Below are 53,850 nucleotides of genomic sequence, written 5' to 3'. Positions count from 1 at the left end.
GATCGCCGCATCCGTGACGGCGATGTCCTCTGGGTCACCGGAGAGTGCAACCCAGCGGAACGGGCCCAGGCCCTCGCAGAACAGCGGCCGGATGTAGGCCGGGACGAAGCCGGGGAATTCGAAGGCGCGGTTGTAGCCGCCCGTGCGGGCCTCGTCGCGGATGGAGTTGCCGTAGTCGAAGACCTCGGCGCCGGCGTCCTGGAATTCGACCATGGCCTGGACGTGCTTGGCCATGGAGGCCTGGGCCTTCTTGGTGAAGCCTTCCGGGTCGGCGGCGGCCTCAGTGTGCCATTCCTCGACCGTGATTCCCTCGGGGAGGTAGGACAGCGGGTCGTGCGCGGAGGTCTGGTCCGTGACGATATCGACGGTGAGTTCGCCGGCGTTGTGGCGGCGCAGGATCTCGGGGAAGACCTCGGCGGCGTTGCCGACGTAGCCCACGGACCAGCCGCGGCGCTCTTCCTTGGCCTTCAGGACTTTTGCGATGGCGGTGTCGAGGTCGGTTTCGACCTCGTCGAGGTAGCGTTTGCCGGCGCGGCGGCGCAGGTGGCTTTCGTCGACGTCGACAATCAGGCACGCGCCCTCGTTCAGGGTGACGGCGAGCGGCTGTGCCCCGCCCATGCCACCGCAGCCGCCAGTGAGGGTCAGGGTCCCGGCGAGGGTGCCGTCCTCGTCGCCGGTGAGTTTGCGGGCGATCGCGGCGAAGGTCTCGAAGGTGCCCTGCAGGATGCCCTGGGTGCCGATGTAGATCCAGGACCCAGCAGTCATCTGGCCGTACATCATCAGGCCTTCGGCCTCGAGCCGGCGGAACTCGGGCCAGTTCGCCCAGTCACCCACGAGGTTGGAGTTGGCCAAGAGCACACGCGGCGCCCATTCGTTGGTGCGGAAGACGCCCACCGGCTTGCCGGACTGGACCAGCAGCGTCTCGTCCTTCTCCATGGTTTCCAGGGTGCGGGTGATCGCGTCGAACGCGGCCCAGGACCGGACGGCGCGGCCGGTGCCGCCGTAAACCACCAGGTCATCGGGGCGCTCGGCCACCTCGGGGTCCAGGTTGTTCATCAGCATGCGCAGCGGGGCTTCCGTCTGCCAGCTCTTGGCGGTGAGCTCGGTGCCGCGGGCTGCTTTGACCGGGCGGGCACCGGTGGTGAAATCGGCGGGTGCCATGAGGGCTCCTTCATGTTCTGGGCGAGTGTGTGGTTTCGCCATATTGGGAAGTGGTTCTGTATCAACTAAAGCCGTTCCGAACCGGTCCGGACAGGGCTTTCGAAGGGGTGGTGTCCGGGATTCCAGACCGCTGCAATTCCTGTCGGAGCGATCAGGGAACGAGACCGGACGGTCGGCGGGCAGCGCTACTTGGCCGGGCGGCCGTGGATGCGCACCGACAGCTCGTCAGCAACTTTCTGAACCCGCGCGGCGAGCGCCGGCCATTGGTCCGCTGGCAATTTGTCCTCAAGGAACGTAACGGCGACTGCCGCCGTCGGCCATCCCACGTGGTCCGTGACAGCGGCGGCGATCGAGCCGAAGTTGGGCGTCACCTCGCCGTGTTCGGTCGCATAACCGCGTTGCCTGACCTGGTCTAAGTGGGAGGACAGCGCGGAGTACTTCATGATGGCGCCCGCCACCTCATGCCGGGCAGTGAAGGCCTCTGCATTCGGGTAAAGCGCCCGGACCTGCGACTTGGGCAATGCCGCGAGAATGGCGCGGCCGCTGGCGGTGAGGTGGCTGGGCAGCCGGACGCCGACGTCGGTCACCAGGGACGGGCGGTTCTTGGCACGCTCCTCCACAATGTAGAGCACATCGCGGCCATGGAGGACGGCCAGGTGGGCGCTCTCGCCGATCACGTCCACCAGCGACGCCAGCAGTGGCCGGCCCAGGCGGGACAGCGGCTCCTGTCGCGAATAGGCCGAGCTGAGCTCGAAGGCACTGATCCCCAGCCCGTAGCGTTGCTCCTCGTGCAGGTGGAGGACAAAACCGTTCGCCTCCATCACCCCGAGCAGGTGGTAGACGCTTGAGCGCGGCAATCCCAAGGACGTGGCAATGCTCGACGCCGCCATCGGCCCCCGCTTCGAGGCCAGTAATTTGAGGATACGGAGGGTGTTTTCAGCCGCGGGGACTTTCGACGTTGCCTTAGTATCAGGGCCTTCCAATGTGTCCTCCGATGCGTCGCCGTCTACTCCGGGTGTCCGGGTGTCCGGGGTACCGTACTTAAGCTTGCGCCCCAGGCACCCATCGTTTGTGCCGTCCACACATGGTGAGTGTCCGGGATACCAGACTATTCCTCGACTGTGAATGACCTTGGATCTGTGCCCAAAGAAAAGCTGGCCGTTCGGTAGAGTGCCCGCTATGGATGAAAAAGACACCAACATCGCTACCTCCGGGTCCGACGGGACAACCTGCTCGGCAGGCTGGACGGCCTGAGCGAGTACGACGTCCGCCGGCCACTCACGCCGACCGGCACCAATCCGCTGGGCCTGGTCAAACATGTGGCAATTACGGAACTCGGCTACTTCGGCGAGGTCTTTGGCCGCCCCAGCGGCCAGCATCTCCCATGGTTCGACGATGACGCCAGCCCAGATGCTGACCTCTGGGCTGGCGCCGAGGAAAGCCGTTCTGAAATCGTTGAGTTGCACCAATTTGCCGCAGCGTACAGCGACGCCACCATCGAGGCTGCGGCGGGGCAGGCATGAGCACCAGCGACGTTCCCGCGCAGATCGGGGATCTGCCCCCGATCGGCCGGCCGGCAAACAGCGCCCTCCTCCATGCGGGCATCACTTCGTTGGCTGAGGTGGCCTCGCTTGGACGCAGGGGACTGCTTGCCATGCACGGCATTGGCCCGAAGGCCTTGCGGATTCTCGAAGCGGCCGCCATCGAGCGCGGGCTCACCTTCGCGCCTTGAAGTCGGGTTCCTGCCTAGGTGACCGAGTGCATCCCGGAGGTCAGAAATGACGCCCCGTCCGGGTAGGGCTCCTCATCCAGCGGATCGTCGGGCGGGGCGCCTCCATCTGGAACGGCGCCGGCGTAGAATTCCGGGTCTTTCAGTTCCGGCCAGTGGGGTGGTTCCAAGTCGGGGTGTTCGCTGGTGTAGTGGCGTCCGGTGGGTGATGTCCAGCCGGGTGGTTCGTTCTTTGTGGCTGCTTTGGGTGTCCAGCCGGTGGTGTGTCTGAGTCTGTGGTGTTTGTGGCAGGGCTGGCCGAGATTCGTTATCCCGGTGGTGCCGCCGTGGGCCCAGGCGAGGAGGTGGTCCGCTTCGTTGTCGAGGGAGTGGTTGCTGCAGCCCGGAAACGGGCATTTCCCGTCCCGCAGCCGGAGCCATTGGCGTTGGGCTTTGGTGAGCCGGTAGCTGGTCCGCCCGATCTCCAGGGGAGCCCCATCACGCGGGTCGATCAGGACGCGGTGGAACGACTCGGCACCGCCGGCGACGAGCTGCCGGGCCATGGAGGGCGGGATCGGCCCGTAGCCGTCGAGCATGGCTGGTTCATCGGTCAGGCCCAGCAGCGCGAACACCGGGACCGTCACGAGGACCTCTGCCCGCGGCGACGGAACACCGTTGCCTATTTCCCCAGCGGGGTCCCCGGTATTGCCCAGGAGCCAGGTGGCAACGGTGTCGGCGCGGAGCTGGCTGAGGTTCCGGTCCTCGTCCGGTCCTTGGAGGGCTCTCGCGGCGGTGGTGAGACGGTCCCAGATCCCTGCCGCCTGATCGGCCGGGAGGTACGCGGAAAGCCAGGCCATCCCGTCGCGGTCCGGGGAATACTCCACCCGCCGATCCTGGACACCGCGTGCGTGGCGTTTTTCGATGCTGACCGGGTGATGGCGTTCCCGCCAGGTCCGGGCCTTGTGCCGGAACCGGCCGGGGATGAGCTCACCCGCCGGGCCACGTGCCGGATTCACGACCTCGGGGTCCAGGAAATGCGCCTCCAGCGCCTGCGCCCCTGCGGGGTCCAGGTTCATGGTTTCGTCGACCATGATCCTCGCGTGCTGCCACGAAATGGTCCCGGCCTGCAACGCGGACAACGTCAGCGGCAGAGCCGTGGTCAGGGAGTGGGCTTCGGCGAGCAGGGCGCCTGCGGAGCGTTCACTGACCGTCATGGCGCAGGCGACCTCGGCGACCACGGCCATCTCCTGGCCGGTATGGTCCTGCGGCGACTTAGCCGGGCCCGCCAGGGCCTCGGCAGCGGCGCTGTAACCGGCAGCCAGCCAGACCTTCAGGGCGGCACTTTTCGCCTCCAGTCGCGAGAGCTCGGCCAGCCCGTCCAGGAAATCATCCGCCGCCCGCCGCAGCGGATCAGCCCCGGAACCATTGCAGTCTGCCCCGCCACGAAGCCGCGCAGCAAGCTCAGCGAAAGACGCCGAAAGGGCCTCCGCCGTCGCCACAGCTGCTCTGCTATCCATACTCAAATCATCCCGTGAGGGTCTGACAACGACCGCGAGGCTGAACGGCTATGTGGATAACTCCGCTGACATCATTTTGAGGTGCCGCCGGAGCTGGTCGGGCCTATCTGTCCCTTCGTAACGAGAGTGGAAGAGCGATGGGGCAGGAGGTTGAAGAACCTCAGATCCTGACCACTACTTTGCCGCGGGAGCGGCCCTCGTGCATGTAGTCAACGGCGGCTGGCGCCTCAGCGAGCGCGTAGACCTTGTCCACGGCAGGCTTCACACTGCCAGCTTCAATAAGCGTGGTCAGCGCCTCGAGATCGGGATAGTTCTCTGTCGAAACAAGCCCTTTGAATTTCTGCCCGGAGAACAACGACACCAGCGGCGCACCCATCGAACGCTCAAATCCGCCGGTAACCTTCCCCCCGCCTTCGCCCCCGACAATCACCAGCGTTCCCCGCGCGGCCAGCACGCGCCGCAGGACTGAGAGCGGCCGGTTGCCCGCGGTATCCAGAATGACGTCGTAATGCAGCCCGGCGCGGGCGAAATCGTCCAGGGTGTAGTCGATGACGTGATCAGCGCCCAGGGATCGGACCAGCTCCACTTTTCCGGTGCTGCAGACTCCTGTGACCTCAGCTCCGAATGCCTTCGCCACCTGCACCGCAAAGGACCCGACTCCCCCGCCGGCGCCGATGACCAGCACCTTCTGGCCGGTACTGACCTGCCCGGCGTCGCGGACAGCCTGCAACGCGGTAACACCAGAAATAGGTGCCACCGCCGCCTCCTCGAACGTGAGGTTTACGGGCTTCGCGGCCACACGCTTCTCCTGGGCGCAGACGAATCCGGCGAAAGATCCCTCACAGGTGCCGAACACTTCATCGCCGGGCTGGAAGCGTGTCACGCCTGCCCCTACAGCCTCTACGACGCCGGCAACCTCGCGTCCGCGGACGGGCACCTTGGGCTTCTTCAGCCCGAACCCGAAGAGCCGGAGCAGGTACGGCCGCCCGGTCATGAGGTGCCACACGCCCTGGTCGACGCCGGCCGCGCGGACCCCGATCAGCAGTTCCCCAACGCCGGGCAGCGGCTGCGGAATTTCCCGCAGCTGGAGTACATCGGAATTCCCGTAAACGTCCTGAACGATAGCTTTCATGATGCGTCTCCTTCGTGGTTCGGGTACTGGAACACGTCCTCAAGCGGCACGCTGAGCACATGGGCGATCTGGAAAGCCATCTCCAGGGACGGCGAGTACCGGCCCTGCTCGATGGCAATGACGGTCTGGCGGGTGACGCCCACACGGTCGGCGAGTTCGGCCTGCGTCGTCTCGCCCCGTTCGAACCGCAGGCGCCGGATGGAATTGGTTACCCGCGTTGGCTTCACCACGGCTGGAACCCCCGGCGATAGGCAACGATCTTGGCTACGGAACCCAGGATCGCGGACAACACAAACGTCAGGTAGATGACGTTTGCAATCCAGAAGTGGTCCGCCTCCGCCATCGCCAGGAGCAGCGCCGCGACGCCCCCGATGACCACGAACGACTGTCCGATGTACTCGCCGAAGCGGTAGATCTCCCTGTCGCGCTGGTCCTTCTTCCCGGCCTCCCTGGGCGAAAGGATGCCCAGGAGAGCGTGCAGGGCGATGGACGCAGCAACGGATGCCCCGATGGTCCACAGCAGTGGAGCCACGTAAGGAACGTCAACCAGGGGCATGGTGCCGGCCAGGCCAAGGACGATGGCCAGATACACGCCATAAGAGCCCACGGCCGCCACCCCCATGATCCAGGCGCTCTTCTCTTCGAAGGACATTTCTGCTCCCGCCGTTCCCACCTGATGTAAAACAAAGCTAACATTTTAAATGTAAAGAAAACCAGACATGATGTCAATAGTTTTGGACTCCATGAAAAGGAAAAGGCCGCCCGCAGCCTCCAGTCTGAGATGGAAGACACCAACCGCCCGTGAGTCTCATCACCTCGGGCGCCAAAGTGGTCTGCTAGTTGGCGATCCCCCTCCCAACGACGAGAAGGTATTTGTATGCAGCCCGCCACCACCAGGCAAGACACAGCCGCCACCCGAGACGCAAGCCCGGCCGAAAGGCCCAAGCCGGGATCCGCCGTCGCGCACGTCCTGAACCGGGGACTGAACGTCCGCCATATCCGCTTTATGGCCCTGGGTTCGGCGATCGGAACCGGCCTGTTCTACGGCTCCGCCTCCGCCATCCAGAAGGCGGGTCCGGCGGTCCTGCTTGCCTACATCATCGGCGGCGCGGCAGTGTTTATGGTCATGCGCGCCCTCGGCGAGATGGCCGTCCGCCACCCTGTGTCGGGCTCGTTCGGCCAGTACGCCAGCCGCTACCTCGGGCCGCTGGCGGGGTTTGTGACCGGCTGGACCTACGTCTTTGAAATGGCCATCGTCGCCATTGCTGATGTCACCGCCTTCAGCATCTATATGGGCTTCTGGTTTCCACAGGTGGACCGCTGGATCTGGATTCTGGCCATTATCTGCTTCCTGGCCGCAATGAACCTGCTCAGCGTGAAAGTCTTCGGCGAGCTCGAGTTCTGGTTCTCGCTGATCAAGGTGGTGGCCATCATCGCCATGATCGTCGGCGGCGCCGCCATCATCGCTTTCGGTTTCCAGGCCGGCGGCTCAACGGTGGCGCCGGGGCTCGGCAACCTTGTGGAGCACGGCGGGCTTTTCCCCAACGGCTTCGAGGGGCTCCTGGCCTCGTTCGCCGTCGTGATGTTCGCCTTCGGTGGGATAGAGACGCTCGGCATCACCGCCGGCGAGGCCGCGGACCCCAAGAACGTCATCCCCAAGGCCGTGAACACGGTACCGGTCCGCGTCCTGCTGTTCTACGTCCTGACTCTCGGCGTGCTGATGAGCCTCTTCCCGTGGAACGAGATCGGCAGCAACGGAAGTCCGTTCGTCCAGATCTTCAGCGGCCTGGGCATCCCGGCCGCACCGCACATCCTCAACGCCGTGGTGATCACTGCAGCACTTTCCGCCATCAACAGCGACATCTTCGGCGCCGGCCGCATCCTGTTCGGGTTGTCCAACCAGGGCCACGCGCCGGCAGTTTTCGGCAAGGTTTCGCGCCATGGCGTGCCGTGGATGACGGTGGTGATGATGGCGGGCATCCTTCTGGTGGGCGTGGTTCTGAACGCGGTCATTCCCGAGGACGTCTTTATCCTGATCGCCTCGATTGCCACGTTTGCCACCGTTTGGGTATGGGTCATGATCCTGGCTTCCCATGTCGCGATGAAGCGGGAGATCGCTCGGAAGGGCCTGCCGGCGTCGGAATTCCCGTCCCCGTGGTGGCCGGCGGCTTCAATCCTCACGATCGCGTTTATGGCGCTGGTCATCGCCGTCCTGGGCGCCTTCGAGGACACTCGCGTGGCGCTTTACGTGGGAGCGGTGTGGCTTGGGCTGCTGGTCCTCGCATACCGGTTCTGGGTCAAAGGGAACGGACGACGCCGGGCCGAACTCGTGGACGAAACCTCACCACTGCCGGTGGTCACCTCAGCCCGCGGCCACTGATGCCCATCGGCCCCCACCGGAGCTAAGATCAGGCATGGTTCCCTTCTCAAACCTGCTGGCGTTTGCGCTGGCATCCGTGGTGCTGATCGCCGTCCCCGGCCCCAGCGTGCTGTTCGTGATCGGCCGTTCCCTGGCCCTGGGCTGGAGGGGCGGCGTCCTGACAGTACTGGGCAACGCGACCGGGCAACTGGTGCAGGTGGCTGCAGTTGCGTTCGGCGTGGGCATTATTGTTGCGCAGTCCGTGGTCCTGTTCAGCGTCGTGAAACTGGCAGGGGCTGCCTACCTGGTCTACCTGGGCATCAAGGCCATCCGGAACCGGCGGCACAACTCATTAGCTGATCGTCAGCCAGTCGCCTCCTCCCCACGACGGCTGGTGGCGGAAGGTCTGGTAGTGGGTCTCACCAACCCGAAGTCAGTGGTGTTCTTCGTAGCGGTACTGCCGCAGTTTGTGGACTACCCGTCCGGGGCCATTCCGTTCCAGCTGGCGCTGCTGGGGGCGGTGTTCCTGCTGATCGCCATAGTTTCAGACAGCCTATGGGCCGTCGCCGCAGGTTCGGCCCGCCAATGGTTCGCCCGGTCGCCACGCCGGGTTTCAGCGGTGGAGGCAACAGGAGGGGCTTTGATGATCGGCCTCGGAGGGACGTTGGCCCTGACCGGCAGCAAGTCCTAACCACCCCCAACGCTCTCGCACTTCTGGGGCGATTTGGCCCAACGCTCTCTCACATTGAGGTGAGAGAGCGTTGGCCCAAACAGTGCAGGATGTGAGAGAGCGTTGCGAAGTCTGTTTAGGCCGACGCGAGCGCGGAACGGACGGCAGCCGGCATCGGCGTGGTTGGCCGGCCGATCAGTGTACGAAGGTCCGAGCCGCTGACCAGGAGGTCACCCCGGGCAATGCCAAGGTCCGAGTCCGCCAGGACGCCGGCGAAGAGCTCCGGCACGCCGAATCCGGCAAGAAGTCCGGCGTAGTCGCTGGCCGGAAGGTCCTGGTACACCACGGGCTTGTTGGCCGCGGTGCTGATTTCCTGGGCCAGTTCGGTGAGCGTGAAGGCGTGGTCCCCACCGAGCTCATAGATCTTGCCGGCTTGGTTTTCGGCAACAAGTACGGCGGCGGCGGCTTCGGCGTAGTCCGCGCGGGCCGCGGCACTGACCTTGCCTTCCCCGGCGCTGCCGGCGAGCGCGCCCTGGGCCAGCGTGCCCTGGAGCTGGTCGGTGTAGTTTTCGAGATACCAGCCGTTGCGGAGGAGGGCGAACGGCACGCCCGCATCCTTCAGGATGGCCTCCGTTGCCTGGTGCTCGGCGGCCAGCTTCATGCCGGTGGTGTCTGCGTTGGCGATGCTGGTGTAGGCGATCAGCTCCACACCCGCCGCCGCTGCTGCCTCAATCACCGTGCGGTGCTGGTCCACGCGCTGGCCAACCTCGCTGCCGGAAATCAGGAGGACCTTACTGGCGCCGTCCAGCGCCTGTGCTACGGACGCGGGGTCCGCATAGTCCATTGACCTGACCTGGACGCCCCGGGCTGCGAAGTCGGCAAGCTTTTCAATGGACCGGCCGGCGGCCACTATCTCTGTTGCCGGAACGTTGCGCTGCAGGAGCGCCTCGACGACGTGGCGGCCAAGCTGTCCGGTTGCTCCAGTGATAACGATGCTCATGGGTTTGGTTCCTTTCACCATTCCTAAGGGGTCACCCTTCACAACCAGCCATCCTTGCCTTTACTTCCCAGAAGAGAGTACGCACTTTGAGGTAAGGTACTCACTTTTTGGTAAGTTATGCGTATGGAAGCAACTGTATGGCCCGCCAGCCTGCCGGCAGATCTCCAAGCCCATCTGCCGGAAGGATTGGCCGACGGCGTGTTCCCGGCCGGGTGCCCCAGCCGCACTGTCCTGGACCACATCACCAGCAAATGGGGCGTGCTGATCCTACTGGCGCTCTCGGAAGGCGAGCAGCGCTGGAGCGAACTCCGGCGCCGCGCCGAGGGAATCAGCGAGAAAATGCTGGCCCAAACCCTCAAGACCCTGGAGCGCGACGGCCTGGTGCTGCGGAAAGCCCAGCCGGTCATTCCGCCCCGCGTGGACTACAGCCTGACTGAACGTGGCTACGAATTGTCCGGCCTGCTGGTGCCCTTGGTCACCTGGGCCTTCAACAACGCTGACGAGATCCTCAACGGCGAGCGCTGACCCTAAAATCCCCTAAGTAGGACCCGTCCGCGAAGACGGGTACTTGTTACTGGTGTGACTGGTGGGAATAGCGCCTACGATATTTGTAAGGTGCCAGCCAGGAATAGGAGGACCATCCTCTGCTGGGAGCTTTCCGGCTACCGCACCGAAGTGAGCGGCTCCACGCCGCTTCAAGGAGTGGTTCGCATGGTGAAAGCACATCTCCAGGACCTGGCCAGCATGGGGCGGCCTGTCAGACTTTCTGCCCTTTTCCACCGCGCCTGCGGCCGGGTCCTCGCGGCATTCCGCCCGCGGTGCCCCTATCGCGTGGGCGATGCCGTGGTGGGTGACGATCCGTTCAACGGCCGGCACGCGGGGATCATCATGTCCCACCGCGGTCCGTCCGTGGAACTCGGCGCCGCGGCTGGGGTCTTCTTCTACGACCACCGCCACCTGAGGCCGCAGGATTGAGTTTTGTCCAGGTAACGCGCCCATCATGCCGCACTTGAGGCCACGTTATCCGGACCAAGACTCCAAGCCCCGCACGGACTGTTGGGGCTTACCGCGCTGACCAGCCGCCGTCCATCACGTAACTGGACCCGGTGACCATGCCGGCGTGATCGGACGCCAGCCAGGCCACCAGCGAAGCAACTTCCTCCGGTTCCACCAGGCGTTTCACGGCAGACTCGGTGAGCATCACCTTGGCCAGGACCTCGGCCTCGGGGATGCCGTGCACTTTGGCCTGGTCCGCAATCTGCTTTTCGACGAGCGGGGTCCGGACATACCCCGGGTTGACGCAGTTGGAGGTGACCCCGTGCTCCCCGCCCTCAAGCGCCGTCACCTTGCTCAGCCCTTCGAGGCCGTGCTTGGCGGAAACGTACGCGCTCTTGAACGGGGAGGCCCGGATGCCGTGCACGGAGGACACATTGATGATGCGGCCGAAGCCGTTGGCGTACATGTGCGGCAGCGCGGCCCGGATCAGCAGGAACGGCGCCTCGAGCATGAGCGCGATGATCCGGCGGAAGTCCGCCGGATCGAACGCTTCGATGGGGCTGATGCGCTGGATCCCGGCGTTGTTCACCAGGATGTCGCAGTCCAGGCTCAGGGTGGAGAGCGTGTCCACGTCCAGCAGGTCAACGGCCCAGGCAGTGCCGCCCACTTCATCGGCGAGTGCGGCAGCGCCGGCGGAGTCGACGTCGGCAACCACCACTTTTGCCCCACGGGCTGCTAGCTCCCGGACACAGGCAGCGCCAATCCCGCTGGCGCCTCCGGTCACCACGGCCTTGCGGCCGTTCAGTGTGTTTTCCATTGCAGATCTTTTCCCATCGTGTGCGCGCTCAATTTTCCTTCGGTGAACTGCTCAAGCAGTTCAGCGAGAGGCCGTTGGGAGCAGTCCCTCGCGCGCGGCGTCGGCCTTGTCCACTTCCTCCAGCGCGATGCCCTTCGTTTCCTTCAGGCTCAGCACCGCCACCGTAGTGATCGCGCAGGCAACCACGAGGTAGACGGCCGTGGGCAGCCAGGAACCGGTGTCCTTTAGCCACTGGGTAGCCAGCAGCGGCGCCAGCGAACCGGCGAAGATCGAGGTGACCTGCGAGCCCAGGGATACGCCGGAGTACCGCATCCGGGTGGGGAAGAGCTCGGCCATGATGGCAGGCTGGCCGGCATACATAAACGCGTGCAGGCACAGGCCGATGGTCACGGCCAGGACAATCACCACAGCGTTGCGCGTATCGAACATGGGGAAGGCAAAGAACGGCCAGGCCGCACCGGAGATGGACCCGATCAGATAGACGGGCTTGCGTCCCAGCTTGTCCACGAGGCGGCCCACCTGCGGGATGACCAGGAAGTGGATGACGTGTGCGATCAGCAGTGCCAGCAGGAGCGAGGACGTGTCGTACTTGTGCACGCTCTTGAGGTAGACGATCGCGAAGCTGACCACCAGGTAATACATGATGTTCTCCGCGAAGCGCAGCCCCATGGCCTGCAGGATGCCCTTGGGGTACTTGCGCACCACTTCGAAGACGCCGTAGCTGACGGCCTGCTCCTTCTCCACAAGGGCTTTGGCCTCCAGAAAGATAGGTGCCTCGGTGACGTGCGTGCGGATGTAGTAGCCAACGAAGACGATCACGGCGGAGAGCCAGAAGGCCACGCGCCAGCCCCAGCCAAGGAACGCCTCGGGGCTCAGGGTGGTGGACATGATGAACAGCACCAGCGTTGCCAGCAGGTTGCCCACCGGCACGGCGGCCTGCGGCCAGCTGGACCAGAAGCCTCGGGACTTGTTGGGGCTGTGTTCTGCAACCAGCAGCACCGCGCCGCCCCATTCACCGCCGAGCGCGAAGCCCTGGATGAAGCGGAGGGCAACCAGCAGCGCCGGAGCCAGGTAGCCGATGTCCGCGAAGCCCGGGAGGCAGCCCATCAGGAACGTGGCCACACCGACGATCACGATGGTCAGCTGCAGCGTGGGTTTGCGGCCCAGCTTGTCGCCGATCTGGCCGAAGACGATGCCGCCGAGGGGGCGCGCCACGAAGCCCACTGCGTAGGTGAGGAATGCCTGGATGATGCCGTCCAGCTCGTTGCCGGTGGCGGGGAAGAAGTACTTCCCGAAGACCAGGGTGGCGGCGGTGGCGTAGAGGAAGAATTCGTACCATTCCACCACCGTGCCCACCATCGAGGCGGCCACAATCTTCTTAAGCCCGGATCCCTTGGGTGCGGATCCGGCGGCATTGTCTGCCGAGCGCTGCTCTACGCTCATGAGTTTCTCCTTGGTGTCCACTTTGACACGCGCTGTGATCCACAGCACTAATGGCTCCACTGAGTATTACTGCACAAACATGCGCCTTCAATACCCAATCCAGCACCCGCTATGTGCACAATTGCAGATATGAAGGCGAATCCCGATGACCTGCTGGTCCTGCTGGCGGTATCCCGCTCAGCTAAATTTACGACGGCGGCGCAAGTTTTGGGGCTGAACCACACCACCGTTTCGCGCCGGATAGCTGCCCTGGAGAAGGCGCTCGGCGGCCGGGTCCTGGCACGGGCGGCTGGCGGCTGGGAGCTGACGGAGCTGGGCACGGAGGCCGTCCGGGTTGCCGAACAGGTGGAGGCTGCGGTGAGCGCGCTGGGACCGGCGGGCCAGGCGCCAGACCCGATTACCGGCGTCGTTCGCATGACGGCGACCGACGGCTTCAGCGCCTACATCGCAGCGCCCGCCGTGGCACGGCTGCGCCGCAAACACCCGGGACTGAGCGTGGAAGTGGTAACCATGACCCGGCGGGCGCTGCAGCAGCGGTCGGGGCTGGACATCGAAGTGGTGGTGGGCGAACCGCAGGTCCACAGGGCCGAAGCCGTCCAACTGGGCGAGTACATGCTGGGGATGTACGCCTCGCGTGCCTACCTCGCCGAGAACGGGACGCCGGCGAGCGTTGCCGAGCTGACGGAGCACCCGCTGGTGTATTTTGTGGATTCGATGCTGCAGGTGGACGATCTGGACGCACCCCGGCGGCTGGTGCCTGCCATGCGCGAAGGGCTCACGTCCACCAACGTGTTTGTCCATGTGGAGGCCACCCGTGCCGGCGCGGGCATCGGATTCCTGCCCTGCTTTATGGGCAATCTGCACAACGACCTGGTCCGGCTGCTCCCCGACGACTTCGCCGAGCTGCTCCCCTACTGGATGGTGCTGCGGCCGGATTCGATGCGCCGCCCTGCCGTAGCCGCAGTTGTTCAGGCATTGCGCGACCAGACGGCGGCGCACCGCGATGCCCTATTGGGGTGGGGGAACGGTGATTGAGCCTGTCTTGACCTCGGTGATTGAGCTTGTCGAAATCCCTGGTTTCGACAAGCTCAACCACCGGGTGCGAGTGGGTCGTGACGCACCGGGGAGTTTGCAGCGAAGGCTCGCACCTGGGCGTCGTCCCAGATGTGGGCCGGGACGGCGCCGCCCAGCAGCCGGCGGGCCAGTTGCGGGTCTCCGTCGAGCGGGCTGTCGCTGCCGGCCATGACCATGTTGCCGTAGCGGCGGCCCTTCAGCATGGCGGGGTCGGCGATGATGACGGTGTGTGCGAACGCGGCCGCGATGGTGGCGGCGTCTTCCCGTGCGTTCTTCAAATCCGGGGCGTCGCCGGAGTTCACTACATAGATACCGCCCGGCGACAGGACCCGCTTGATGTGGTCATTGAACTCGGCGGTGGTGAGCGGCCGGGGCGTCAGTGAACCAGCAAAGACGTCGCGGATGATGAAGTCACGGCTGTCCGATGTGAGCGTCTCGGTGACCTCGCGGGCCTCCCCCACCCGCAGCCGCAGCAACGGCGCCTTGGGCAGGTCGAACCAGCCGCGGACATACTCGGCAAGCTTGCCGTCAAGTTCCACCACCACCTGCCGGGCGTCCGGATAGGCGGTGTGGAAGTACCGGGCCAGGGAACAGGCCCCGCCGCCCAGATGCAGCCCGCGCAGCCGCTCGGCCTCGCCCGCGGCGGGTGCGGCCGCCTTGGTACCACCCTTTCCGGACTTCGGCGGCCAACGTGACTCAATCAGCGCCGCCATCCAGCGCATGTACTCAAAATCGAGGAACAACGGATCGGCGAGGTCGATGTGGGAGCTCATGACACCGTTGATCTTAAGGAGCCACCCGTTGGAGTTGTCCTGGTCCGCAATGAGTTCGCAGTCACCGGTATCAATGTAGTAGACGCCCTCAACGGGGCCATCGGGACGGGTACCCTTGGGCACCTCGATGACACCCGCCGTCGGACGCTGTCCGTTCCGGCCGCCTGACTTGCCGCGCTTCGCCATTACCCGTGTGCCGCTTCAGTCATGGATCAACCCTAGTTGCACACCCCAAATCGGCCCGCCTTCATGGCAGGCCGCCGGCTTCCGGCGATGGGCAGGTTCCAGCCCGGTCTTAGTCCTGCCCGGAAGGGTCCAGACAGCGACCCTGGCTACGTTGCGAGCGGCCTGTCCCGATCTATCCTTTCCTGGTCCCGCCGCAGGGCCTCCGCTCGGGTGGCGTCGGTTCGGGTGGCGTCGGTTCGCTCGCCGGCTTCCGGACTCACGTCGGAGTCCGGCCGGAGCGCGTCCGCTCGGGTGGCGTCGGTTCGGGTGGCGTCGGTTCGGGTCGCGTCGGTTCGCGGCCTGCCGTCGGTGCGGGTAGCGTCGGTGTCGGCCCGCATAGCGTCTGTGCGGGCGTCGCCGTCGTGATTTACGTCCGGGTCTATCGCGTTAGCTTTTTCGGTCTGCCTGGCCACATCGTCGCGGAGGGATCGCGCATCGTTGGCCTTCTGCTCGGCTTCCTGCTTCAGCCGAGCGGCATCGACCTGCGCCTGCTCCGCGTCAGCACGGGCGCGGCTCGCCCGGGCTTCCTTCTCACTCGCGTCGAGCTCCACCGCCTCCGCCTTCCGGCGCATTTCGGCGGCCTTTTCGCGGTTCGAATCGTCCCGCTTCTGCTCTAATGCCCGACGGCGACGCCCCGTTACCAGGAACAACACGATCAGAACCACCACTACGATGCCAACAATCACCCAAACCCACGATGTTGTATCCACAACTACTCGCCTCTTTCCACTTCGTTGTGACAGGGTCCCTGCGATGCCAGGCCGGCAGGCGATACGAACCCTTTGAAATTCGGGTAGGAAGGGTACTTACCTTCCGTTACTAATCATGCTTACTATTTTACCGCCAGTATTGCTGGTTCTTGATCAACAAGAGGTTTTCTTTGGAAAGAGAGAGCGAAGATGACAGCGAACCAATGGCCTGAGGACTCGGCTTACCCGGCTCCACCGGCCACCCCCGGAACCTCGGGAGAACGCGCCCCAAGCACGTTCCCCAGCACGTCCCCGCCAACAGCGCCGCAGACGGGCGGCACGTCCGGGACCTCCCGCACGGATGCTGTCAAGGAAGAAGCAGGGGACGTCGCGCGGACTGCGGCGGATTCCGCGGAGAGCGTCGCTGAAACCGCCAAGTCCGAAGCGGCCAACGTCGCTTCGGAGGCCAAGGCGAACGCCAAGGACCTACTCCACCAGGCACGCCACGACCTCACCCAACAGGCCGGCGCGCAACAGCAGAAGGTGGCCACCGGCCTCCGGTCAGTCTCCGACGAACTGCACGCGATGGCGCAGGCGTCGGACCAGCCCGGAGTGGCCACGGATCTGGTCCGCCAGGCAGCGGAGCGTTCCGCGTCCGTCGCGTCCTGGCTGGACGGCCGCGACCCCGGATCGCTCCTGAACGAAGTCAAGAGCTTCGCCAGGCAGCGGCCCGGGACCTTCCTGCTCCTGGCCGCTGGCGCCGGTGTCCTCGCCGGGCGGCTCGGCCGCAGCCTGAGCGCCGGCGCACCGGAGTCTGACACGGCCAGGGCCGGCGGCCAATACGACGCGACCGGGCAATACGGCGCCGGAGCGTCCGGCTACACGCCGTCGGCCGGTGGAAGTGTCCCGCCCCCGCCGGTACAGCTGCCGGGCCCGGCCACCACTACGGCAGGGTTCGACGGCGGCGCGCCGGGGAGCAGCTACGGGGACCCGTCCCGTCCCGCCAGTCCCTTGGACAGCCCTCAACTCCCTCAACAGCCTTCCTCCGGGGACCGCCTCGCCGGCGATCCGCTAGGCGACCGGGAGCTCGCCGACGATCCAATGGCCAACGACCCCCTGACCCGGGACCGCTCCGCGGACGGCCAGACTGGCAGGCTGTGATGAGCAGCCAGATACCCGAGCCTCCCCCCTCGGCGGCGCACGTAAAAGCTGACAACACGTCGTTGGGTGATCTGCTCGGTGAGGTGACGCGCGATCTGTCCACCCTGATGCGCCAGGAAGTGGAGCTCGCCAAGGTCGAGCTGAAGGAATCAGCCAGCAAGGCCGGCAAAGGCGGCGGCATGCTCGCTGGCGCCGGAGTCGCTGGGCACTTCGTCCTGCTGTTCCTCTCGATCGCCCTCTGGTACGCGTTGGGCGAGCTGATGGGACTGGGCTGGTCCGCCGTCGTGGTCGCCCTGATCTGGGGCATCATCGCCGCCGTCCTGGCCTCCATGGGCAAGAAGGAGCTCAAAACGGTCAAGGGCATGCCCCAAACCACTGAAACACTCCAGGAAATTCCCCCAACCCTAAAACCCGGTGAGGTAAAACGATGAGCGATAACCCGGACGATATCCGTTCAGATATTGAAGCAACCCGCGCCCGCCTGGGCACAAACGTGGACGCGGTGGCAGACAAAGTGACGCCTTCGAACATCGTTCACCGCCAGACAGACAAGGTGAAAGACGCCGTCTTCGGAGTGAAGGAGAGAGTCATGGGAACAGCCGACGACGTCACCAACCGCGTGCACAGCGGAGTCCATGCCCGGACCGATAGTGCCGGCAACGCACTCAGCGATGCAGGCGCCGCCATCGGTGACGCTCCGCACCAGGTGAAGGCCAAGACGCAGGGCAATCCGATGGCTGCAGGCCTGGTCGCTTTCGGAGCCGGCCTGCTCCTGTCCTCCCTGATCCCTGCCAGCGAGAAGGAACGTGAAGCAGCGGACGCCCTCAAGTCCGCGGCCGAACCGCTGACCACCGAGCTGACCGAGGCCGCCAAGGAAATGGCCGAAGGCCTGAAGGAACCCGCGCGGGAAGCCATGGAGAACGTCAAGGCAACCGCCGCGGACGGCGCCGAGCACGTAAAAGCCGAAGGCCAGGTTGCCGCGGCGGACGTCAAGGACCGGGCCGCAGACGCCAAGGACCACGTCCAGAACACGTGACCGGCAGGGACTTCCCGCCAGCAGCACAGACAGGCCGGTCCCCCTTTCCCGGGAGGGCCGGCCTGTCCATTAACAACCCGAGAGGACAACCCCATGGCCGCTCAAGACTCATCCGAAACCAGCACTGCCAAGGCGGACCAAGCGCCGGCGCCCGACGACTCCCGGAAACCGGACAGCCCCACCGATGTCACCAAGCCTTCCTGGAAGTACATAGCCCAAAAGACCCTTCGGGAGTTCACCAAGGATCAGTGCCCGGACCTCGCGGCTGCCCTGACCTACTACGCAGTTCTGTCCTTGTTTCCTGCGATGCTCGCCCTCGTTTCCCTGATCGGCCTTTTCGGGGACCCCGCGAAGACAACCACCGCCCTGCTGGAGATCGTGCGGGGCTTCGCCCCTGCTGAGACGGTGAATACGGTTAGCGGCCCGGTTGAGGAGTTAGCAAACGCACCCGCGGCCGGGCTGACACTGTTCATCGGCCTCGCCACCGCGCTCTGGTCCGCCTCAGGGTATGTGGGCGCGTTCGGCCGGGCCATGAACCGGATCTATGAGGTGGACGAGGGCCGTCCCTTCATCAAGCTGCGCGGGACCATGCTGGCGGTGACGCTCCTCGCCGTAGTCATCGTGGCACTCCTGGCGGGCATGCTGGTGCTCAGCGGGCCCGTGGCAGAGGCAGTCGGCGGACTTATCGGTCTCAGCGGTGCATTCCTCAACGTCTGGAACTTCGCCAAGTGGCCAGTGATGGTGGCACTGATCATCGCCATCATCGCGGTGCTCTACTATGCCACTCCCAACGTCAAGCAACCCAAGTTCAAATGGATGAGCCTGGGCTCCGGCATAGCACTGTTGATCTTCCTACTCGCTTCGCTGGGGTTCGGATTTTACGTTGGCAATTTTGGAAATTACAACAAGACGTACGGTGCGCTCGGCGGTGTGATCGTTATGTTGCTCTGGCTGTGGATCCTGAACATGTCACTGCTGTTCGGGGCAGAATTCGACGCCGAGATGGAGCGGGGACGGCAACTCCAGGCGGGAATCGAGGCTGAAGAAACCATTCAGCTCCCGCCGCGGGACACGAAGAAGAGCGAGAAGATGCAGGAACAGGAAGAAGACGACATCCGGCGCGGCCGCGAGCTGCGGGAGCGCCATCAAAACGGCACCAAACAGTCAGGATCGGACGGCACCATGGGACGAGACAGCGCCACGCGGGACTAGGCAGGGACCACCACTTTGGAGGAAGATCAATATCAACAGATTCCTTCAGGTTTCCCGGTTGCTTCGTGCCCCGGGTGTCAGGCGGGGTCGGCGGCGAGGTGGCCTCTTCTGAGACCGAGGCCAGTCCCCCCAGTCGTCGTCGGCCCCCTCATTTTGTTAGCGGCTCAGCATGAATGTGGTTTCAAGGGTTCATGCCTGCTCAGCGTTCGAACGCCACAGCGGACTCCATGCCAAGGGCCAGCAGATAGGCGCCGAATCCCTGCGGTGCCCGGGCCTCGGTCCGGCCGGAGGTCACTACCCGGACCGTATCCGTGGAAGTAATTCGGTACCCGTGGCGGCGCAGCCGTGCGGCCAGCGCCCGGTCCTCCTGCGAGCGCTGACGGGGAAAGCCACCGGCGCGAATGTAGGCCGAGGCCCGCACCCCGAAGTTCGCACCGTATACATGGGGGTGGCCCTCTCCAAGCGGATGCCGGGCGTGCCAGCGCCGCAGGAGTTCACCGTCCATCCCCGCCGGATCCGGCTCCACCGTCCCCAAAACTGCATCGGCGCCGCGGCCAGCCAGTTCTACCTGGCGCAGGAGCCAGTTTTCCGGTACGCAGGAATCGGCGTCGGTATTTGCGAGCCATACCCGTCCGGCGGTCCGCGGGCGGCCCGCCGCCACATAGTCCGGCAAGCGTCCTGCGAGGAGCAGGTTGATGCCTGCACGCCGGCTCCGGCCGACGCTGCGGAAGCCGACCGGGAGCAGGGTGATGCGGTGATCCGCTGCCGCAAGACGCGCCGCAACGGCGCCCGATCCGTCCGTGCAGGCGTCCAAGACCACCACAATGGAGACGCTCATGTCCGGCTGGCTGTGCTGCAGGGCATCGGCCGCGGCACTGACCGCGGCCAGGGCGCGTGCCAGGTGCGGTTCCTCGTTGTGGACAGGAATAACCACGGCAACCTGCTCGATCCCGTCCATTTCAGGACACCGGGGGTCCGGGATCGCCGGCGTCGCGGGGAGCTACGAGCGTTTCCAGCACAAAATCACGTTCCTGGTAGAAACCAGCGGTGGGCCACCGCAGCTGGTTCCGGGCCAGCGCGTGGACCGAGTCGCCGTCGAGCGCCCATCCGGAAACCGGGTGCCGCCAATGGCACAGCAGCAGCGTGCCGCCCGGCGCCATCGATTCCTGGATCCGCTGCAGCAGCAGCTCAAACTCCGCAGGCGAGAGGTAGTAGCCAACTTCGGAGACCACCACGAGGTCGTAGCTACCGCCGGGCCAGTCAACGGGCAGCGTCAGCCGCTGCGTGGTGACCCCGGGAAACTGCGCGAGCCTCTGGGCCGCGAACTCAAGCGCGGTGCTGCTGGCATCCACGGCAAGCAGGCTGGTGCATCTGGTAGCCAATTCGGCTGTCAGGGTTCCGATGGAGCATCCGATTTCCAGGCCCGACTGGTACTTCTCCCGGGGCAGTGCGGCGAGCGTCAAGGCGCGCTTGCGCCTCTCGTACCAGCTGGTGGTGTACTCCCAAGGGTCTTGGGACTTCGAGTGCACGGCGTCGAAGATCCGCTGCGCGTCGGCGCTGGTATGCGGCAGGGATTGAACCGGGGTGGCCCGGGGCGGCGTCCAGGCAAATGCCTCAAAGGCGCGTCTGAAATGTTGCAGCAGGCCCTCGCCGAGGAGCACTTCGTCCCCGGGCAGCCCAGACAGAGGACGTATCTGGCTCGTGTGTGAGGCCATGGCCGACGTCTTGGCCGCCTGCTGTGCAGTACTCAGCGGAAGGCGCTGCCAGGACTGCCAGGCCGGGTCCTCCGGGGAAGCCCACAGCCAGTACCAGATGGGATATTCCAGCAGGGCGTGCCCACCTTCGTGGGCGACGTCCGCGGCCACCGCTCCGAGGGCGTTGTGGTCCGCGTGTCCGTCATCTCGGTACGGTGCCACAATCGCCAGCTGCTGCGGTGGTCCGGGGAGCCGGCCGATGGCCTCGCGCAGCAGGACGGCGATTTCCGGTGTCAGTTCTTGCAGGCCCCGGTCCGGCAGCCCGAGGAAACGCCAGCGTCCGGCCAGCCCCAGGAGCCCCATCGCTGCCGCAAACTCCTCAAGCCGGATGGCGGCGAGCTGGCCAGGCGTGGTTGTCGCCGAGTCCGGGTGCGAACCTTCCCCTGCCGTGCACAGCAGCACCTCGACGTCGGCGCCCAGCGAGTGCAGCAGCGCCAGCAGGCCACCCGCGCCCAGTGTCTCGTCGTCGGGGTGCGCTGCCAGCACAACGAACCTCATGGCAGCCAATTCGTGCTGGCCCAAGGGCAGCTCCGCCATTGCTGCGAGCCCGCTCGCCGCCCAGCGGGCCTCGTCGGTCCCCTGGTCTGTGTGCGAGAAAGTCACCACAGATTCTCCCCCTTCAGCGTCAGCCTTCCCAGCTGGGCATCGTCCCGCATGCCATGGTGCTGGCGCACGTAAAGCGCCAGGTCGGCCATGCGTTTGGCATACGGTTCGTCGAACGCCAGCGGCGCCGGTCCGCGGTTCCGGCCGACCAGGGACAGGACACGCTCGACGGCGGCCGCTACAGTTCCGCGCACGCGTAGCGCTTCGCTCCACGCGCTCCGGTCCGCCGCTGGGCGCGCCCCTGGCTCCCGTGAGTCTTCCCCGGCGGACAGGCTGCCATGGTTGGACAGCTGGCCGTCGTCAATGAGAGCTGCCGTTCGCGCCAGGTACTGGAGCGCGGCAGTGAGGATCCTGTCTGTCTCACCCAGGGCGGCCAGCGCAATCTGGTCAGGTTCGCGGCCGGTTTGAGCGGCGGCGGCCAGGGAGCCCGTGTAGTCCCGCGCCACGCCCACGGCGCCCCCGAGCCAGCAGGCAGCTACCCCCATGCCTCCCCAGGCAAAACCGGGCCGGTTGAAATACCAGCCGTCGCTGCCAAGCTGCCGTGCTGGCACCTGGCTGAAATGGACCGTTCCGCTGGGAATCTCCCGCAACCCGCGTGCCACCCATGCCGGCTCCTCACACGTCACTCCCGGATGCCGGAGGTCCACCGCAAAAGCTGCTCTTCCACCGGTTTCGGTGTGGGCAGTGATGACGGCCCGGTCCAGGAGTGGCGCCAGTGAACACCACGGCTTGGACCCGCTGAGCAGGATTCCACTGTCGCCGGCCTTGGCATCGAGACGGAGCCCCGGCCCCTCGGCGGCAAACACTCCCCACGCACCCGCCCGGTCGGCGGGATCAAGGCCCGCCGGATCACGGCGCGACTGATAGTTCCCAGTCTGGTCGTTACCCGCCTGGTCCTTTCCCGCCTGGGCAAGGATCGCTTGGGCATCCATATGTGGTTCAAAAACGCGGCCTGCGGCAACGTCAACGGCCGAGACCGAAGCGAGCAGCTCCCAGAGACGGGCAGTATGCCCGCCCCCTGGCCGCGGCCAGTTGCCTCCCGGGTCTTGAGCCAACAACAGCAGCGCGGGAACATCGCCTGCCGCGGAGGCCACGGAGTCGAGCAGGGGCACTGCCCCAGCCAGTTCCGCTTGTGTTGAGATCAGCCGGACGGGCCGGTGGGATGATGCAGGCATGGTGGCGTTTCTCCGGCCCGGCTTACTTTGCTGCCGGTTCGGTGACGGCCGCGGACGGGGTCATGGTTTCGGCGTTGACCATCCACGCGAGCTGTTCCAGGCGTTCGATGGCGGCATGCAGCAGGTCAGTGCTGGTGGGATCCTCTTCATCCACCTCATCGTGGACGTCCCGCATGGTCTTTACCGTCCGCTCCAGCCGGGCGGTGACCAGTTTGACGGCGTCCTTTGTGGAAATCAGCCCGCCGGGGAGCTCTTCAAGGCGCGTGTCTGCGGCTACGGTGTGGCTCCGTCCGTCGGGCAGGGCGTGGAGTGCCCGCATCCGCTCCGCCATCTGGTCGGCAAACAGCCGGACGCTGGCGATGATTTCGTCCAGCTGCAGGTGAAGGTCACGGAAGTTGGTGCCCACGATGTTCCAGTGGGCCTGCTTGGCCTGGAGATGCAGCTCGATCAGGTCCGTGAGGACCATCTGAAGGTTGCTGGCAAGGGTGGGTGACGCTTTCATCGTGTTCCTCCACTGCAGGCGGTTCCGGACGGGACATCGTCCGGACAGTCATTCTAAGCATACTTAGCAATATTCGGGGAAGGGTCCGGCCCGCGACCAAGGCTCAGCCGCCCGGGTCACTGGCTCGCGGTCAGATGCCTGCCGTTAGATGCCTGCGGTCAGCGCTCAGCGGACGCGCGCCAGGGCGAACCCGTCCCAGCCTTTGGACCCGACTGTCTGGATCACGGTGGCGTCGAGCTGCGGATGCTGGCCCAGCAGTTCCAGGGCGCTGATGATCCCGGGGGCGTTGACCTGGTCGATGGAAGGATCCAGCACGGCGCCCTCCCAGACGGCGTTGTCCAGGACCACAGTGGTTCCCGGCCTGCCCAGGCGCACGGCCCATTCGAGGTACGCGGCGTCGTTTTCCTTGTCCGCGTCGATGAACACAAAATCGAACGGCTCCTGGTCCTCCGCCTGGAGCGCGGCCAAGGTGTCCAGGGCAGCGCCCACGCGGACCTCTACCTTGTCCCCCAACCCGGCCGCCTCCACATTCGCTTTGGCTATGTCCGCATATTTGGCAAGATATTCACACGTCACCAGCCGGCCGCCGTCGGGCAGTCCCTGCGCCATCCAGATGGTGCTGAATCCGGCCAGCGTGCCGATTTCCAGGACCCGCCGGGCGCCGGACAGCTGGACCAGGAGCTTAAGCAGCTTCCCGGCGTTGGGGGTCACTTCAATGGGCGGCATCCCGGCGTCGACGGCGGAGCGCACCGCCTGTTTATGCGCGGCGTCCGGGTGCACCACTGTAGTTGTGAGGAAGTCTTCCACAGCCACCCATCCCGGCTGGGTCTTGTGCTCAAACATGGCCACAGTCTGGCACGCAGGCATTCGCCGGTCTAGGACCCTGCGCAGGAAACCTGCTTAGGAACCGTCTGAGAGTGCCTCTTCGAGGCGGTCCACCTTGGCGCTGAGCTCGCCCTCATAACCGGGCCGGATGTCCGCCTTGATGACCAGTGAGACACGGCTGCCAAACTTGCCCACCGCTTCGGTGGCGCGCTTGACGACGTCGAACACCTCGTCCCATTCTCCCTCGATGGTGGTGAACATCGAATCCGTCTGGTTGGGCAGCCCGGACTCCCGGACTATCCGCACGGCGGCCGCAACGGCGTCGTGCACTGATGCGTCGGTGGGACGGGATCCTCCGGCGGGCGTACCGGACGGGGCGACTGAAAATGCAAGCAACATAGGGCAAGTCTGTCACGCAGCCCTACCCGAAACGGTTTTGGCGAGGCGGGCGAAGCGTCACATAGCCGGCTACCCTCCGGTAACCATGATGGCTGCCTGCGGCGTTGCTAACCTTAACGAATGAGCATTGCTGTCGTCCGCAAGCCACTACGCGCAGACGCTGCCCGGAACGTGGACAAGATCATCCTGGCCGCGCGCCAGTGCTTCCGCGAGCATGGGCCCGAGGTTCCCCTCCAGACCATCGCACTGACCGCTGGCGTTGGCCCTGCCACCCTGTTCCGGAACTTCGCCGACAAGGAAGAGCTGGTCCTGGCCGCCCTCAACCGGCAGCTCCGCGAGACCGTGGACCCCGTTATGGCGGGCGCGCTGGCTGACATCGACGCGACTGCGGGGCTCCTGCGCGTCCTCGAAGCCATCATGGCCGCGGCCAGTGCTGATGCCAACCTGCTGGGTGCCGTTGCGGGCCGGCGCGAACTCCTCACCGGCATCACCGGCTCACTGATGGATTCCATGAGCGTGCTGCTGGGCCGAGGCCAAGGTCAAGGCACGTTGCGTTCCGATATTTCCATGACTGACATGTTCCGCCTGCTCGCCATGCTGATCGGCGTCGTGGACACCATGGAGCCGGGTTCCGATGCCTGGCGCCGCCCCTTGGCACTGATCGAGGACGCCATCCGCTCGGAACGGCCCCTCCGCCCGCTGCCAGCCCATGTGCCGTTGCCTGCCCCGCAGCTGCAGGGCCCGCAGTTCACCTGACACCCCACGCCTGAGCACCAGCGGGCGGGCGCCTGAGCACCCGCCGGCGCACAGCCCTCAGCGCCCCATTGTTGGTGGCAAAACGTTGGATTAGACTCATGTAGGGTTACGCAGCCAGCCTCTGAATCTTCAGTGGGAGCACTCGTGAAATACGTCCAGCGCAGCCAATCCAAAACCATCGTCCGCCGATGAACCAAACGCACTTGTCGCGGCTTATTTACGACCCCCGCGGCCCGGTGATAATCCTTCCTTCGCTGGCGGCGGAGGAACTGGCCAATCTGCTGGACGCCCTCTACCAAAATCTCGACACTCCCACTCCAGTGTTCGGTGCGCAGGCGTGGTACGAACTGGCCGTCGAAGAAAGCGCCCGCCGGACCGGGACGCCAGAGGACGAGCAAACGGCTTGACCGGCCTACGCTCCGAGCCTCGGGGGCGGCGCTGCAGAGCCGACGATAGTGAACCCCCGCCCTAGGGCTGAAGTTCTTCGGGCGGGGTTTCCTGGCGCCCAGAGCTGTCTTTCCCACCCGCCTTGCTGGATTCCTGATCATTCGCGTGAGACTCATGATCGTAGTCGTGGGGCACGTGCTCCTTGGCCTCCAACAGGTGCTGCTGCAGCTTCTCCTCCGCGTCGCGGCGGCGGCGTGAAGTATCCCGCAGTTCCCGCGTCGATTCGGAGACACTGGTGTCGTACACCGGCCGCGGTTTTGGCTCCGAACCCTGGGGGTTGCCGGTGCCGCCGTTCGGGTCGGGCGCGTTGGAATCAGGCTGATCATTCATCTATGTGGCTCCTTTAGAAGTTACAACCGCATCACGCCGAGATTCTTCCGGCCTTCAATCGTCCGGTTCCGTTTCCCGGTTTCGGAGTTCGGCCCGAACCGCTGCGTGCAGGGCGGTGATATTCGTTTCCTGGCTGACGTCCAGAGCCAGTCGTATGCGCTCGGAAAGTAAATCCAGATCCTCTGGCGGCAAGTCGGCCAGGGACCGGAACCGGGTAAAGAAGCGCTTGACCGGCAAACCTGCGCGCCATCCGTCAGATGCTCGACGGCGCGCTTTGCCGGGTCTTGAACCGGCTGGGTGCAGTCTTATTTCCAAGGTCAGCGCTCTCACGAGAGTCCACGGCCAACTGCATAGCCAGCTTTATGCTACAGCGGATGTGAGCCGCACCACCAGTGTTTTGGTGTGGTTCATCCGATGGACGGTCAGTTCCATCCGATCAGCCGGAGCAGGGCTGCAGCACCGGCACCCACCACAACCACCACGAGGAAGGGCGCACGGATAGCCAATGCGAGGGCTGCGGCCGCGAGGGCTCCCAGCCGTGCGTCGGCAGCCAGCGTCTGGCCGGACGCCACGGTATTGACGATGGTGAGGGAGGCAAGAAGTCCGATGGTCATGGTGCCGGCAATACGCGACATCCGGGGGTCCTGAAGCAGCTTTGCCGGGACGAAATAACCCACCAGCTTCCACGCGTAGGCGAGGACGCACGCCAGCAACAACCAGATCCAGAGATTCATGTGCCCGCCTTCCCCGCCTGGCCGTGGCCGTCCCCCTGCTTGTCCCGACGCGAGTCCATCTGTGTGTTCCTATTTGTGTCCCGGCGCCCGTGGTGCTCGTCGTAGGGATCCACATCCGGTTCCAGTCCTTCGTCACTGCGTCCGTGGCTGAACCAGCCGATCAGGGCAGCTACGACGGCGGCAATCAGGATGGGCACGCCCGCTGGAACGAACGGCACGGCGATGACGGTAGCCAGGGCGCACACCACGGCAATCGCCGCCGGTTCCCGGCCTTTGAGCCGCGGCCACAGCAGGGCCAGGAATGCGGCCACCGCGGCGCCGTCCAGGCCCCACTGTTTGGGGTCGCCCAATCCGCTCCCGGCGAGGGCCCCCACGGCGGTGAAAAGGTTCCAAAGGATGTAGATGCCGATACCGGCCGTCCAGAAACCGCGGCGTTGCTCATCAGGATCAGTCTGCCCGCTGCTGGTGGCGGTGGACTCGTCGATGGTGATCTGCGCGGCGACATACCGCCGCCAGCCTGTCGGATGCAGGAGGGCGTTGAGCTGCATGCCGTAGATGCCGTTCCGCATGCCCAACAGCGTGGCCGCGCTCATGGCGGCAATACCGGATCCTCCGCCCGCCACCACACCGATGAACGCGAACTGCGAACCGCCGCTGAAGAGCAGCAGGCTGAGCGCCATGGTCTGCCAGAAATCGAGTCCTGAAGTGACGGACAGTGCGCCGAAGGAGATCCCGTAAAGTCCCGTTGCAATGCTGATCGAGATTCCCACCCGCACGGCGGGCGAGGCGAGCAGCTTCATCGCCATCGTCCCGGTTTCCGCAGGCTCCAGGCCCACAGGATCAGCGGCAGCTGCAGCGGCAGCCGGGCAGTGTGTACTTTGCGCTGCGTCAGCGAACCGGCAGGACCGTAGGCGCGGCGCAGGGCGTCCAAGTGGCCGGCCAGGAAGACCGCGAACATGGCTGTCACGGCGGTGGCAGTTGCCCGCCGCGTCACCGGGATCAGGAGGCCGACGGCGGCGCCCGCCTCGAGCAGTCCGCTCACCGCAATCCATTCCTCCCGTGACATAACAGCCAGGGGCCGCCTACCGCCGTCGTGCGCTGGTGCTTCAGTCCCCTCCGGCGACTCGCCAACAGCACCCGGAATCTCGCGGCACAGGTAATCGGGGACCACCTGCTCGAAGAAACGGGGCTCGCGGAAGTGCTTCATGGCGCTGCTCATCAGCAGCGCGCTCATAGCCGCCGCGGAGGCTGTTTGGGTGGCCGGGGCGGACCAGCGAAAAGGCATGGGTCCACTCAATCACAGCGCCGCCCCGGCCGCTAAACAGCGGCGGCTAAACAGCGGCGGCGCAACAGCAGCAGCTCAGGACGGCAGCTGGACCTGTTGCCCGCTCGACTGGAGCTGCGCCAGCACACTGGCAGGTTTGTTCGTGGTGATCTCGTGGATCCCCAGGCCCTGGCAGAGCGCAATATCCCGCTCCGAATCCACGGTCCACACGCGGAAGCGGCGGCCGGACTCCAGCCAGCGCTGTACGGTCCGGGCGTGCTCGCGGATGTACATAATTCCCGGGCCCGCGAGTCCCACCTCGCAGTCATCCAGGATGCGTTCGCCTTCCAGCTGCGCGGCCTTCATCACGTTGGCGAGTGCGCCGCCCGCCAGGGGGCCGAGGCTCAGTTCGTCGCGGAGTTCGTCGACGTCGATGTCGTCCACCAACTGGCAGATGAATTCGGCCGGCACGCTCCGGAGCAGGTGCTTCACCGAGTCCGGGCTGAAACTCATGAACGTCACCCGGACGTTGTCCACCAGGGAAGTTCGAGGGTCCCAACCTTCGGCCCGGAGCACGTCCAGGACCCGGTCTTCCAGTTTCAGCTGGTAGGGACTGGGATGCTTGAACTCGATGGCCAGCCCGATCGGCCGGCCAACGCCGCGCAGGATGTCCAGGAGTTCCGGCAAGGTGAGGAACTGCTCAGACCGGGCGCCGTATTCTTCCGGGATCCTGGCGCCTTTCCAGGACGAAAAATCCAGCAGCCGCAACTCCGCCAGCGTTCGGTCCGCAACGGGCCCGGTCCCGTCAGAGGTCCGGTCCAGGTTGGCGTCATGGAGCAGCACGGCGTGCTGGTCCCGGGTGAGGTGGATATCGCACTCAACCCCGTCCGCGCCATCGGCAATCGCCTGGAGATAAGCGGCGCGCGTGTGCTCGGCAAATGCCGCACTGGCCCCACGGTGGGCATACACCAGTGGCCGTTCCGGCTCAGACTCCTCGAATGTCATGAGGACACGCTAGCGGACGCGGCCCGGCGGCGCGGGGCTAGGCTGGGCACATGCAGGTGAACTCTGAGCCAACTACCCGCCAGCCCCCGCCCGGGCCCGCAAGTCCCGCCCCGCGCTCCCCCAAGGCGAGGGCCGCCGTCGTCGGTCATCAACTCAGCGCAGGGGACGCCGAAAAGGCGGCAGCGCTGCGGAAAATGAAGCTTCTGGCGCTGGGACTCCTCATTGCCATGGCGGTCATTTTTGTGTTCGCGTTCGCGCTGCAGAAGGAGTATCCGTGGCTGCAGTACGTCCGCGCCGCGGCTGAGGGCGGCATGGTGGGTGCGCTGGCCGACTGGTTCGCCGTTACCGCGTTGTTCAAGTACCCCATGGGCATCAAAATCCCGCACACCGCCATTATCCCGCGCCGCAAGGACCAGATCGGGGCCTCGCTGGGTGAGTTTGTGGAGACCAACTTCCTGTCCGAACAGGTGGTCCAGGACAAGCTGGCAAGTGTGAACGTCGCCCGGAAGGCCGGCCAATGGCTGTCCGGTCCCGGCGGCGCCGAGCGCGTGGCCAAGGAGGGCGCCGCCGTCATCCGCGGTGCATTCAAGGTGTTGAACGACGACGACGTGCAGGCCGTCATCGAGGGGATGGTGCGTAAGCACCTGCTGGCTCCGCCGTGGGGACCGCCCGTGGGCAGGATGGCGGAGCGGATTTTTGCCGACGGGCACCATCACAAGCTGGTGGACCTGCTGGTGGACCGCGCCGCGGACTGGGTGGACGACAATCACGAAACCGTCAGCCGGCTGGTCTCGGACCGCTCCCCCACCTGGGTTCCGCATTTCGTGGACGGGCTTGTGGGCGACAAGGTGTACGTGGAGATCCTCAAGTTCGCGCGCGCCGTGCAGTCCGATCCGAACCACCAGGTGCGGCAGCAGATCGACAAGTACCTGAACGACCTCGCGCAGGACCTGCAGCACGATCCCGCGATGATCGCCCGGGCCGAGGACATCAAGGCACAGGTTCTGGGAGACCCGGAGGTCCGCGAGCTGGCCTCCCGCACCTGGGGAACCGTGAAGAGCGCCCTGCTGTCTGCGGTGGACGATCCGGACAGTGAACTGACAGTGCGGTTCAAGACGGCAGTGCGCGATTTCGGCTCACGGCTGGTGAACGACGCCGAACTTGCCGGCAAGGTCAACGCCTGGATCGGCGACGCCGCCGGCTACCTGGTGCGGACCTACCGCTCCGACATTGCCGGGGTGATCACCGACACCGTGGCCCGCTGGGATGCCGAGGAAACGTCGCAGAAGATCGAACTCCAGGTGGGCAAGGACCTGCAGTTCATCCGGATCAACGGCACCGTGGTGGGCTCACTGGCCGGGCTGGTCATCTTCAGCGCGGCGCACCTGGTCTTCGGCTAGCCGCTACGCGAAGGACTCCAGCTGCACGCCGGCCGCTTCAAGCCCGGCGCGAACACCGGCGGCCATCTCCACGGCCCCGGGGGTGTCGCCGTGGATGCACAGGGAATCGGGCCTGACCTGAACCACCGTTCCGTCCACGGCCACAACTTCGCCCTTCGTCGCGAGCCGCACGGCGCGCTCAACGATCGAACCGACGTCGTGCAGGACGGCGCCCGCCTGTGATCGCGGCACCAAGGTCCCGTCTGCCTGGTAGGCGCGGTCCACAAAAGCCTCAACAAACACGGGGTGGCCGGCTTCCTTGGCCTGGATCAGCAGCTGCGAGCCCGGCAGTCCGAGGATCGGCAGGCCGGGGTCGTAGGCCTGGATGGCGGCCACCACGGCGGAGGCCTGCTCGGCGTCATGAACCAGTCGGTTGTACAGTGCGCCATGCGGCTTGACGTAGTCAACGGAGGCACCCACGGCGTGCGCCACGCCGTCCAGCGCGCCCAGCTGGTACAGGACGTCGCCGAAGAGCTCGTCGAAGGACATGTCCAGCGACCGGCGGCCGAACCCGGCCAGGTCCCGGTACCCCACGTGCGCACCGACGGTCACGTCAAGTTCGAAGGCGGCGCGGCAGCTGTCCAGCATGGTGATGGGGTCGCCGGCGTGGAAGCCGCAGGCCACGTTGGCGCTCGTCACGAGCCGGAACATCGCGGCGTCGTCCCCCATGTTCCACGAGCCGAACGATTCGCCGAGGTCAGCGTTAAGATCCAAGGTTGTTGCCTTCCAGAGTAAGTTTTTCGGGCTCCGCGGCCACAGCTTTGAGTTCCCCCGGGATGGTATCCGGCATGGGGCCAAAAGCTTCCTTGGCGTTCGCCACCACGGCCCGGCCCATTATGAGGTTACCGGCACCGCCCACCACCGCACCGATGCCGAACGGAAGCGCCCGGCCCAGCAGCGCCGTGCCTTGGCGTTTGATCAGGTTTTTGAGGAAGGCCTTCTGGATTTTGTTCCGAATGGCACCGAAACCCGAGGGCATGGACTTGGTCAGCACGTTGCCCCACGCCTGCGTGGCGCTGGACCCCCTGCCCATGGCCTGGCCGCTCAGCGTTCCCAACAGGGCAGTGCCTTCTTCGCCCAGCATGATGGCCATGACCATGGTGCTGGCCTTTTCCGGATTGGTCAGCCGGATGCCGTGAAGTTCCGCCAGCGAGGTGGCATAAAGTGCCGTGGCTTCTAGGAAGCCCACGGTAGCCGCGGCGGAGAGTCCCAGGGACGCCACAGTTCCGACGCCGGGTACAACGGCTGTAGCCCCGACGATCGCACCGCCGCCGGTCACCGCCCGCAGGTAGTCGCGTTCGAGGATCGCCGCAAGCCTGGCGGCGCTGGCGTGCGGGTGTTTGCGTTGCAGCCGCCGGACGTAGGCGAGCACCAGCGGCCGCTGGATTTCGACTGCCCGCAGGAGCATATTGTGCACTCCGGGTTTCGGCTTGCCTTCGGCGTCGAACACCGCGTTGTGGGCGGTCTCCTGGGCGATACGTACGGCGGGATTGCTGCGCTTGGCCATGGTCACCTCTGCTTCTGTACTGCTTGTGTCCGCCGACAGTGTTGGCTGCGGCCCTGCCTTAACACTAAGGGTGCTTAAGACTAAGCCGTCCCGGCCCACCCGAACTATGCCTTTGAGTTCCACCAAAAACCGGCCGAGCCTAGACTTGGCCTATGCCCACACTCCAAGCCTTGCGGCCCTTTGCGCACCGCGAGTACCGGGTCCTCATCGCGGCACTGGCCATCTCCATTTTCGGATCGGGTATGTGGGCTGTTGCCATGGTCTACCAGGTGATTCACCTCGGCGGCGGACCGCTGGAACTGTCCCTGGTGGCCACTGCCGGCAGCATAGGCTTGGTGGCCTTTGTCCTCGCTGGCGGGATCGCCGCCGACCGCGTGCCGCAGCGGTTCCTCATCATTGCCGTCGAAGGCGCCAACCTGGCCGTTATCGCGGCGATCAGCGGGCTGGCGATGGCAGGGTGGCTGCAGCTGTGGCACCTCGCCGTGGGCAGCTTTGTCCTGGGCGTGGGCGCCGCGTTCTTCTTCCCCGCCTACTCCGCGATCCTGCCGCGCATCCTGCCGCCCGAAGATCTGCTGGCCGCGAACGGCATGGAGGGGACCATGCGGCCCATCCTCCAGCAGGCGGCCGGACCCGCCGTCGCGGGCGTGGTGGTGGCAGCGCTGTCGCCGTCGCACGCCATCGCTGGAGTGGCCACCTGCCATTTGCTGGCGTTCATTATCCTGAACTTCCTGGGGCGCCATGCCCTGGCGGCGCCCCACAACGTGGCCGACGGCGGGGCTCACGGCGGGAGCGACCTCGGAAGCTCCGCAGCCGACGCCGGGGCAACGGGCGCCGCGAAGACGTCCGTCTTCCATGACCTGCGCGAGGGCGTCAGCTACACCATCCGCACCCCTTGGCTGCTGTGGACCTTGCTGTGGGCCTGCGTTTCGGTGCTGTTCCTGATTGGCCCCATTGAAGTGCTGATGCCGTTTGTGGTCCGCGACCAGCTTGGCGGCGACTCGAGCATGTTCGGCTTCCTGCTCGCCGTGATGGGCGTGGGCGGGGCGGTCGGCTCGCTGGTGACCGCGTCCCTGAAACTGCCGCGCCGCTACCTCACGGTCATGATGGTGTCCTGGGGCGCGGGCAGCCTGCCACTGGCCGCCGTCGGCATTCTGGACAGCTTCTGGACTTTGGCCGCCGCGATGTTTGTGTTCGGGGCCACCGGCAGCGTGGGCATGGTCATCTGGGGCACGCTGCTGCAACGACGCGTGCCCGGCCACCTGCTGGGACGGGTCTCCAGCCTGGACTTCTTTGTGTCCCTCGCCCTGATGCCAATCTCCATGGCACTGGCCGGACCGGCTGCCGAGGTCTTCCCCATTTGGGCAATTTTCCTTGCCGCCGGCGTCGTCTGCCCCGTCCTGGCGGTGATCGCCATGATCGCCGCCCGGATGCCCACCGACGAACTGGCCCACCCGCTGGACAAGCCAGTTGCAGCGGAACGCACGACGGCGGCCGGAGACTGACGCAGTCTGCGTAACCTCGGGCGCTTAATCACCTGAGGTTACGCCTCCACGGCAAGCTCAGGCGCGCAGACCCACAATGGGGAGGCTCGCCGTCGGGGGTCCGCTGGGGAAGACAGTGCGCTCCGGACACACGACAGGCTCCAGGGCAATCCGGACCGGTTCCGCACCGATGCCGTGCACCTGGCCGCGGACATCCACGTCGAGCGGCCCGCCGCTGCGGACGCTGAGGGTGAGTGCACCGGCGTCGAGCTCCACCAGCAGCAGCCGGCCCTGGATCTTCAGGTGGAAGGACAGTGCCTCCCACTCCGCGGGGAGCCGCGGATCGAAGAAGGGCAGGTGGCCCTGGTCCCGGAGCCCGGCAAAGCCGGAGACCAGCGAGCTCCAGACTCCCCCGGCGGAGGCGATGTGCACGCCGTCGATCGTATTGCCGTGGGTGTCGTCGAGGTCGATGAACACGGCGTTCGTGAAGTGCTCCAGGGCAGCTTCGGGGTGCCCCACCTCGGCAGCCATGATTCCCTGCACGCAGGCCGAGAGGGTGGAATCGCCGGTGGTGATTGGGTCGTAGAAATCGAACGCCCGGCGCTTCTCCTCGGCGGAGAAATCCTGCCACTGCAGGAACATGGCCAGCACGGTGTCTGCCTGCTTCAGCACCTGGTGCCGGTAGATCACCAGCGGGTGGAAGTTCAGCAGCAGCGGGTACTTGGACCGGGGAGTGGTCCAGTCCCACGATTCCAGGGTCATGAAGTCGTTGTCCTGCGAGTAGACCTGCAGGTCGTCATCGAAGGGCAGCTGCATGCGGGCTGCGGCCTGCTCCCACAGCTCGCGTTCGGCGTCGTTGATCTCCGGGTGATCCAGCGCGGCGGCGGCGCGCAGGTTAAACCGGGCCATCACGTTGGTGTAAAGGTTGTCGTTGACAACTGCCGTGTATTCGTCCGGACCGGTGACACCGTGGATGTGGAATTGCCCGTCCTTGCCGAAGAAGCCCAGGGAGCTCCACATGCGGGCGGTTTCGATCAGCAGCTCGGCGCCCATGCCCTCGCGGAAGGTTTCATCGCCGCTGGCCCACAGGTAGCGGTTGGTGGCGAAGGCTATGGCGGCGGCGATGTGGAACTGCGCCGTGCCGGCAGCGTAGTAGGCGCTGGCTTCCAGGCCGTTAATGGTGCGCCACGGGAACAGGGCCCCGTCCACGCTGAGCTCCTTGGCCCGGATTTTGGCGGCCGGCAGCATGTCGTGCCGGAACTCCAGGACCTGGCGGGCGCCGTCGGGGTTTGTGTAGGTCAGGTAGGGCAGGAGGTAGACCTCCTGGTCCCAGAAGTAGTGCCCCTCATAGCCAGAGCCCGTGACACCCTTCGCGGGGATGCCGGCGATGTCGGCGCGCGCGGTGGCCTGCGCCAGCTGGAACAGGTTCCAACGGATGGCCTGCTGGAGTTCGGGCTGGCCGCCCACCACGATGTCCGAGGTGGCCCAGTACGCGCGGTAGTGCTCGCTGCTCTCGGTGAAGATGTCCTCCACAGTCCGGAGCCCGGCTTCGGCGGCCTCCGCCGCGTCCCGAGCCGACTCCTGGACGCCGCGGCCCGCTGCGTAGCTGACGCTCTTTTCCAGCCGGAACGGCTCCTGGGCACCTACTGCCAGGACATACCGGACGCTGCTGTCATCCTCGCCTGCCACGGTCTCGAAAGGCTGGTGCCCGGCCGAGGTCCAGTGGTCCACGGCGATGCCCACGCGCTGCCCGGATTCCGCAGCTTCCCAGGAGAGACGGAGGGAGCCGTCGCCGCCGTCGGTCCTTACCGGCAGGAGGACGCGGCCTGCGTGCCGGCCTGCCCGGCGCGGGTCGTGCGCCGAGTGGTCCTCCACAGGCTGGTCCTGGCGGTTGATGACGGACGACGTCACGTCGGCGGAGACCTCGCGGTCCGAAGCGACTTCCAGCGAGATGCCCAGGCTGCCGCGGGAGGCGAAGCCCACGGCGCGGCGTTCGGTGGTGGTCACCGTGGCGCCGGACCGGCACAGCCAGGTGATACGGCATTCGTAGATGCCGGTGGCGAAGTCGACGGAGCGGCGGTAGTCCAGGACTGCTGATTCGGCGAGCGTGAGGCTCTCGCCGTCGATGATCACCGTGAAGTTGTTCGCATCCGGGATGTAGATGATCCGCTGTCCGGTCCGGGCGAAACCGAACGCGTTCTCGGCGTGCTTGATGTCCCAGATCTCGTGCAGGCCGTTGATGAAGCTGCCCGGAAGGTCTGCGTCCGAGGCCGCCCAGTGGGCGCCGCGGATACCCAGATGCCCGTTGCCAAGGGCAAAGAGCGTTTCCAGTGTGCCCGCGCTGCCCGGCTGGTGGCGTGTTTCCACAAGCTGCCAGGGGGTGTTGGGGAACCGGTCACGGTCCGCGGTGATAAGAGCCATGGTGTTGGGGTCCTTTGGCGTTGGGCGGTGCGGGGAGGTGCTTCGTGCCTGAGAGCGGGGAGAATCAGGCGGCGCTTGGTGTTAGAGCAGTTCGTCGAGGTCGTTGACAACACTCGTGGCCCCGGCGTTGAGCAGGGTCTGCCGGCCGGCGCCGCGGTCCACGCCGATCACGGAGTGAAACTGCCCTGCGTGTCCGGCCTGGACGCCGGAGACGGCGTCCTCAACCACCACGCATTCTTCGCTGGGCAGGCCCAGCAGTTCCGCGGCGTACTGGTACGTGGCCGGGCTCGGCTTGCCGGGCAGGCCTTCGGCCGCAGCAACCACGCCGTCAACCACGATTTCGAAGTGCCCGTTCAGGCCGGCGGCCTTCAGGACAGCCGGTGCGTTCCGGGATGAGGATACGACGGCGACCTTGAGTCCGCGGTCCACGGCGGCTTCCAGGAAGCGCACCGAGCCCTCAAACGGCTCGACGCCGGCGCTGACGATGTCGTTGAAGACCGTGTTCTTCCGGTTGCCCAGTCCCTGGACGGTGGCGTTGGCGGCGTCCTTCTGGGCGGCGTCGGTGGCAGCCTGCTCGGTGGTGCCGTCACTTGGCGCGCCTTCGGGGAGCACGATGCCGCGGGACGCCAGGAAGTCCCGGACGCCGTCGAACCGGGGCTTGCCGTCGATGTGATCGAAGTAGTCGTCCTCGCGGTAGCCGGGCACATCCGGACGGGATGCCAGGAAGCCCTCGAAGAGTTCTTTCCACGCCTGTTCGTGGACCGTGGCTGTGGGGGTCAGCACTCCGTCGAGGTCGAACAGGATGGCGGAGGCCGTGGTCCAGCTGGTGCTTTGGGTTTTCAGAACGTCAGTCATGCGCGGTGTCCTTTCAGACGGCGGGCAACAGGCGGGATGTCACGGGCGGTTGTCAGTGGGCGGTACGTCAGGAGGCAGAAAGTTGAGCGGGCAGAAATGCGGCGGGCAGCAAGGAGGGGTCCGAGCAGGAGCGGGGAGGGCGGCCACGATGCCGCCGGGTCAGCAGGGGCGGCTGGGGGCCAGGGTTAAAACCCTGGTGGGCCGGTGGGCTGCTGTTGAACGTCTTCTTCTTCCATCATGAGCGCCTTATCACGGCCTGACAACCTGGCGGAGAAGGGCCGGCGGCGCGAGACGGGCAGGAGGCTTGGCACGTGGCATGTGTCCGGCTTCCCCTCCGATGGTCTCAGCGGCCCGCAGGAGTGGGCCAACGACGAGTGTAAGCGCTTACAAATTTGACGCGCAACTGTTTTTACCTGGCATTGGCTCCGCCCACTCTTCGGCCGGGATTGTGACGGAATTCTCGCCGAGTCAGCCGTTCAGCCGAGCACGTAGTGGCGCAGGAAGGCGCTGACGTCAACCATCTCCGTCTTGCTCATGGCGTGGCCCATGCCGGGATACGTCCTGGCGGTCAGCCGGGTTTTTTCGTTCAGCCATTCTCCGGTGTAGGCCGTGGCGTCCTCATTGATCACCAGGTCTGCCTTGTCCCGCCCCCAGAAAAAGGGCGGCGGGACGGTGAAGGATTCGGTCAGAGACAGCAGTTCGTTTTCCAGTACAAAACCGGAAAGGCCCACCGTTGCCGCGTAATCCGCAGGATGGAGCCGCAACAGCGTGCTGGCCATGGCCATTCCCTGGGAATAGCCCAACAGGCTCACGCTGCTGTGCTGGCCCCTGACTGAGTTGATCCACGTCTGGACGGTGTTGGTGGCGGTGATGACATCTGCGAAATCGTTGGCCAGAAAGTAGTCCAGCAGGAACCAGCCGTAGTGGTCGCCGATCACCATGGGTGCCCGTAGCGCAACACACGTGAACTCGGCCGGCAGGTATTCGAACAGCCGCACCATCCGCGATTCGTCGGTGCCGTAGCCATGCATCATGACCAGCAGCGGCGTGCCGTCGCGTTCAGCTTCCGGCTTGGACCAAACAACTGTCTCCATCGGATCAGCCTAGCGAGCGGCGGAGCCCTGAACAGCCAAGACGTTGACGCGTCCCGGCGGCTTAATCATTGAATCGCGCCCCAACGGGCTGTAGCGTGAGCGCAAGACAGCATACTTATCAAATTCGGCACCTAGTACTAACAACAAGGAGCAAGTCATGAGAATCGGTTCCTCCATCTTCCTTATTGCACTCGGCGCCATCCTGGCCTGGGCCATCGCCCCAGGACTGATCCCCTTCATGGACCAGGCCATGGTGGGCTACATCCTGATGGCTGTTGGTGTGATCGGGCTGATCGCCTCGCTCATCCTGGCCTCGCCGGGCCGCAGCCGCCGCGTCAGCGAAACCCGCTCGGTGGTTGATCCCAACACCGGCGAACGCATCACCCGCAATGAAAGCCGCGACGGCGGCATCTAGTTCCAAAACCACCCGGACGCCGGGCCGGACCGCCACGGTCCGGCCCGGCTTTTCCGTTTCTACGGGAGGCCCTGCCCAGATTTCTGTGTTTTTGTGGCTTTCGTTGACAAACCAACATAGACACAGATAAAGTCAAGTAATTCAACATCATGTGATACCAGTCACTGGACGTCGCAGCCGCTGGGTTTCAGCACTTTACGCAATGGAGGGTACGTGTTCGCCGAGGAGCGCCAGCAGAAGATAGCCGAGCTTGTTGCCGGCACCGGCCGGGTCAGCGTGACCATGCTGGCTGAGCGCTTCCGCATCACCACCGAAACCGTCCGCCGCGACCTCGCCACCCTGGAAACCACCGGCACTGTGCGAAGGGTCCACGGCGGAGCAGTTGCGGCCGACCGGTTCAGCACCACCGAAGAAAGCATCAACGAACGGGCCATCCAGCGCCCGGACCAGAAGATGCGCATCGCGCAAGCGGCCCTTGCACTGATCCCCCAGGCAAAGTCCGGCAGCATCCTGCTCGACGCCGGTTCCACCACCGAGGCCTTGGCCGACCTCCTCTCCCGCCGCGTCGCCGTCGAACCTTCCGCCGAAGCCGGTGACGAACTGGTGGTCATCACGCACGCCGTTCCCATTGCAGCGAAGCTGTCCAGCGCCCCCGGAATCGCCCTCCAGATCCTGGGTGGCCGCGTGCGGGGCCTCACCCAGGCCGCCGTGGGGCAGTCAACAGTGGAGGCCGCGCAGCGGATGCGCCCGGACATCGCGTTCATCGGCACCAACGGCATCCACCCCAGTTTTGGCCTCAGCACTCCCGATCCTGAAGAAGCCGCCGTCAAGGCAGCCTTCGTCCATTCGGCGCGCCGCATCGTGGTGCTGGCCGATTCCTCCAAGCTGGACGCAGAAACCCTGGTCCAGTTCGCCTCCCTGAAAGATCTGGACACTTTGATTACAGACAGCGAGCCCAGCCCCGAGCTGGCGGCGGCCCTGGCCGAGGCCGGCGTTGACGTGGTGATCGCATGATCGTCACCTTCACGGCCAACCCCAGCCTGGACCGCACGGTGGCCCTCCCCGGCCCCCTGGAACGTGGCGAGGTCCAGCGAGCCGTCTCGGTCAGCCAGGAATCCGGCGGCAAGGGCGTCAATGTCTCCCGCGCCCTGGTCGCCTCCGGCCTGGAGACCATCGCGGTGCTTCCGGGCGCCGCGAGTGATCCCGTGCTCGCCGGACTGCTCCACGAAGGCGTGCCGTTCGCGGCCCTTCCCATCGACGAGCCGCTGCGCACCAACGTGGCGCTCACCGAACCGGGCGGCGTGACCACCAAGATCAACGAGCCCGGACCCTTACTGAGCGGGGACCAGCAGGAAGCCCTGATCAAGCTGCTTCTGGAGCGCGCCCGCGGCGCCAGCTGGGTGGTCCTGGCCGGTTCCCTGCCTCCCGGCTTCCCTGCCGACTTCTACGCCACCGTCACCCGGCGGTTGCGGGCCGCTGCGGGTACCGGAGCCGACGGCGGCGCCCCGCTGATCGCCGTCGACTCCTCCGGCAGCCCGCTCGTCGCTGCCGTCGCGGACGCGTCAGCGGACGCTGTGTCCGGGAAACCGGACCTCCTCAAACCCAACGCCGAGGAACTGGCGGAACTGGCTGCTGCAGCCGGCTTCGCCACGGCGTCCACCGCAGACGAACTGGAAGCGGATCCGGAGGCTGCTGCAGCGGCCGCCGCCGCCGTCGTGCGTTCCGGTGTGGGTGCTGTGCTGGCAACTCTCGGATCCAAGGGAGCTGTGCTGGTAACGGCCGACGGCGCGTGGCTGGCCACGCATCCGCCGGTCGCCGCGGTCAGTACTGTCGGCGCGGGCGATTCATCGCTGGCTGGCTATCTGCTCGCCCACGGCCAGGGCGCCGCCCCGGCCGATTGCCTCCGTCAGGCAGTGGCACACGGTGCCGCCGCCGCCTCCCTGCCGGGTTCCACTGTCCCGGCAGTCCACCAAACCACCCCGGATGCCGTAACCATCACGGCCCTTCGAAAGGATTGACAGTGACTCAGCTCATCACCACCGAACTGGTCGAGCTCGACCAGAACCTGGGCACCTCGCCCGAGGACGTGATCCGGCACCTGGCCAGCAAAGTAGCTGCCACCGGACGCGCATCAGAGGTTGAAGGCCTCTTCGCCGACGCCTTCGCCCGCGAACAGAAGACCGCCACCGGAATCCCCGGCGGCATCGCCATCCCGCACTGCCGCTCTGCCGCGGTCATCGAACCCACGCTGGCCATGGCCCGCCTCAACCCCAAGGTGGACTTCGGCGCCAAGGACGGCCCCGCGGACCTGATCTTCTTCATCGCCGCCCCCGACGGCGCCGATCAGGAACACCTGAAGTTGCTGTCCAAGCTGGCCCGGTCCCTGATCAAAAAGGACTTCACGGCCGCGCTGCGTGCGGCTTCTTCCCGCGAGGAAATCGTGGCACTGGTGGATGGCGCTTTGGCGGACAAACCGGCAGCCCACGCTGCTGCTGCACCCGCTGCTTCTGCTGATGCGGCGCCTGCCGCTGGCGCGGTTGCAGCCGGCTCAACCACCGCGGGTCCCAGGCGCCTGGTGGCCGTGACCGCGTGCCCCACTGGCATAGCCCACACGTACATGGCTGCCGATTCACTGGTTGCCGCTGCCCAGGAAATGGGCGTGGACCTGCAGGTGGAGACCCAGGGTTCCTCCGGCGCGAAGCCGCTTGACCCTGCCGTCATTGCCGCCGCCGAAGCCGTGATCTTCGCGGTGGACGTGGATGTCCGCGGCAAGGAGCGCTTCGCCGGCAAGCCAGTCATCAACGCCCCCGTCAAGCGGGGCATCGATGAGCCCGCCAAGATGGTCCAGGAGGCGCTCACTGCCGCTGACAATCCGAATGCGCGCCGCGTCCCCCACTTCGGGGCAGAGGAACAGGCCGACAACGAGGCCACCGAAAAGGGCGAGCACATCGGCCAGAAGCTGAAGAAGGCACTGCTCACCGGTGTCAGCTACATGATTCCGTTTGTGGCCGGTGGCGGCTTGCTGATCGCACTGGGCTTTCTCCTGGCGGGTTTCGACATCGCCTTGGGCACAAAAGCCAACGACATTCTGGCGGCCAACACGCTGTTCAATCTCCCTGATGGCAACCTGGCACTTTATCTCGGCACCGTGTTCTTCAAAATCGGCGCCCTGTCCATGGGCTTCCTGGTACCGGCGTTGGCCGGCTACATCGCCTACGCCATCGCCGACCGGCCCGGAATTGCACCGGGCTTTGTGGCAGGCGCCGTCTCCGGGTTCATGGGTGCCGGCTTCCTCGGCGGCATCGTCGGTGGCCTGCTCGCAGGCTACATCGCCCACGTCATCGGGACCTGGTCGGTTCCCCGCTGGCTCCGGGGTCTGATGCCGGTGGTGATCATCCCGCTGCTTGCCTCGATCGTTGCCTCGGGCCTGATGTTCCTGATCCTTGGCGGTCCGATCGCTGGCCTCACGACAGCCCTGAACACCTGGCTCTCCGGCATGTCCGGCGCCTCCGCCATCGTTCTGGGCATCATTCTCGGCCTCATGATGTGCTTTGACCTCGGCGGCCCGGTCAACAAGGTGGCCTACGCGTTCGCCGTTGCCGGCCTCGGCGCAGGGAGCGCCACCAACCAGGCCCCTTGGCAGATCATGGCAACCGTGATGGCCGCAGGCATGGTCCCGCCGCTGGCAATGGCCCTGGCCACCGTCCTCGACAAGAAGCTCTTCAGCCTGGCTGAACGCGAAAACGGCAAGGCAGCCTGGCTGCTGGGCGCCTCCTTCATCTCCGAAGGTGCCATCCCCTTCGCCGCGGCCGACCCGCTGCGTGTGATCCCCGCCAGCATGGTGGGCGGCGCCCTCACCGGCGCTCTCTGCATGGCCACCGGCGTCACCTCCCAGGCACCCCACGGCGGTATCTTCGTGTTCTTCGCCATTGGCAACCTGGCGATGTTCGTCATCGCCATCCTGGCCGGAACCGTGGTCAGCGCGCTGGCAGTCATCGCCCTCAAGCGCTGGGCCGTCCGCGAGCCCGCTGCTACCGTGGAGTCCGTTCCCGCAACGGTCTGACCCTTACCCACCACAGATTCACGGCGCTGAACCAGGCGCCGAAAGACAAAAAGGAGCAATAATGTCAGAACGCACCGCAACCGTCGCCAGCCGAGTAGGCTTGCACGCCCGCCCCGCCGCCATCTTTGCCGAGGCCGCCGGCGAGTTCGACCTGGACATCACCATCGCCCGCCAAGGCGAGCCGGTCGATGAGGCGATGGACGCCGCGAGCATCCTGTCCCTCATGAGCCTGGGTGCCGCCCACGGCGATGTTGTGGTGCTCCGCGCCGAAGGTACAGGCGCGGATGACGCCCTGGAGCGTCTGGTCCAGATCCTGGAAACGGACCACGACGCCGAGTAAACAGCCTGACGCCAGCGGCCGCCGTCGCGCCTGTCCCTCTTTTAGGGAAGGTACGACGGCGGCCGCTGGCTGTTAAGCGTCTGGCCCAACTAGGTCGCAGTAGGTGTCGTTATGGAGGCTCATAACGACATGTGCTGCTACTCAGTTGGGGCGGTTAGCCGCGTTCGGCGATCTTCTTCACGTCCGCCACGAGCATGTCCCACATACCCTTGGAGTGTTCCGCCGCGTCCTCGTTGGCGTTGTTGTCCTGCGAGAGCGTAAGCACTGTTGCACCGTCCTGGCCCTCGAGGGTCCAGGTGAGCGTGTGGTAATTTTCCGGCTTGTCCTCCTGGCCGCCCAGCGGACTGAAGTGCGTGTGGACCAGCTTGCGGCCGGGATCCACCTCAAGGATCTCGCCCTTATCCTCGTAGGGTTTGCCTTCCCACTCGCCGCGCCACGCGATGGGGCTACCCTCCGTCCAGTCGGTTTCCAGGTCCGCGCCGAACATAAATTCCTTCACGGCGGCCGGATCGGTGATGACCGTCCAGACGCGGTCCGCCGGAGCATCAATGGTGATGGTGGATGTGGCCATAAGGTTCGCGGGCATTATTTGGCCTCCTTGGCGGTGAACAGCAAGTATTCCCATTCCATCTGCCACGCGGCGTCGCCGTGCGCGTCACCGAAGGAGTCGGCAAGTTCGGTGAGGGCCATGTCCAGCGCCTGGACCTTGTCCTGGTCGTTGCCGATGAACTTGTACACCGAGATGGTGGGACCGTAGTGGGACTTGAAATAGCGCAGGAAGTCCTCCGGCTGGTGGAAACTGCGGATGGCCAATGTGCGCTTTTTCGCCTGGATATCCGTTATCCGGTCGCCGAAGAGTTCCCGCACGTGGTCCTCACTGCCCCACAGGGGCGGCGGCTGGGCTCCGGGCGGAGGCGGCGGCGCGAACGGCTTCATGGCGGCAAACATCCTTCCAATGAAGCCTTCGGGCGTCCAGCTGAGCAGGCCGATGGTGCCGCCGGGTTTGCACACCCGGACAATTTCGTCCGCTCCGGCCTGATGGTGCGGCGCGAACATCACGCCCAGGCAGGACGTGACCACGTCAAACGAATTGTCCTCGAACGGCAGCGCCTCGGCGTCTGCTTCCACCCATTCAAGCCCGACGCCGCGATCGGCAGCCTGCCGGCGCCCGGCGTCGAACAGTTCCGGGGTGAGGTCGCTGGCCACCACATGCGCACCCATCATGGCCGCAGGGATGGCCGCGTTGCCGGCACCGGCCGCCACGTCCAAAACGTGCTGCTTCGACTTGATTCCGCAGGCATCAACCAGGATGGCCCCGAGGTCCTGTACCAGTTCACTGGCCAGTGCAGGGTAATCCCCCGAGGCCCACATAGCCCGGTGCTTTTGCTTCAGTGCCCGGTCTGCCTCGTCTACGTCCGCTTTGTCATTCATGGTGGCGCCCCTCTCCTTTGACAGGCTTTTCCCTTGACAGGCTTCGAGCGACAGAACGCTGTTCCACAGGGCTGTAATGCGACCCATTGTGGCCGCAGCGGCGCGGGCTGTAAAGCGTCTGCAGCTACGGTCTCCCCGGGGAAGCAAGCAACCTTAGTGATTCCTTGTGTTTCCAGAGTCCCGGAATTAGCGTGGAAGCCTGACCAGCCAATACGGTGCGACAGCGGCCAGGATTTCGGCAGGACCCTGTGAAGGAGGACGACATGCCCGGAAAGAAAAACCCGAGCCTGAAAGATCCCGAACTCTACGAGGAACTGCGCGAAGACGGAGCGTCCAAGCAGAAGGCCGCCCGCATCTCCAACGCGGCCGCCAACAAAGGCCGCTCCGCGGTGGGGCGCAAGGGCGGCAAATCCGGCGATTACGAGGATTGGACCGTCCCGCAGCTGAAGACCAAAGCCAAGGAGATAGGCCTCACCGGTTACTCAGCCAAAAAGAAGAGCGAGCTTATCTCCGCCCTGCGGAACTCCTAGGCGGCGGCCATCTCCCCCAACGCAACGTGTTCGCGCACCGCATCAAGCCCCCTTTCGCGCCCGCGTGGTGGTGGCCTTCGCCGCAGGTTTCGCAGCGGCGGCCTTGGCTGCAGTTTTGGTTCCGGAGGACTTCGCCGCAGCCGTCTTGGCACCCGTCGTCCTCGCCCCCGCCGTCTTGGCACCGGCTCTGGCGGGAGCCTTCCCGCCGGAACTGTCGGCACTTTCTTCCGTGCCGGCGTCGTCCGCGTCCCCGGAAGCCGCATCCGCGGTGCCCGCATCCTCACTGGCGGCAGGCTTCCCGCCGCCACGCTTCCGCTCCAGGCTGCGCTTCAGCGCCTCCATCAGGTCGATGACCTCGCCGTTGCCGCCCTCACCCGCTTCGGCGCCGAACGTTTCGTCGGTATCGAGCGAATCGCCCTTCTCCAGCTTGGCCTCGATGAGCTTTCGGAGCTGGACCTGATAGTCATCAGTGAAGTGCTCGGGTTCGAAATCGGCGGCCATGGACTCCACCAGGGCGGCGGACATTTCGCGTTCCTGGGCGGAAATCCGGATGGACGTGTCCAGGGCCGGGAAGCTGGCCTCCCGGACCTCATCGGGCCACAGCAAGGACTGCAGGACCAGGACGTCGTCCTTGATGCGCAGCGCCCCCAGCCGGGTCTTCTCGCGCAGGGCAAACTGGACGATGGCCACCCGGTCCGTATCCTCAAGCGCCCTGCGCAGCAGGACGTAGGCCTTGGGCGACTTGGAATCCGGCTCCAGGTAGTAGCTCTTCTCGAACATCATGGGTTCGAGCTGTTCGGACGGAACAAACTGGACCACCTCGATCTCGTGGCTGTTCTCCGCCGGGATGGATTTAAGCTCCTCCTTGGACAGGACCACCGTCCGGCCGTCGTCCTCGAATGCCTTGTCGATGTCCGAATAATCGATGATCTTGCTGCACACCTCGCAGCGGCGCTGGTACCGGATCCGGCCGCCGTCGGCATTGTGGACCTGGTGGAGGCTGATGTCGTGGTCCTCGGTGGCGCTGTAGACCTTCACGGGCACGTTCACCAGGCCAAACGCAATGGCACCTTTCCAGATGGCTCTCATCCCTCAAGTGAACATCACGCGGGGCCGGAGGTGAAGACCCATGGCCGGTCCTAAGGAGCGTGTCAGGGTGGCGGGCCGGGAACTGACCCTCACCAACCTGGACAAAATCATCTACCCGGAGACCGGCACCACCAAGGCCGACGTCCTGGCCTACTACGCCGCCGTGGCCCATATCCTGATTCCCGCGGCGGCCAACCGCCCCGCCACCCGCAAGCGGTGGGTCAACGGCGTGGGCACCGCCGGGCAGCCCGGCGAAGTGTTCTTCCAGAAGAACCTGGAGGATTCAGCGCCCGGCTGGCTCCCCCGGGCTGCCATCAAGCACAAGGACCGGACCATCTACTACCCGATGGTGAACGATCCCGCCACGCTCACCTGGTTCGGCCAGATCAATTCCCTGGAAATCCATGTCCCCCAGTGGCAGGTGGACTCACACGGCAAGCAGCTCAATCCGGACCGCCTGGTCCTGGACCTCGATCCCGGCGACGGCGCAGGCCTGGAGGAATGCGCCGAGGTTGCGTTCCTGGCAAGGGCCATCCTGCAGGACGTGGGCCTGGATCCTGTGCCGGTGACCAGCGGCAGCAAGGGCATCCACCTTTACGCCGGCCTTGACGGCACGCAGACCTCCGATCAGATCTCGGACTTTGCCCACGAACTGGCCCGCGCATTGGAAGCGGACCACCCCGATCTCGCCGTCAGTGACATGAAAAAAACGCTGCGCAAAGGCAAGGTGCTGGTGGACTGGAGCCAGAACAGCGCCGCCAAAACCACCATCGTCCCGTACTCCCTGCGCGGCCGCCTCACCCCCACGGTGGCTGCCCCGCGGACCTGGGAAGAGATCGGCTCCCCCAAGCTGCAGCACCTCGACTACGACGCCGTGCTGCGCCGGGTGAAGGCAGGCAAGGACCCCTTCGCCGCCGTCGGCCGCGGTGCCGGGCACCCGGGAGACGCTGGGATCCCTCCCGACGGGAAGACGGACGACGGCGGCGCGCACGCCCGGCTGGAGCGGTACCGGTCGATGCGGGATCCCAATGCGACGCCGGAACCGTTCTCCGGCGCCACCGGAAATGGGGACACCTTCGTGATTCAGGAGCACCATGCGAGCAGGCTCCACTTCGACTTCCGGCTGGAGCACGAGGGTGTCCTGGTGTCCTGGGCCCTGCCGAAGGGCGTCCCGGAATCCGGTGGGAAGAACCACCTGGCGGTCCAGACCGAGGACCATCCTTTGGACTACGCCACTTTTGAAGGCACCATTCCCAAAGGCCAGTACGGCGCCGGCGAAGTTACCATCTGGGACCACGGCACGTATGAGCTGGAGAAATGGATCAACGGCCGGGAGGTCATCGCCACCCTGACGGGCTCTGAGGGCGGGGGCCTCGGCGGAACCAGGAAGTTCGCCCTCATCCATACCGGCCGCGGGCAGGGCAAGGACGCCGAAGGGCAATGGCTCATCCACCTGATGGACAAGGACCACCACACGTTCCATCCGCGGCGGGCCCACATGGAGGATGAACCGGCGGAGGAACCGGACGATGCTTCGACGGCGGATTCCGCGGCAGGTGATTCGACGGCGGATTCCCCGGCAGGTGATTCGGCGGCGGGCGGCACTTCCGGGACTGAGCCTGCCGCCGAAGTTTCCCCGGCCACGGCCGCGCCTTCCCTGCCACTTCGTGCGGAGGATTTCAGTCCCATGATGGCAACGTCCGGCACCGCCGCCGACCTCCACGGCAGCGACTGGCAGTTTGAGCTGAAGTGGGACGGCGTGCGTGCCCTGCTGGTCGCGGACGAAAAGAACGTCCGCATCTTCAGCCGCAACGGCATCGATGTCACGGCAACCTACCCAGAACTGACGGACCGGTCTTTCTGGCCGGCGGGGCCGTTCGTCGCCGACGGTGAGATCATCGCCGTCGGGCCTTCCGGAAAGCCCGACTTCGGGCTGCTCCAGGGGCGAATGAAGCTGACCCGGCCCGGCGACGTCGCAAGGGCCCGCGCAGCGATTCCGGTCCGACTCATGCTTTTTGACCTCCTGTCTGACGGCGGCGAGGACCTTCGCCGGCTGCCTTTCGCGAAGCGGCGGGTGCGCTTGGACGCATTCCATCTTGCGTCGGAGTGTCCCGTGGAGCTGTCCACCGTCCTGGACGAGAGGATCGAGCACATCCTGGAAAGCGCCCAGGAACTGGGCCTCGAAGGCGTGATGGCCAAGCGGACCGACAGCCGCTACGTCAGCGGGCAACGGACCCGGACGTGGATCAAGATCAAGCTGGAGCAGACCCAGGAAGTGGTGGTTGGTGGCTGGCGGCCGGGCAAGGGTGGGCGGCAGAGTTCGGTAGGTTCGCTGCTGGTGGGCATCCCCGAGGGCAACAAGCTGCGCTATGTGGGCCGGGTGGGTAGTGGGTTCAGCATGCGCGAACTGGAGGAACTCCGGCGGAAGGTGGACGATCTGGCCCGCAAGACGTCACCGTTCGACGACGTTCCCCACGAGGACGCCTCGGACGCCCACTGGGTGACGCCCCGGATGGTCGGAGAGGTGACTTTCGGGGAATGGACGGGCAGCGGCAAGCTCAGGCATCCGGTGTGGCGGGGCTGGCGGCTGGACAAATCCCCGGACGAAGTAGTGCCGGAGGGGTAGCATCCACGACTCGCCCATGACGCGCAAATTTTCCTGGGACACAGAAACGGCTTGGCGTCACCCGAATTCGGGTGACGCCAAGCCGTTTGTGTGTCGTCAGGTTAGATCCGCGTCGTCAGCGGGATTGCGCCTAGGACGAGTGCGGCATCTGGGGGCGGCCGGTGCGGTGCACGGCCGTGACTGCAGCTTCCTGGCCCATACGGCCGTGGCCTTCACCCCGCTCTTTGGGGTGCAGGCGCTTGCCGTTGCCGTCCGGCCAGTGGCGTTCGCCGGCCATCGCGGTTGTCACCGCGATGGTGGCCGGGTCCGGCATGGACGGGGTGTCCATGGCTGCCGCGAGATGGCCAGCGACCTCCGGTTCGATCTTTGCTCCAGCATGTTTTTCAGCCATTTTTTCTTCCTTCCGCAATGAAATGAAGTGGTTACCAATAGTAGGTCTGGCTTGCTGTCCGGGCGCTGGAATTACCAGCGGACCTTCTTCTCCGCCGGGCCCTGCTTGCCGCTGGCGTGGGTGGGCTTGTGGCTCTTGCCGACGCTCTGCAGCCCGGCGTCGCCGCCCCGGGATTTGCTGGCGAGCATGGCCCGCTGTGCTTCGGTGAGCCCGGCCCGGATGCCCTTGGCGTCGGCGTCGTCCTGCGCGGAGTCGGGCTGGGTGGGAGTGTTGTTTTCAGTCATTTGGTGGAACCTTTCTGAGGAGAATCAGTGTGTCTGACGAGGTCAGCTGGACGGGGCCGGTGGTACCAGGCCGCAGGCGTCCGCCTACTCAAAAATCAGTGTTCCCATGGATCAACAATAGGCAGTTTCAGGCTCGATTGTGAACCCCCGGCTTCCGGCCCGTATATGGGACGGATGGCGGTCTGCTAGGAAGGCAGGACGGCGGCCGGACGGCCGTGGCGGCTGTCACTTTTCCGCGTGATTCAGGGGAAAAGTGGTCCCGAAAATGCGTCCGGATCAAAAAGATTCGATAACGGTGAGCCCGAATCGCCATAATCCCAGTAACGACGGGGCGAGAGCCGCCAAAAGAAATCGCTCAAAGCCAGTGGAAACGCTCTCTAACGAGGGAACTTTACGGCATGAAACTCTCAATTGCCATGGAAACCGCGTAAAATTGAAGGCCTGCCCAGAGCGGGGCAGCTACAAGTCGCAAGCAAATGACCTCCATAGGAGTCGCCCAAATGCCCACAGACCGAAGCACGACCGACTCTTCAGCAGGCGTGAACAACGCCGGCCGACCCAACGATGCAGGACCCAACAACGCACGACCCGCCGCGCCAACAAGCGCGCGGAAACCTAAGATCCTTACGCGTCGCCGACTCAAAGAGTCCGACGTGAATGTGGTCAACCAGCCCATGCTTAAGAAAGCGCTCGGCGGAACCATCGTGGGTAACACCATGGAATGGTTCGACGTCGGCGTATTCGGCTACCTGATCACCACCATGGGACCCGTCTTCCTTCCCGAAGCCGACAAGTCCGTCCAGACGCTGTTCCTGCTTGGAACCTTCGCCGCCACGTTCATCGCCCGTCCACTCGGCGGCATCGTGTTCGGCTGGCTCGGCGACAAGATCGGGCGCCAAAAAGTACTCGCCGCAACACTCATGATCATGGCGGCGAGCACGTTCGCCGTCGGACTCCTGCCCGGATACGCGCAGATCGGCATCTGGGCCGCGGCGCTGCTGGTAATCCTGAAGCTCATCCAGGGCTTCTCCACCGGCGGTGAATACGCCGGCGCCACCACGTTCGTCAGCGAATACGCTCCGGACAAGCGCCGTGGATTCTTTGCAAGCTTCCTGGACATGGGCAGCTACCTCGGATTTGCCCTGGGTGCGGCGCTGGTTTCCGTCCTGCAGCTGACCCTGGGCCAGACCACCATGGAGGAATGGGGCTGGCGCATTCCATTCCTGATCGCAGGTCCGTTGGGCCTCATCGCGATCTACTTCCGGAACAAGATCGAGGAATCCCCTCAGTTCCAGGCCACCCTGGACGCGCAGGAATCCATCGGACAGGCCGCAGCAGCAGCTGACGTTGACGCCGCCAAGACTCCGGTCGGAATCGTCAAGGCTTATTGGCGCTCGCTACTCGTGGCGATGATCCTTGTGGCCGCTGCTAACACCGCCGGCTACGCCCTGACGTCCTACATGCCCACGTACCTCACCGAGTCCAAGGGCTACGACGAGGTCCACGGCACGCTCCTGACCATCCCCGTGCTGGTCATCATGGCGTTGTGCATCCCGCTGACGGGCAAGTTGTCCGACCGCATCGGCCGCCGGCCGGTCCTGTGGATCGGCGCCATCAGCACCGTGGTGCTGGCTACGCCGGCCTTCCTCCTCATCGGTGTTGGTGAGGTCTGGTCCACTCTGGCAGGCCTCTCGCTGATCGCCTTCCCGGTGACGTTCTATGTTGCGAACCTCGCATCGGCATTGCCCGCACAGTTCCCGACAGCCAACAGGTACAGCGCCATGGGTATCGCCTACAACTTCGCCGTTGCCATCTTCGGGGGCACCACCCCGTTCATCGTTGCTGCGCTGATCAAGGCCACCGGCGATGACATGATGCCGGCGTACTACCTCATGGTGACTTCAGCCTTCGGGGCTGTGGCCATCTACTTCCTGAAGGAATCAGCCAAGCGTCCGCTGCCCGGCTCCATGCCGAGCGTGGACACCCAGGCGGAGGCCAAGGAACTGGTTGCCACCCAGGACGAGAACCCGCTGATCGATCTGGCCGACATGCCGTTCGAATCCCAGGACGTCACCGATGCCGCGGCCGCCAAGGTTCCGGCCGGAGCCTAAGCACCACAGTTAAGCACCGCAACAACAAACCGGCCTGACTGGGCCGTCTTGTAGCCCGCGCTCAAAGGCCCGTCCTGCGCGCTTCCCTTGGTGGAAGCACGCAGGGCGGGCCTTAGCCGTGCCCGGCCCTACGCGACGCCCTGTGACCCAGCTAATGGTCACTCTTCCGGGCTTCTGCTAATTTTCGAACAAGGCTCTGATTGATAGGTGGTGTTGGCTGTGCGCAGAGTCATGGTCCATGCCCGCACCCTGCACGCCTTGGGCCCGGCGAACAACGACCGGCTCTCGGCCATACGGGTTGCCCTCAGCGTGGCAGTGCCCTCGCTGGTGCTCCTAGCCATCGGCCGCCCCGAGCTCACCATGTACGCAGTATTCGGTGCCTTGACCGGCATGTACGGGCGCTCGGAATCCCATCAGCTGCGCCTCAAGCACCAGGCCCAGGCGGCGGCGGTCCTGGTCAGCGGCATTACGGTGGGCGTGTTCCTGTCCGTCAACCACATCCACTCCTGGTGGCTGGTGCTGGTGGAGGCCTTGCTGGCCGGCGCAGGGTCCCTGTTCTCCGACAAGGTGCGGCTCAAGCCGAACGGACCGTTCTTCGGCATCCTTGCATTAGGCGCCTGCGCCTCGGTCCCGACAAGCGTGCCCTTCCTGACGGCAGTGCTGATCGGTGCAGCCTCGGCTGCCTTCTCAATCTTTGTGGGCTTCGCCGGCTGGCTGCGGGTACGGGCCTGGCAGGCTGGCGCCATGCGGGACGTTCCGCGTCTCAGGGGTGAACTCCGGCAGGCCGCACTGGTGCACGCCGCCCGCTATGTCCTGGCCGTCGGTGCCGCCGGCGCCTGCGGAGTGCTGAGCGGCAGCGGACACCCGCACTGGGCCATGGCCGCTGCCGCCGTCCCCCTCGCCGGAGCCGACCTGCCCAGCCGCGTCCACCGCGGCATCCACCGCATCGTGGGGACGTTCGTCGGGTTGGCGCTGGTCGCCGTCGTACTCTTTCCGGGGCCGCTGTCCCCGTTGCAGTATTTCCCTGGCCATACGGCCGCCGTGCTGGCGCTGCTGGTGATCGCGTTCCAGTTCCCCACCGAGCTGTTTATGGCGCGGCACTACGGCTGGGCCATGGTCTTTTTCACCCCGGTGATCCTGCTGATGACGCAGCTTGCCGCGCCCGCGGACCCGGGCCTCCTGGTCACGGAGCGCGCGGTGGAAACCTTTGTGGGCGCCGTGATCGGTATCGCTGTGGTGGTGGCTGTGCGCGCACCACGGAAAACTACTGCTTCGGACGCCGTGGCGGCCCGGAGGTAAACCGCGCCGGCAGCACGCGCGAGATGGCAGCCACCAGTTTGTAACGTTTGGTGGGGATCGAAACGCCCTTCCCGCGGGCGTTGTCCGCCAGGCCGTCCCGGACCACCCAGTCAGCCCGCAGCCACATCCAGTGCGGGGCGACCGACTTGTCCATGCCCATCCGGTCATGGAATTCGGTGTGCGTGAATCCGGGGCACAACGCCGTGACGTGCACGCCCTTCGGTCCATAGGCAAGGTTGGCCCAGCGGCTGAAGCTGACCTGCCAGGCCTTCGCAGCCGAGTAGCTGCCGCGGTTGGCGAAAGCCGCCACGCTGGCCACGTTGATGATCCGGCCGGAATGCCGTTCAAGCATCCCCTGCAGGGCGGCGTGGCAGAGCTCCATCGGAGTCTCCACGTGCAGCCGCAGGTGCCTTTTCTCGTCGTCCAAGGAATTGTTTTCGAAGGAATGCAGCAGCCCGATTCCCGCGTTGTTCACCAGGACTTCTACCGGCCGCGCGGCGTCCGTGAGGCGCCCGACGACGGCAGCCACGCCGGCATCGTCCGTCAGGTCTGCAGACAGCACCTCCGTGGAAACGCTGTAATCACGCTCGAGTTCTTCAGCAATCTGCTGGAGCCGGGCGGCGTCGCGGGCCACCAACACCATGTGGTGGCCTTCCTGGGCGAGTTGGCGGGCGAACTCAGCTCCCAAGCCTGCGGTTGCCCCTGTTACGAGCGCTGTGGTGGGTGTCTCCATGCGCCCAGACTACGGAAAAACTTTCATGTTGTGTCGATCCGGCCTCGCGCCGTTCGACCTATGGGTGAGAAGTTCGAACGGCGACCTTCCATAACCAAGGAGTGCGAAACCGCCGCCGAACCGGCGCGAACGTACACTTGGGGCCCCGCTCCGGAGGGCCTCAAGTGTACGTTCGCGCTGTCTTGGAGGCGCCAGATCATCTGCCGGCGGCGAACCTGGCAAGCGGGTTGGCGAGCCGGCCCGCCATCTGCAGCCCGCCGGACGGGTCGGTGAGGTCAAGCATCTGCTGGTTGTTCCGCAGCTGCAACCGGTTCAGGCATGACAGTTCGAAGTCCGCGGCGAACAGGTCGTGGCGGGCGAACTGGTCAGCGAGCTCCGGGTTCTCGGCCTGGTAGTCCTGGATAACCCGGGCGGCCGTGCCCCAGAACTCCTCCTCGCTGAGTTTCCCGTCCTCCACCAGCAGGGCACCGAGGAAGCGGAAGATGCAGTCGAACACATCCGTGAAGATGGCCAGCACCTTTTCGGTGTCGGGAATATCCACCTGGATCCGTGACACCTCCTCGGGCAGGTCCAGCCGGCGCCCCATCACCACGATTTCCTCGGCGATGTCCTTCATAACGGCCCGCACGGGCACACCGTCCTCCAGCACCAGGATCACGTTCTCGCCGTGCGGCATGAAGGCTAGCTCATACCGGTAGAGGCAGTGGACCAGCGGCACGAGGTAGGCCTCGAAGTAGCGGCGCAACCATTCGGCGGGTTCCAGTCCGGAGCGCTCGATCAGGGCAGACACCATCGGCTTGCCGGCCGAATCGACGTGCAGCAGGGACGCCATGGTGGCCAGCTGCTGGCCACCCTCCAGCAAAGGGAGCGGACTTTCCCTCCACAGCGCAGACAGCATCTTCCCGTAGGGCGAGCCTTTGGCGGACGCGGCCTCGTAGTAGCTGTTGTGGTAGCCGATCGCCGCGATCTCGCTG

Annotated in this window: 58 protein-coding genes (2 of these 58 only partly in view); 24 read left to right on the top strand and 34 right to left on the bottom strand. The window is 65.4% G+C overall.

Going from position 1 to position 53,850, the window contains the following annotated elements; translation table 11 throughout:
* Window positions 1-1,161 carry the 5' portion of a urocanate hydratase gene (hutU, locus tag ACZY1F_RS12565; protein ID WP_463942005.1) on the bottom strand. The gene continues 537 nt to the left of window position 1, outside the view, so the window shows 1,161 of its 1,698 coding nt (coding positions 1-1,161); the start codon lies at window positions 1,159-1,161; its stop codon lies beyond the left edge, outside the window.
* Between the two features lie 185 nt (window positions 1,162-1,346).
* Entirely contained in the window at window positions 1,347-2,144 is a 798-nt protein-coding gene (locus tag ACZY1F_RS12560; protein WP_463942241.1) for an IclR family transcriptional regulator, read from the bottom strand.
* A 246-nt stretch (window positions 2,145-2,390) separates the two neighbouring features.
* On the opposite strand from ACZY1F_RS12560, the gene ACZY1F_RS12555 reads away from it, so the two are divergent.
* Complete coding sequence (locus ACZY1F_RS12555) at window positions 2,391-2,684, top strand: mycothiol transferase (protein ID WP_463942239.1); 294 nt, start codon at window positions 2,391-2,393, stop codon at window positions 2,682-2,684.
* Complete coding sequence (locus ACZY1F_RS12550; protein ID WP_463942004.1) at window positions 2,681-2,893, top strand: helix-hairpin-helix domain-containing protein; 213 nt, start codon at window positions 2,681-2,683, stop codon at window positions 2,891-2,893. The genes ACZY1F_RS12555 and ACZY1F_RS12550 overlap by 4 nt, the downstream gene beginning before the upstream one ends.
* Before the next feature lie 14 nt (window positions 2,894-2,907).
* Here the strand turns inward: ACZY1F_RS12550 and ACZY1F_RS12545 are convergent, their stop codons facing one another.
* The 4 genes from ACZY1F_RS12545 to ACZY1F_RS12530 form a co-directional block, all read right to left on the bottom strand.
* Window positions 2,908-4,386, bottom strand: a complete 1,479-nt coding sequence (locus tag ACZY1F_RS12545; RefSeq protein ID WP_463942003.1) for an HNH endonuclease signature motif containing protein — start codon at window positions 4,384-4,386, stop codon at window positions 2,908-2,910.
* 160 nt (window positions 4,387-4,546) lie between these two features.
* Window positions 4,547-5,518, bottom strand: coding sequence for an NAD(P)-dependent alcohol dehydrogenase (locus ACZY1F_RS12540; protein ID WP_463942002.1), 972 nt, complete (start codon window positions 5,516-5,518; stop codon window positions 4,547-4,549).
* Window positions 5,515-5,748: a helix-turn-helix transcriptional regulator gene (locus tag ACZY1F_RS12535; RefSeq protein WP_463942001.1), complete on the bottom strand. Its 234-nt coding sequence runs from the start codon at window positions 5,746-5,748 to the stop codon at window positions 5,515-5,517. Before ACZY1F_RS12535 ends, ACZY1F_RS12540 begins: the two co-directional genes overlap by 4 nt.
* Complete coding sequence (locus ACZY1F_RS12530; protein ID WP_463942000.1) at window positions 5,742-6,170, bottom strand: hypothetical protein; 429 nt, start codon at window positions 6,168-6,170, stop codon at window positions 5,742-5,744. The genes ACZY1F_RS12535 and ACZY1F_RS12530 overlap by 7 nt, the downstream gene beginning before the upstream one ends.
* Window positions 6,171-6,395: 225 nt before the next feature.
* Between ACZY1F_RS12530 and ACZY1F_RS12525 the strand changes: the two genes are divergently transcribed.
* Complete coding sequence (locus ACZY1F_RS12525; protein ID WP_463941999.1) at window positions 6,396-7,898, top strand: amino acid permease; 1,503 nt, start codon at window positions 6,396-6,398, stop codon at window positions 7,896-7,898.
* Between the two features lie 34 nt (window positions 7,899-7,932).
* Window positions 7,933-8,568: a LysE family translocator gene (locus ACZY1F_RS12520; RefSeq protein ID WP_463941998.1), complete on the top strand. Its 636-nt coding sequence runs from the start codon at window positions 7,933-7,935 to the stop codon at window positions 8,566-8,568.
* Window positions 8,569-8,683: 115 nt separating this feature from the next.
* Here the strand turns inward: ACZY1F_RS12520 and ACZY1F_RS12515 are convergent, their stop codons facing one another.
* Entirely contained in the window at window positions 8,684-9,547 is an 864-nt protein-coding gene (locus ACZY1F_RS12515) for an NmrA family NAD(P)-binding protein (RefSeq protein ID WP_463941997.1), read from the bottom strand.
* Window positions 9,548-9,670: 123 nt separating this feature from the next.
* On the opposite strand from ACZY1F_RS12515, the gene ACZY1F_RS12510 reads away from it, so the two are divergent.
* Both ACZY1F_RS12510 and ACZY1F_RS12505 read left to right on the top strand, forming a co-directional pair.
* Entirely contained in the window at window positions 9,671-10,072 is a 402-nt protein-coding gene (locus tag ACZY1F_RS12510) for a winged helix-turn-helix transcriptional regulator (RefSeq protein ID WP_463941996.1), read from the top strand.
* Between the two features lie 186 nt (window positions 10,073-10,258).
* Complete coding sequence (locus tag ACZY1F_RS12505; RefSeq protein WP_463941995.1) at window positions 10,259-10,522, top strand: hypothetical protein; 264 nt, start codon at window positions 10,259-10,261, stop codon at window positions 10,520-10,522.
* A gap of 88 nt (window positions 10,523-10,610) precedes the next feature.
* On the opposite strand, the gene ACZY1F_RS12500 is transcribed toward ACZY1F_RS12505, so the two are convergent.
* Window positions 10,611-11,360, bottom strand: a complete 750-nt coding sequence (locus ACZY1F_RS12500) for a 3-hydroxybutyrate dehydrogenase (RefSeq protein ID WP_463941994.1) — start codon at window positions 11,358-11,360, stop codon at window positions 10,611-10,613.
* A gap of 60 nt (window positions 11,361-11,420) precedes the next feature.
* Entirely contained in the window at window positions 11,421-12,803 is a 1,383-nt protein-coding gene (locus tag ACZY1F_RS12495; protein WP_463941993.1) for an MFS transporter, read from the bottom strand.
* A gap of 129 nt (window positions 12,804-12,932) precedes the next feature.
* Between ACZY1F_RS12495 and ACZY1F_RS12490 the strand changes: the two genes are divergently transcribed.
* Window positions 12,933-13,838: a LysR family transcriptional regulator gene (locus ACZY1F_RS12490; protein ID WP_463941992.1), complete on the top strand. Its 906-nt coding sequence runs from the start codon at window positions 12,933-12,935 to the stop codon at window positions 13,836-13,838.
* 53 nt (window positions 13,839-13,891) lie between these two features.
* Here the strand turns inward: ACZY1F_RS12490 and ACZY1F_RS12485 are convergent, their stop codons facing one another.
* Together ACZY1F_RS12485 and ACZY1F_RS12480 are read right to left on the bottom strand one after the other, a co-directional pair.
* Window positions 13,892-14,836, bottom strand: coding sequence for a spermidine synthase (locus tag ACZY1F_RS12485; protein WP_463941991.1), 945 nt, complete (start codon window positions 14,834-14,836; stop codon window positions 13,892-13,894).
* Window positions 14,837-14,982: 146 nt separating this feature from the next.
* Entirely contained in the window at window positions 14,983-15,585 is a 603-nt protein-coding gene (locus ACZY1F_RS12480; protein ID WP_463941990.1) for a hypothetical protein, read from the bottom strand.
* A 189-nt stretch (window positions 15,586-15,774) separates the two neighbouring features.
* On the opposite strand from ACZY1F_RS12480, the gene ACZY1F_RS12475 reads away from it, so the two are divergent.
* The 4 genes from ACZY1F_RS12475 to ACZY1F_RS12460 all read left to right on the top strand — a co-directional run bounded on the left by ACZY1F_RS12475 (window position 15,775) and on the right by ACZY1F_RS12460 (window position 18,973).
* Window positions 15,775-16,725, top strand: a complete 951-nt coding sequence (locus ACZY1F_RS12475) for a hypothetical protein (RefSeq protein WP_463941989.1) — start codon at window positions 15,775-15,777, stop codon at window positions 16,723-16,725.
* Window positions 16,725-17,156: a phage holin family protein gene (locus ACZY1F_RS12470; RefSeq protein WP_463941988.1), complete on the top strand. Its 432-nt coding sequence runs from the start codon at window positions 16,725-16,727 to the stop codon at window positions 17,154-17,156. Before ACZY1F_RS12475 ends, ACZY1F_RS12470 begins: the two co-directional genes overlap by 1 nt.
* Entirely contained in the window at window positions 17,153-17,761 is a 609-nt protein-coding gene (locus tag ACZY1F_RS12465; protein ID WP_463941987.1) for a DUF3618 domain-containing protein, read from the top strand. Before ACZY1F_RS12470 ends, ACZY1F_RS12465 begins: the two co-directional genes overlap by 4 nt.
* A 93-nt stretch (window positions 17,762-17,854) precedes the next feature.
* Window positions 17,855-18,973: a YihY/virulence factor BrkB family protein gene (locus tag ACZY1F_RS12460; RefSeq protein ID WP_463941986.1), complete on the top strand. Its 1,119-nt coding sequence runs from the start codon at window positions 17,855-17,857 to the stop codon at window positions 18,971-18,973.
* A 199-nt stretch (window positions 18,974-19,172) separates the two neighbouring features.
* Here the strand turns inward: ACZY1F_RS12460 and ACZY1F_RS12455 are convergent, their stop codons facing one another.
* From ACZY1F_RS12455 to ACZY1F_RS12430, 6 genes are all read right to left on the bottom strand, one after another.
* Window positions 19,173-19,931: a glycosyltransferase family 2 protein gene (locus ACZY1F_RS12455; RefSeq protein ID WP_463941985.1), complete on the bottom strand. Its 759-nt coding sequence runs from the start codon at window positions 19,929-19,931 to the stop codon at window positions 19,173-19,175.
* Window position 19,932: 1 nt separating this feature from the next.
* Window positions 19,933-21,333 (bottom strand): PIG-L family deacetylase, encoded by a 1,401-nt coding sequence (locus ACZY1F_RS12450; RefSeq protein WP_463941984.1) that lies wholly within the window; start codon window positions 21,331-21,333, stop codon window positions 19,933-19,935.
* Entirely contained in the window at window positions 21,327-22,505 is a 1,179-nt protein-coding gene (locus tag ACZY1F_RS12445; RefSeq protein WP_463941983.1) for an acyl-CoA dehydrogenase family protein, read from the bottom strand. Before ACZY1F_RS12445 ends, ACZY1F_RS12450 begins: the two co-directional genes overlap by 7 nt.
* A gap of 22 nt (window positions 22,506-22,527) precedes the next feature.
* Entirely contained in the window at window positions 22,528-23,007 is a 480-nt protein-coding gene (locus tag ACZY1F_RS12440; protein ID WP_463941982.1) for a Dps family protein, read from the bottom strand.
* A 165-nt stretch (window positions 23,008-23,172) separates the two neighbouring features.
* Window positions 23,173-23,850 carry an O-methyltransferase gene (locus tag ACZY1F_RS12435; RefSeq protein WP_463941981.1) on the bottom strand — a complete coding sequence of 226 codons (678 nt, stop codon included), beginning with the start codon at window positions 23,848-23,850 and terminating at the stop codon, window positions 23,173-23,175.
* Between the two features lie 57 nt (window positions 23,851-23,907).
* Window positions 23,908-24,231, bottom strand: coding sequence for a thiamine-binding protein (locus ACZY1F_RS12430; protein WP_463918042.1), 324 nt, complete (start codon window positions 24,229-24,231; stop codon window positions 23,908-23,910).
* Window positions 24,232-24,351: 120 nt separating this feature from the next.
* Between ACZY1F_RS12430 and ACZY1F_RS12425 the strand changes: the two genes are divergently transcribed.
* Window positions 24,352-24,987, top strand: a complete 636-nt coding sequence (locus tag ACZY1F_RS12425; RefSeq protein WP_463941980.1) for a TetR/AcrR family transcriptional regulator — start codon at window positions 24,352-24,354, stop codon at window positions 24,985-24,987.
* Between the two features lie 188 nt (window positions 24,988-25,175).
* On the top strand, window positions 25,176-25,394 hold the full coding sequence (locus tag ACZY1F_RS12420; protein WP_463941979.1) for a hypothetical protein: 219 nt from the start codon (window positions 25,176-25,178) through the stop codon (window positions 25,392-25,394).
* Window positions 25,395-25,455: 61 nt separating this feature from the next.
* On the opposite strand, the gene ACZY1F_RS12415 is transcribed toward ACZY1F_RS12420, so the two are convergent.
* The 5 genes from ACZY1F_RS12415 to ACZY1F_RS12395 all read right to left on the bottom strand — a co-directional run bounded on the left by ACZY1F_RS12415 (window position 25,456) and on the right by ACZY1F_RS12395 (window position 28,767).
* Window positions 25,456-25,764: a hypothetical protein gene (locus ACZY1F_RS12415; protein WP_463941978.1), complete on the bottom strand. Its 309-nt coding sequence runs from the start codon at window positions 25,762-25,764 to the stop codon at window positions 25,456-25,458.
* A gap of 422 nt (window positions 25,765-26,186) precedes the next feature.
* Window positions 26,187-26,498 carry an AzlD domain-containing protein gene (locus tag ACZY1F_RS12410; protein ID WP_463941977.1) on the bottom strand — a complete coding sequence of 104 codons (312 nt, stop codon included), beginning with the start codon at window positions 26,496-26,498 and terminating at the stop codon, window positions 26,187-26,189.
* Window positions 26,495-27,298: an AzlC family ABC transporter permease gene (locus ACZY1F_RS12405; RefSeq protein WP_463942237.1), complete on the bottom strand. Its 804-nt coding sequence runs from the start codon at window positions 27,296-27,298 to the stop codon at window positions 26,495-26,497. The genes ACZY1F_RS12410 and ACZY1F_RS12405 overlap by 4 nt, the downstream gene beginning before the upstream one ends.
* Window positions 27,295-27,783 (bottom strand): DoxX family protein, encoded by a 489-nt coding sequence (locus tag ACZY1F_RS12400; protein ID WP_463941976.1) that lies wholly within the window; start codon window positions 27,781-27,783, stop codon window positions 27,295-27,297. The genes ACZY1F_RS12405 and ACZY1F_RS12400 overlap by 4 nt, the downstream gene beginning before the upstream one ends.
* Window positions 27,784-27,858: 75 nt before the next feature.
* Window positions 27,859-28,767 (bottom strand): glycerophosphodiester phosphodiesterase, encoded by a 909-nt coding sequence (locus ACZY1F_RS12395; RefSeq protein WP_463941975.1) that lies wholly within the window; start codon window positions 28,765-28,767, stop codon window positions 27,859-27,861.
* A 50-nt stretch (window positions 28,768-28,817) separates the two neighbouring features.
* Here ACZY1F_RS12395 and ACZY1F_RS12390 point away from each other — a divergent pair, with 50 nt between their 5' ends.
* On the top strand, window positions 28,818-30,167 hold the full coding sequence (locus ACZY1F_RS12390) for a DUF445 domain-containing protein (protein ID WP_463941974.1): 1,350 nt from the start codon (window positions 28,818-28,820) through the stop codon (window positions 30,165-30,167).
* A gap of 3 nt (window positions 30,168-30,170) precedes the next feature.
* Here the strand turns inward: ACZY1F_RS12390 and ACZY1F_RS12385 are convergent, their stop codons facing one another.
* Window positions 30,171-30,920 (bottom strand): LamB/YcsF family protein, encoded by a 750-nt coding sequence (locus tag ACZY1F_RS12385; protein WP_463941973.1) that lies wholly within the window; start codon window positions 30,918-30,920, stop codon window positions 30,171-30,173.
* Window positions 30,910-31,713, bottom strand: coding sequence for a hypothetical protein (locus ACZY1F_RS12380; protein ID WP_463941972.1), 804 nt, complete (start codon window positions 31,711-31,713; stop codon window positions 30,910-30,912). Before ACZY1F_RS12380 ends, ACZY1F_RS12385 begins: the two co-directional genes overlap by 11 nt.
* A 152-nt stretch (window positions 31,714-31,865) precedes the next feature.
* Between ACZY1F_RS12380 and ACZY1F_RS12375 the strand changes: the two genes are divergently transcribed.
* Window positions 31,866-33,215: an MFS transporter gene (locus tag ACZY1F_RS12375; protein WP_463941971.1), complete on the top strand. Its 1,350-nt coding sequence runs from the start codon at window positions 31,866-31,868 to the stop codon at window positions 33,213-33,215.
* 57 nt (window positions 33,216-33,272) lie between these two features.
* Here ACZY1F_RS12375 and ACZY1F_RS12370 read toward each other — a convergent pair whose 3' ends face one another.
* The 3 genes from ACZY1F_RS12370 to ACZY1F_RS12360 form a co-directional block, all read right to left on the bottom strand.
* A complete protein-coding gene (locus tag ACZY1F_RS12370) occupies window positions 33,273-35,615 on the bottom strand; it encodes a glycoside hydrolase family 65 protein (RefSeq protein ID WP_463941970.1) in 2,343 nt (780 codons plus the stop codon).
* 81 nt (window positions 35,616-35,696) lie between these two features.
* Window positions 35,697-36,470, bottom strand: coding sequence for an HAD family hydrolase (locus ACZY1F_RS12365; protein WP_463941969.1), 774 nt, complete (start codon window positions 36,468-36,470; stop codon window positions 35,697-35,699).
* Window positions 36,471-36,946: 476 nt separating this feature from the next.
* A complete protein-coding gene (locus ACZY1F_RS12360) occupies window positions 36,947-37,564 on the bottom strand; it encodes an alpha/beta hydrolase (RefSeq protein ID WP_463941968.1) in 618 nt (205 codons plus the stop codon).
* Between the two features lie 157 nt (window positions 37,565-37,721).
* Here ACZY1F_RS12360 and ACZY1F_RS12355 point away from each other — a divergent pair, with 157 nt between their 5' ends.
* The 5 genes from ACZY1F_RS12355 (at window position 37,722) to ACZY1F_RS12335 (ending at window position 42,382) form a co-directional block, all read left to right on the top strand.
* On the top strand, window positions 37,722-37,979 hold the full coding sequence (locus tag ACZY1F_RS12355; protein WP_463941967.1) for a DUF6458 family protein: 258 nt from the start codon (window positions 37,722-37,724) through the stop codon (window positions 37,977-37,979).
* Window positions 37,980-38,192: 213 nt separating this feature from the next.
* Window positions 38,193-38,993: a DeoR/GlpR family DNA-binding transcription regulator gene (locus ACZY1F_RS12350; RefSeq protein WP_463941966.1), complete on the top strand. Its 801-nt coding sequence runs from the start codon at window positions 38,193-38,195 to the stop codon at window positions 38,991-38,993.
* Entirely contained in the window at window positions 38,990-39,997 is a 1,008-nt protein-coding gene (locus tag ACZY1F_RS12345) for a 1-phosphofructokinase family hexose kinase (RefSeq protein ID WP_463941965.1), read from the top strand. Before ACZY1F_RS12350 ends, ACZY1F_RS12345 begins: the two co-directional genes overlap by 4 nt.
* 2 nt (window positions 39,998-39,999) lie before the next feature.
* Complete coding sequence (locus tag ACZY1F_RS12340) at window positions 40,000-42,042, top strand: PTS fructose transporter subunit IIABC (RefSeq protein ID WP_463941964.1); 2,043 nt, start codon at window positions 40,000-40,002, stop codon at window positions 42,040-42,042.
* Window positions 42,043-42,103: 61 nt separating this feature from the next.
* Window positions 42,104-42,382: an HPr family phosphocarrier protein gene (locus tag ACZY1F_RS12335; protein WP_193340868.1), complete on the top strand. Its 279-nt coding sequence runs from the start codon at window positions 42,104-42,106 to the stop codon at window positions 42,380-42,382.
* A gap of 154 nt (window positions 42,383-42,536) precedes the next feature.
* On the opposite strand, the gene ACZY1F_RS12330 is transcribed toward ACZY1F_RS12335, so the two are convergent.
* Both ACZY1F_RS12330 and ACZY1F_RS12325 read right to left on the bottom strand, forming a co-directional pair.
* On the bottom strand, window positions 42,537-42,968 hold the full coding sequence (locus ACZY1F_RS12330; RefSeq protein WP_463941963.1) for an SRPBCC domain-containing protein: 432 nt from the start codon (window positions 42,966-42,968) through the stop codon (window positions 42,537-42,539).
* Window positions 42,968-43,813: a class I SAM-dependent methyltransferase gene (locus ACZY1F_RS12325; protein ID WP_463941962.1), complete on the bottom strand. Its 846-nt coding sequence runs from the start codon at window positions 43,811-43,813 to the stop codon at window positions 42,968-42,970. Before ACZY1F_RS12325 ends, ACZY1F_RS12330 begins: the two co-directional genes overlap by 1 nt.
* A 263-nt stretch (window positions 43,814-44,076) precedes the next feature.
* Between ACZY1F_RS12325 and ACZY1F_RS12320 the strand changes: the two genes are divergently transcribed.
* The gene (locus tag ACZY1F_RS12320; protein WP_463941961.1) at window positions 44,077-44,343 is read left to right on the top strand and encodes a DUF7218 family protein; all 267 of its coding nucleotides are present in this window, start codon (window positions 44,077-44,079) and stop codon (window positions 44,341-44,343) included.
* A 42-nt stretch (window positions 44,344-44,385) separates the two neighbouring features.
* Here the strand turns inward: ACZY1F_RS12320 and ku are convergent, their stop codons facing one another.
* Entirely contained in the window at window positions 44,386-45,432 is a 1,047-nt protein-coding gene (gene ku, locus ACZY1F_RS12315) for a non-homologous end joining protein Ku (protein WP_463941960.1), read from the bottom strand.
* Window positions 45,433-45,472: 40 nt separating this feature from the next.
* Between ku and ACZY1F_RS12310 the strand changes: the two genes are divergently transcribed.
* Window positions 45,473-48,058 (top strand): ATP-dependent DNA ligase, encoded by a 2,586-nt coding sequence (locus ACZY1F_RS12310; protein WP_463941959.1) that lies wholly within the window; start codon window positions 45,473-45,475, stop codon window positions 48,056-48,058.
* A 130-nt stretch (window positions 48,059-48,188) separates the two neighbouring features.
* Here the strand turns inward: ACZY1F_RS12310 and ACZY1F_RS12305 are convergent, their stop codons facing one another.
* Together ACZY1F_RS12305 and ACZY1F_RS12300 are read right to left on the bottom strand one after the other, a co-directional pair.
* Entirely contained in the window at window positions 48,189-48,449 is a 261-nt protein-coding gene (locus ACZY1F_RS12305; protein WP_463941958.1) for a hypothetical protein, read from the bottom strand.
* 71 nt (window positions 48,450-48,520) lie between these two features.
* Complete coding sequence (locus ACZY1F_RS12300; RefSeq protein ID WP_463941957.1) at window positions 48,521-48,733, bottom strand: hypothetical protein; 213 nt, start codon at window positions 48,731-48,733, stop codon at window positions 48,521-48,523.
* Window positions 48,734-49,233: 500 nt separating this feature from the next.
* On the opposite strand from ACZY1F_RS12300, the gene ACZY1F_RS12295 reads away from it, so the two are divergent.
* Window positions 49,234-50,844 carry an MFS transporter gene (locus tag ACZY1F_RS12295; RefSeq protein WP_463941956.1) on the top strand — a complete coding sequence of 537 codons (1,611 nt, stop codon included), beginning with the start codon at window positions 49,234-49,236 and terminating at the stop codon, window positions 50,842-50,844.
* Between the two features lie 219 nt (window positions 50,845-51,063).
* On the top strand, window positions 51,064-52,143 hold the full coding sequence (locus ACZY1F_RS12290) for an FUSC family protein (protein ID WP_463941955.1): 1,080 nt from the start codon (window positions 51,064-51,066) through the stop codon (window positions 52,141-52,143).
* On the opposite strand, the gene ACZY1F_RS12285 is transcribed toward ACZY1F_RS12290, so the two are convergent.
* Together ACZY1F_RS12285 and ACZY1F_RS12280 are read right to left on the bottom strand one after the other, a co-directional pair.
* On the bottom strand, window positions 52,109-52,876 hold the full coding sequence (locus tag ACZY1F_RS12285) for an SDR family NAD(P)-dependent oxidoreductase (protein WP_463941954.1): 768 nt from the start codon (window positions 52,874-52,876) through the stop codon (window positions 52,109-52,111). The two genes, ACZY1F_RS12290 and ACZY1F_RS12285, sit on opposite strands and share 35 nt — an antisense overlap.
* A gap of 196 nt (window positions 52,877-53,072) precedes the next feature.
* Window positions 53,073-53,850, bottom strand: partial view of an IucA/IucC family protein gene (locus ACZY1F_RS12280; RefSeq protein ID WP_463941953.1) — the final stretch only. 1,109 nt of this gene lie beyond the right edge of the window; 778 of the gene's 1,887 nt are visible here — the last part of the coding sequence; its start codon lies beyond the right edge, outside the window — the gene reads right to left on this strand; it ends in the stop codon at window positions 53,073-53,075.

It is taken from the genome of Pseudarthrobacter xylosi (genome assembly GCF_055412765.1).
The sequence above is the reverse complement of the archived record's forward strand: the minus strand, read 5'-3'. Positions and strand labels throughout refer to the sequence as shown.

Bases quoted from the DNA above. Each gene is read 5' to 3' on its own strand.
- ACZY1F_RS12355 (WP_463941967.1), top strand. From the start codon at position 37,722: ATGAGAATCGGTTCCTCCATCTTCCTTATTGCACTCGGCGCCATCCTG.
- ACZY1F_RS12390 (WP_463941974.1), top strand. From the start codon at position 28,818: ATGCAGGTGAACTCTGAGCCAACTACCCGCCAGCCCCCGCCCGGGCCC.
- ACZY1F_RS12345 (WP_463941965.1), top strand. From the start codon at position 38,990: ATGATCGTCACCTTCACGGCCAACCCCAGCCTGGACCGCACGGTGGCC.
- ACZY1F_RS12515 (WP_463941997.1), bottom strand. From the start codon at position 9,547: ATGAGCATCGTTATCACTGGAGCAACCGGACAGCTTGGCCGCCACGTC.
- ACZY1F_RS12335 (WP_193340868.1), top strand. From the start codon at position 42,104: ATGTCAGAACGCACCGCAACCGTCGCCAGCCGAGTAGGCTTGCACGCC.
- ACZY1F_RS12465 (WP_463941987.1), top strand. From the start codon at position 17,153: ATGAGCGATAACCCGGACGATATCCGTTCAGATATTGAAGCAACCCGC.
- ACZY1F_RS12370 (WP_463941970.1), bottom strand. From the start codon at position 35,615: ATGGCTCTTATCACCGCGGACCGTGACCGGTTCCCCAACACCCCCTGG.
- ACZY1F_RS12430 (WP_463918042.1), bottom strand. From the start codon at position 24,231: ATGTTGCTTGCATTTTCAGTCGCCCCGTCCGGTACGCCCGCCGGAGGA.
- ACZY1F_RS12530 (WP_463942000.1), bottom strand. From the start codon at position 6,170: ATGTCCTTCGAAGAGAAGAGCGCCTGGATCATGGGGGTGGCGGCCGTG.
- ACZY1F_RS12490 (WP_463941992.1), top strand. From the start codon at position 12,933: ATGAAGGCGAATCCCGATGACCTGCTGGTCCTGCTGGCGGTATCCCGC.
- ACZY1F_RS12360 (WP_463941968.1), bottom strand. From the start codon at position 37,564: ATGGAGACAGTTGTTTGGTCCAAGCCGGAAGCTGAACGCGACGGCACG.
- ACZY1F_RS12510 (WP_463941996.1), top strand. From the start codon at position 9,671: ATGGAAGCAACTGTATGGCCCGCCAGCCTGCCGGCAGATCTCCAAGCC.
- ACZY1F_RS12435 (WP_463941981.1), bottom strand. From the start codon at position 23,850: ATGTTTGAGCACAAGACCCAGCCGGGATGGGTGGCTGTGGAAGACTTC.
- ACZY1F_RS12300 (WP_463941957.1), bottom strand. From the start codon at position 48,733: ATGACTGAAAACAACACTCCCACCCAGCCCGACTCCGCGCAGGACGAC.
- ACZY1F_RS12320 (WP_463941961.1), top strand. From the start codon at position 44,077: ATGCCCGGAAAGAAAAACCCGAGCCTGAAAGATCCCGAACTCTACGAG.
- ACZY1F_RS12440 (WP_463941982.1), bottom strand. From the start codon at position 23,007: ATGAAAGCGTCACCCACCCTTGCCAGCAACCTTCAGATGGTCCTCACG.
- ACZY1F_RS12330 (WP_463941963.1), bottom strand. From the start codon at position 42,968: ATGCCCGCGAACCTTATGGCCACATCCACCATCACCATTGATGCTCCG.
- ACZY1F_RS12310 (WP_463941959.1), top strand. From the start codon at position 45,473: ATGGCCGGTCCTAAGGAGCGTGTCAGGGTGGCGGGCCGGGAACTGACC.
- ACZY1F_RS12305 (WP_463941958.1), bottom strand. From the start codon at position 48,449: ATGGCTGAAAAACATGCTGGAGCAAAGATCGAACCGGAGGTCGCTGGC.
- ACZY1F_RS12495 (WP_463941993.1), bottom strand. From the start codon at position 12,803: ATGAGCGTAGAGCAGCGCTCGGCAGACAATGCCGCCGGATCCGCACCC.
- ACZY1F_RS12415 (WP_463941978.1), bottom strand. From the start codon at position 25,764: ATGAATGATCAGCCTGATTCCAACGCGCCCGACCCGAACGGCGGCACC.
- ACZY1F_RS12295 (WP_463941956.1), top strand. From the start codon at position 49,234: ATGCCCACAGACCGAAGCACGACCGACTCTTCAGCAGGCGTGAACAAC.
- ACZY1F_RS12420 (WP_463941979.1), top strand. From the start codon at position 25,176: ATGAACCAAACGCACTTGTCGCGGCTTATTTACGACCCCCGCGGCCCG.
- ACZY1F_RS12410 (WP_463941977.1), bottom strand. From the start codon at position 26,498: ATGAATCTCTGGATCTGGTTGTTGCTGGCGTGCGTCCTCGCCTACGCG.
- ACZY1F_RS12365 (WP_463941969.1), bottom strand. From the start codon at position 36,470: ATGACTGACGTTCTGAAAACCCAAAGCACCAGCTGGACCACGGCCTCC.
- ku (WP_463941960.1), bottom strand. From the start codon at position 45,432: ATGAGAGCCATCTGGAAAGGTGCCATTGCGTTTGGCCTGGTGAACGTG.
- ACZY1F_RS12540 (WP_463942002.1), bottom strand. From the start codon at position 5,518: ATGAAAGCTATCGTTCAGGACGTTTACGGGAATTCCGATGTACTCCAG.
- ACZY1F_RS12460 (WP_463941986.1), top strand. From the start codon at position 17,855: ATGGCCGCTCAAGACTCATCCGAAACCAGCACTGCCAAGGCGGACCAA.
- ACZY1F_RS12505 (WP_463941995.1), top strand. From the start codon at position 10,259: ATGGTGAAAGCACATCTCCAGGACCTGGCCAGCATGGGGCGGCCTGTC.
- ACZY1F_RS12395 (WP_463941975.1), bottom strand. From the start codon at position 28,767: ATGACATTCGAGGAGTCTGAGCCGGAACGGCCACTGGTGTATGCCCAC.
- ACZY1F_RS12550 (WP_463942004.1), top strand. From the start codon at position 2,681: ATGAGCACCAGCGACGTTCCCGCGCAGATCGGGGATCTGCCCCCGATC.
- ACZY1F_RS12470 (WP_463941988.1), top strand. From the start codon at position 16,725: ATGAGCAGCCAGATACCCGAGCCTCCCCCCTCGGCGGCGCACGTAAAA.
- ACZY1F_RS12380 (WP_463941972.1), bottom strand. From the start codon at position 31,713: ATGGCCAAGCGCAGCAATCCCGCCGTACGTATCGCCCAGGAGACCGCC.
- ACZY1F_RS12285 (WP_463941954.1), bottom strand. From the start codon at position 52,876: ATGGAGACACCCACCACAGCGCTCGTAACAGGGGCAACCGCAGGCTTG.
- ACZY1F_RS12500 (WP_463941994.1), bottom strand. From the start codon at position 11,360: ATGGAAAACACACTGAACGGCCGCAAGGCCGTGGTGACCGGAGGCGCC.
- ACZY1F_RS12400 (WP_463941976.1), bottom strand. From the start codon at position 27,783: ATGCCTTTTCGCTGGTCCGCCCCGGCCACCCAAACAGCCTCCGCGGCG.
- ACZY1F_RS12475 (WP_463941989.1), top strand. From the start codon at position 15,775: ATGACAGCGAACCAATGGCCTGAGGACTCGGCTTACCCGGCTCCACCG.
- ACZY1F_RS12325 (WP_463941962.1), bottom strand. From the start codon at position 43,813: ATGAATGACAAAGCGGACGTAGACGAGGCAGACCGGGCACTGAAGCAA.
- ACZY1F_RS12520 (WP_463941998.1), top strand. From the start codon at position 7,933: ATGGTTCCCTTCTCAAACCTGCTGGCGTTTGCGCTGGCATCCGTGGTG.
- ACZY1F_RS12545 (WP_463942003.1), bottom strand. From the start codon at position 4,386: ATGGATAGCAGAGCAGCTGTGGCGACGGCGGAGGCCCTTTCGGCGTCT.
- ACZY1F_RS12375 (WP_463941971.1), top strand. From the start codon at position 31,866: ATGCCCACACTCCAAGCCTTGCGGCCCTTTGCGCACCGCGAGTACCGG.
- ACZY1F_RS12525 (WP_463941999.1), top strand. From the start codon at position 6,396: ATGCAGCCCGCCACCACCAGGCAAGACACAGCCGCCACCCGAGACGCA.
- ACZY1F_RS12455 (WP_463941985.1), bottom strand. From the start codon at position 19,931: ATGGACGGGATCGAGCAGGTTGCCGTGGTTATTCCTGTCCACAACGAG.
- ACZY1F_RS12445 (WP_463941983.1), bottom strand. From the start codon at position 22,505: ATGCCTGCATCATCCCACCGGCCCGTCCGGCTGATCTCAACACAAGCG.
- ACZY1F_RS12405 (WP_463942237.1), bottom strand. From the start codon at position 27,298: ATGAAGCTGCTCGCCTCGCCCGCCGTGCGGGTGGGAATCTCGATCAGC.
- ACZY1F_RS12485 (WP_463941991.1), bottom strand. From the start codon at position 14,836: ATGGCGAAGCGCGGCAAGTCAGGCGGCCGGAACGGACAGCGTCCGACG.
- ACZY1F_RS12425 (WP_463941980.1), top strand. From the start codon at position 24,352: ATGAGCATTGCTGTCGTCCGCAAGCCACTACGCGCAGACGCTGCCCGG.